Here is a 56,687-nt window from a genome sequence, read left to right on the forward strand (position 1 = left end):
CGTGGGCCTGCCTTTCGGAACCGGCCGGGCTCGCTGGTCCGGCCGGTTCCAAAAGACAGGCCCTGCGGCCGGCGGTGTGCGGTGCCGACGGCCGCGGTGAGGCGCCGGCGCGGTCAGGGCAGAGAGCGCCGGGTGCCTCGGTCCGCTCTCCTGTGCGGGGAGAGCGGAGGTTCATGATGCCTTCATTGTGGACTAGACCAATTGCCCGTGTCCATCGGTGTGCACGACATTCTCCGGCCGGGCGCCGGGCCCTGTCCATGGCCACGGGCCGACGGGCCCCGGCCCCGCCCCACCGGTCCCGCCCCGCCGCGGCCGCTTCGACCGCGAGCGGTTCGAACGCTGTCGGTGACCACGGGTACGCTCCACACGTGCCCTCCATGAACGACCTCGTCCACCAGCACACCGCTCTGAGCGATACCGACCTCGAGTGGCTCCATCTGCTGGTCTCGGAGTGGCAGCTGCTCTCCGACCTGTCCTTCGCCGACCTCGTGCTGTGGGTGCCGACCCGCGACGGCGCCCGCTACGTCTCCGTGGCCCAGATGCGCCCCAACACCGGTCCCACCTCCTACCAGGACGACATGGTCGGCCACCTGGTGCCGCGGGGCCGCCGCCCGCTGCTGGACGCGGCCCTGGACGAGGGCCGGATCGTGCGCGAGGGCGACCCGGAGTGGCGCGAGGAGGTGCCCGTACGGGTGGAGTCCATCCCCGTGCGCCGCGAGGGCCGGGTGCTCGGCGTCATCGCCCGCAACACCAACCTGCTCACCGTGCGCACCCCGTCCCGTCTGGAGCTCACCTACCTCCAGTCCGCCTCCGACCTCGCCCAGATGATCGCCGCCGGAGCCTTTCCCTTCCCCGGGCAGCAGGTCGACATGGACGCCTCCCCGCGGGTGGGCGACGGCCTGATCCGGCTCGACGCGGACGGAGTCGTCCAGTACGCCAGCCCCAACGGCCTCTCCGCCTACCACCGGCTCGGCCTCGCCTCCGACCTGGTCGGCCATCACCTCGGCACCACCACCGCCGAACTGGCCCCGTCCCGGGGGCCGGTGGACGAGGCGCTGGTCAAGGTGGCCAGCGGTTACGCGCCCCGCGAGTTCGAGGTCGAGTGCGCGGGCGGGGTGATCCAGCTGCGGGCCATCCCGCTCAAGCCCAAGGGCGTCCGTATCGGCTCCCTGGTCCTGCTGCGGGACGTCACCGAACTGCGCCGACGCGAGCGCGAGTTGATCACCAAGGACGCGACCATCCGGGAGATCCACCACCGGGTGAAGAACAACCTCCAGACGGTGGCGGCGCTGTTGCGCCTCCAGGCCCGCCGGATGGATTCGGAGCAGGGGCGCGAAGCGCTCAACGAGGCGGTCCGGCGCGTCGGTTCGATCGCCATCGTCCATGAGACGCTGTCCCAGAATCTGGACGAGCGCGTCGAGTTCGACGAGATCGCCGACCGGGTCATCGCCATGGTCTCGGAGATCTCCCCCGGCAAGGTGACCTGCCGGCGCACCGGACGCTTCGGCATCCTCGACGCCGAAGTGGCCACTCCGCTCTCCATGGTGCTCACCGAGGTGCTGCAGAACGCCCTGGAACACGCGTTCGCGGTGGCCGACCACGGCACGGTCGAGGTCGCCGCCGTGCGCGGCGGATCGCCGACCGAGGGGCGCCTGCTGATCACCGTCACCGACGACGGGCGCGGCCTGCCCGAGGGGTTCGACCCCAAGAAGGCCGGCAACCTGGGCCTCCAGATCGTGCGAACGCTGGTGGAGGGCGAGTTGGGCGGCACGTTCGACATGGTCCCGGCGCAGGGGGGCGGGGCCCAGGTGGTGCTCGACCTCCCGGTCCGCGGCGACAAGTAGCCCGAGGGGCGCACACAGCAGAGCGGGCCCGGACCGAGGTGACGGTCCGGGCCCGCTCCGTGGTGCTCACGTTGCGATGCGCTTCGGGGTACTGCGCGCTGCGACTCGAAGGCGGGGCTGTGCGTACGCTCCGTACGCGCCGCCGGGCTGAGGCTTGGTGCGGGGTCGCTCAGGCGCTGGCGTTACGCGCCCGGTTGCGAGCGGCGCGGCGCTTCATTGCGCGGCGCTCGTCCTCGCTGAGGCCACCCCAGACGCCGGAGTCCTGGCCGGACTCGAGCGCCCACTGCAGGCACTGCTCCATGACGGGGCAGCGGCGGCAGACAGCCTTGGCTTCCTCGATCTGCAGCAGCGCAGGACCGGTGTTGCCGATGGGGAAGAACAGCTCGGGGTCTTCCTCACGACAAACGGCGTTGTGACGCCAGTCCATGGCTGCTACCTCTCCTTGGTATTACACGCTTGTTGCTTGTGAATGTGAACGCTTTCACGAATCCCCCCGCAGATGACGGGCCGACCCCCAGGTGAACTGGGTGTGGTCTGTGAGGTGAGGAGGGGTTCTGGCTCTCAGTGGAGGCCGGTGTTGCGGGCCGTCCCGATCGCCATGTAGAGATTCGCAAACCTCGGCGGCGGATACAACCCCTTCTGGAAAGTTTTTTTTGATTCCTCGGTGTCGACTAGGTCACAGCCGTACTTCTTAGGGGTGGGGCCCAGCCCAAACGTTCGAGTTAAAGGACTTTAGGCCCTTCCACTCACACAATCACACGCAGTGCACGGCGTACGCCTGTGAACGTCACGCTCGTACGCAGTCCCAGGTGGTCGCCGTCCATCTGGAAGGGCAGTGGAACCTTTGAATGCAAGGTGAAGTCGGTGAGGTCATGCCGTGAAACGGCGTGCTTGCCGCGCGGCCCCTTCTCGGGGCTGGAAGTGAGCAGCTGGGTGCCGTACCGGGCCACCGCCGGAGTGGAGAGGCGCTTCAGCCCGAGGACGTCCAGCGCCGTGTCGAAGGAGGCCTTCGGGGCGGCGTACATCGGACGATTGCCCAGGTAGGTCCAGGGGGCGGTGTTGCAGATTATGGAGAGCGCGAGGTCGGTGACCGGGTCCTCGCCGGGCACGTCCAGCGTGATCGTCCCGTGCCGGCGGTGGGCCTCGTTCAGGAACTGGCGCACCACCTGGCGTACGTAAAGGGCGTGCGTCGAACGCTTACCGCCCTCGCGCTTCTGTTCGACCCGGCCGATGACCCCCGCGTCGAATCCGAGACCGGCGCAGAAAGTGAACCAGCGTTGGGGAACGGACTCGTCCGCCGTGCCCGCCGTGCCGGCCGCCAGCCCCAGGCCGACCGTGCGCTCGCTCCGGTTCGCCAGGGCGTCCAGAATCGCGCCGGTGGCCTCCACCGCGTCGTTGGGCAGCCCCAGGGCCCGCGCGAACACATTGGTGGAGCCGCCCGGGACCACCGCGAGCTTCGGCAGACCGTCCACGTCGGGGCCGTGGTGCAGCAGCCCGTTCACGACCTCGTTCACCGTGCCGTCGCCGCCGAGGGCGACCACCAGGTCGACATCGTCGCTCTCGGCGGCCCGGCGCCCCAGGTCCTGGGCGTGGCCCCGGTACTCGGTGGTCACCGCCTCAAGCTTCATCTCGCTCGCCAGAGCGTGGATGAGCACGTCACGGGTACGCGCGCTGGTGGTGGTAGCAGCTGGGTTGACCACGAGGAGTGCGCGCATGCCGCCAGACTACCTACCGGGCGGTTCGGCCCCGAAGTCCCGGTTCACTGCGCTCCCGAGGGGTGACGGAGCGTGGTCGCCGAGGGCCTGCCGCGGCCGCGCCCGCACACCCCGGCTTCGCTTCCCGGCGTCCGGGATGCCAATCTGAAGGGCGTGAGCACTCAGCAGACACCGTCCTCCCCGTCGCCCTCCGCGGTGCGGCGCCCGACCAGGATCACCGCCCTCTCCGGGATCAACGCCCTCGAAGGCGCGGCGCTGGCCCTCGGCGGGATCTATCTGCTGGTCATGGGGGTGCTCGGACGCCCCGAGAGCCCGCAGCAGGCGGAGACGGTCGGCATCACCCTCATCGCCCTCGGCGCGATCCCGCTGTTCGCCGCACGCGGCCTGCTGCTGCTGCGCAGCTGGAGCCGGGGCCCCGCGCTGATCACCCAGATCATGGCGCTGCCGGTGGCCTGGACGCTGCTGCGCTCGCAGGGCGGCCTGATCCCCACCGGAATCGTGGTGGCCGCGGTCGCCGTGACCGGTCTGGTGCTCGTCCTGAACCCGGCGACCGCCCGGGCCCTGGGCATCCACCGGGGGCCGGCGGGCTCCGACGCCTGAACGGCGGGCTACTCCTCGACGAGCAGCCGTTCGCGCAGTTGCGCCAGAGTGCGGGCCAGCAGTCGCGAGACGTGCATCTGCGAGATGCCGACCTCCTGCGCGATCTGCGACTGGGTCATGTTCCCGAAGAAGCGCAGCAACAGGATGCGCTTCTCGCGCGGCGGCAGGTCTTCCAGGAGCGGCTTGAGCGACTCCCGGTACTCCACGCCCTCCAGCGCCTCGTCCTCCGAGCCCAGGGTGTCGGCGACCGCGGGGGACTCGTCGTCGGTGTCCGGCACGTCCAGCGACAGCGTGCTGTACGCGTTGGCCGACTCCAGGCCCTCCAGCACCTCCTCCTCGGAGATGCCGAGCCGCTCGGCCAGCTCGTGCACGGTCGGCGAGCGGCCGTGCTGCTGGGAGAGCTCCGCGGTGGCCGTGGTCAGCGACAGCCGCAGCTCCTGGAGGCGGCGCGGCACCCGCACCGCCCAGCCCTTGTCCCGGAAGTGGCGCTTGATCTCGCCGACGACCGTGGGGGTGGCGTACGTCGAGAACTCCACGCCCCGGTCCGGGTCGAACCGGTCCACCGACTTGATCAGCCCGATGGTGGCGACCTGGGTCAGGTCGTCCAGGGGCTCGCCGCGATTGCGGAAACGGCGCGCCAGATGCTCCACCAGCGGCAGGTGCATCCGCACCAGCCGGTTGCGCAGCTCCGCCTTCGCGGTGGACCCGTCGGGCAACTCCCTCAGCTCGACGAACAGGGCGCGCGCCCCGCTGCGGTCGTGTGGATCGTGGTGCCCGTGCTCGCTCATCTGGCCCGCCCGCTCTGCCTGCGACTGCTGCTCCACCGCGACGTCGAGGCTCTCGGGCCCGTCCGCTCCGTCCACTGGATGCGGCCGGGCCTGCTGCTCCGGGACGCCCGCTGGGCGCGCCACCCCGGGTCGGATCGTCTCATCCCGCACAGGACCGTCCCCGTTCCCCTCGCTCACGCCGGCCCGGGGCCCGCGCCGCGCTGTTTGTAGAGGCTGATGCTGACCGTACGGTCGTCGGCGACCGTGGAGTCGACCTTGCCGGCCAGCGCGGAGAGCACCGTCCAGGCGAAGGTGTCGCGCTCGGGCGCGCGACCGTCCGTGGTGGGGGCCGACACCGTCACTTCGAGGGAGTCGTCGACGAGGCGGAACACGCAGCTGAGGACGGAGCCCGGCACGGCCTGCTGGAGCAGGATCGCGCAGGCCTCGTCGACCGCGATGCGAAGGTCCTCGATCTCGTCGAGCGTGAAGTCCAAACGCGCTGCGAGACCGGCCGTGGCCGTTCTCAGCACCGACAGGTAGGCACCCGCAGCGGGCAGCCGGACTTCCACGAAGTCCTGATTCCCGGGCTCGCCTGCGATCTGGGACACCCTCACCTCCAAGGTGGCACAAACTCTTTCGAGGCTTCGGGAAGGGTGGCCCGGAGCCATGTGGTCGGTCGACGGTTCTCAGCTCGGCGACGCTATCGGATACATGATGCCGTGTCGTACGGGCCCCGCTTTCCGGCCGTTACACATGGTAAGCCCATGAGTACGCACAGTGGCTAGGGGTCTGCGGCGTCCAATTGCGAAGAACCAGCGCCGGATTGACGTACCCAGACGTCAGGCGATCGAACCGTCCTCGCGGCGCCGGTCCGCCCCGCCGCCCGGTCGGAGGCGGCGGGCGCCGGGGCGGACCGGCCGCGGCCGGCGGCGTCCGGTTGGTGTGCCGAGGCGGTGCGGCGGCGCGACGGCCGACGTGCCCGACCGGGCAGCCGGGGCTCTGCCTCGGGGTTCCTTCGTGGCGTCACACGGCGGCCGAACGGGTGCACGGCCCCGGCGGTCTCGCCGTCCTTCTGGTGCGGGCCGCCGGCGCACCCCCTAGAAGTGGGCCCCGGCCGTCCGCGCGGGCGGCGCGTCGCGGGCGCCGGTGATGACGGCAGCCACCCGGGCGCCGCGCGGGAAGGCCCCCTCCTCGGTCAGCGCGGTCAGCGCGAAGAGCAGTTTGGCGACGTAGACACGCTCCACGGGCAGCCCGTGCCGGTCCTCGAAGTCCGCGGCGAACGCCTCCAGCTCCGGGGTGGTGCGGGCGTAGCCGCCGAAGGAGAAGCGCTCGTCCAGCGACCAGGTCCCGGCCGGTCCGCCGAACGCCTCGCGCTGGAGCCGCTCCACCTCGCGGCCGAGGAAGCCGCCGCGCAGTACGGGGACTCCCAGCGCCTGCTGCCCGGGGCCCAGGCCGGCGGCGAGCCCGGCGAGGGTGCCCCCGGTCCCGCAGGCCACGGCCGCCACCTCGACCTCGCGGGCCAGCTCGCCCCCCAGCGCCGTGCAGCCCTGTGCGGCCAGGGCGTTGCTGCCGCCCTCCGGGATGACCTGGACGTCCCCGAACAGGCTCAGCAGCCCCTCCAGGACTTCGGAGGACGCCTTCGCCCGGTACGTCGTACGGTCCACGAAGTGCAGGCGCATCCCGTCGGCCGCGCACCGGGCCAGCGACGGGTTGAGCGGCCGGTGCGCCAGTTCGTCGCCCCGGACCACGCCGATGGTGGGGAAGCCCAGCAGCCGTCCGGCCGCCGCGGTGGCCCGCAGGTGGTTGGAGTACGCGCCGCCGAACGTCAGGACGGGACGCCCGCCGGCCGCCTCCAGGTTGAGCGCGAGTTTGCGCCACTTGTTGCCCGGCAGGTCCGGGTGGATCAGATCGTCCCGCTTGAGGAGCAGGGTGACGCCGTGGCGGGCGAAGCGCTCGTCGTCGGCCTCGCGCAGCGGGGACGGCACCCGGGGTCGCAGGAGGGCGTCGAGGCGGGGCGGGCGGTTCACCCGCCCATTGTCGCCTCCCTCAGGAGGCGGCCAGCCAGAGGTCGGGGCCGAACACCTCGTAGTGGATGTCGGCGGGGCGCACCCCGGCGTCCAGCAGCCGGGCGCGGACGGCGCGCATGAAGGGGAGCGGCCCGCACAGGTAGGCGTGGGCGCCCGGCAGCACGGTGACGCCGTCCAGGTCGACGAGCCCGGTGCGGTTCGCCGGGTGCCCGGCCGGCGGGGTCTCGTACCAGAAGTGCGCCTCCGCGTCCGGGAGCTCGCCGGTGAGCCGGACGTGGTCGGCGCGCAGTGCGTGGTCGGCCGGGGAGCGGTCGCCGTGCACGACGGTGACCGGGCCGCGGTGGCCCTGTTCGGCGAGGTGGCCGAGCATCGACAGCATCGGTGTGCAGCCGATCCCCGCAGAGGCCAGCAGCAGCGGCGCGTCCAGGCGGTCGAGCACCAGGTCCCCGTAGGGGGCGGAGACACGCAGCAGGTCGCCCGGCCGGGTGTGCTCGTGCAGGTGCCGGGACACCTCGCCGTCGGGGGCGCCCTGGCCGCGCACGCGCTTGACGGTGATCGACCGCAGCGGCGAGCCGGGGGCGCTGGACAGGCTGTACTGGCGTATCTGGCGGGCCCCGTCGGGAAGCTCCACCTGAACGGAGACGTACTGGCCGGGCCGGAAGGCGGGCGGGGGCGTGCCGTCGGCCGGGCGCAGGCGGAAGGTGGCGACGTCCTCGGTCTCCTCCGTGCGGGCGGCGACCTCCCAGCTGTGCCACACATCGCCCGCCAGGACGCCCTGCTGCGCGCGGAGCCGCTCCTCCACGGCTGTGAGGGCGCCCGCCATCAGCCAGTAGACCTCGTCCCAGGCGGCGGCGACCTCAGGGGTGACGGCGTCGCCCAGGACGTCGGCGATGGCGGCGAAGAGATGGGTGTGCACCACTTCGTACTGGGCCGGGGTCACGCCGAGGGAGGCGTGCTTGTGGGCGATCCGGTTGAGCATCACGTCGGGCCGGGTGCCGGGTCGCTCGACCAGCTGGGTCGCGAACGCCGCGATGGAGCCGGCGAGCGCCCGCCGCTGGTCCCCGGAGGCCTGGTTGCCGCGGTTGAACAGATCGCGCAGCAGTTCGGGATGGGCGGCGAAGAGCTTCTCGTAGAAGAGGTCGGCGATGTCCCCGATGGCCGCGCCGACCGTGGGGAGGGTGGCGCGGACTGTCGCGGTGGACCGGTCGGAGAGCATGGCAGGAGACTCCTTCGAAGGGTCGTGTGCCGTCCGGCCGGCTGTTCGGTTCACCCGGTCGGTCGCCCGGTCGGTCAATGAGCACGGCACATGCATATTTACGGGCGTGGAGCGATCCCGGTCGGCGGTCGAGGCCCGCTCGGGCGGGGCGGCTGATCAGTCGGGCGGCGGTCCGCTGCCGATCCCGAGCAGCAGCGGTCCGGTGGGCGATGCCACGAGATCGGTGACGGTGATCGGATCGAGATAGGCGTAGAACGCCTCCTGGGCCTGGCGCAGCGCGCCGCGCAGCCGGCAGCCGGAGCGGAGCGGGCAGGGCGTGTCGCCCTCGCACTCCACGACCTCCTCCGCCCCCTCCAGCTCCCGGACCAGCGAGCCGATGGAGGCGGCGCGTCCGGTGGCGGTCAGCGTGAGCCCGCCGCCCCGGCCGCGGCGGGCGTCGAGGAGGTCGAGGTGCTGGAGCCGGGCGACGACCTTCGCGGTGTGCGTGTACGGCACGCGCATGGCGGCCGCCACCTCGCGGGTGGTCGGCGGGTCTCCGGCCTCGGCGACCGCCAGTCGCATGAGGACGCGGAGCGCCACGTCGGTGAATCTCGTCAGCCGCATGCGGTCACTCTAGATAAATGGCATCCCTGATGCAACTTTACTGGGCTGCCGGGCGGCGCGGGCCAACGTGCCCCATTCGAAGGCTGATTAGTCACACTCTTTTGTGTAATGGCGCGCCGAGCCTCTGTGCTGAAAGGCTTTTCCTCGCAGGTCAGACCATGATTGAGAGGACGTCAGATGTCCGTTGGTGAAGAGGTCCGCGACACGCAGGCGCCGCCGCAGCAGAGTCTGGGGACGGCGGCTGCGCGGAACCTCGCGACGACCACCAAATCCGCGCCGCAGATGCAGGAGATCTCGTCGCGGTGGCTGCTGAAGATGCTGCCTTGGGTGCAGGTGCAGGGCGGTACGTACCGGGTGAACCGCCGGCTCAGCTATGCGGTCGGTGACGGCCGGGTGACCTTCGTCCAGACCGGGGACCGGGTGGCCGTGGTCCCCGCCGAGCTGGGAGAGCTGCCCGCTCTGCGGGGCTTCGGGGACGAGGAGGTCCTCGCCGAGCTGGCCCGCAGGTGCGAGCAGCGGGACGTGGCCGCGGGAGAGGTGCTCGCCGCTTCGGGGGAGGCGGCGGACCGGGTCTTCCTGCTGGCGCACGGCAAGGTCGAGAAGATCGGCGCCGGACCCTACGGGGACGAGGCCGAGCTGGGCGTCCTCGCCGACGGCGCGTACTTCGGCGACCAGAGCCTGATCGACGGAGGAGCGGTCTGGGAGTACACCGCCCGCGCCGTCACCCCGTGCACGCTCCTGACGCTGAGCCGTGCCGATGTGTACAACCTCGCCGAGCGCGCCGCGTCGCTCCAGGGCCACCTCACCGGTCTGCTCTCCATCCCGCACCAGCGGACCAACCGCTACGGCGAGGCGGCGATCGACCTCTCCGCCGGCCATGTGGGAGAGGCGGTCGTCCCGCACACCTTCGTCGACTACGAGGCGGCCCCCCGCGAGTACGAACTGAGCGTCGCCCAGACGGTGCTCAAGGTGCACAGCCGGGTCGCCGACCTCTACAACCAGCCGATGAACCAGACCGAGCAGCAGTTGCGGCTCACGGTCGAGGCGCTGCGCGAGCGCCAGGAGCACGAGCTGATCAACAACCGGGAGTTCGGGCTGCTCAACAACTGCGACTACGGGCAGCGGCTCCAGCCGCACGACGGGGCACCCAGCCCGGACGACATGGACGAGCTGCTCTCACGGCGCCGTGGCTCGAAGCTCTTCCTGGCCCATCCGCGTGCCATCGCCGCCTTCGGCCGCGAGTGCAACCGGCGCGGACTCGTCCCCGAGAGTGTGGACATCGGCGGCCACCACGTGCCTGCCTGGCGCGGGGTGCCGATCTTCCCGTCCAACAAGATCCCGGTCACCGACGCCCGCACCACCTCGATCATCTGCATGAGGACCGGGGAGGCGGAACAGGGTGTCGTCGGCCTCCAGCAGACCGGCATTCCCGACGAGATCGAGCCGAGTCTCTCGGTCCGCTTCATGGGCATCGACGAGCAGGCGATCATCTCCTACCTCGTGACGGCGTACTACTCCGCCGCCATCCTGGTGCCGGATGCCCTGGGGGTGCTGGAGAACGTCGAGGTCAGCCGCTGGCGTTGACACCGAGTCACCCGGGGGCCGGGCGGCTGCCACCACCGTCCGGCCCCCGGGCCCGCACCCACCGCACCGCCCCAGGGAGTCACCGTGACCATGACCAGTACGGACGCAGCGACGGAAGGGCACGAGGCCGCCGCGCTCCTGGAGCGCACCCGTGCCGTCGTCGACCCGCACCTGCGATCGGCCGTGGAGTCGCTGCCCGGGGGCATACGGCGGGTCGCGATGTACCACTTCGGTTGGGCGAACGCCGACGGGACGCCCGCAGCCGGCCACGCAGGCAAGGCCGTCCGGCCGGCGCTCGTGCTGGCGGCCGCCCGCGCGCTCGGCGGCGACCCCGACCAGGCGGTCCGGGCCGCCGTCGCCGTCGAACTGGCGCACAACTTCACCCTGCTCCACGACGACGTCATGGACGAGGACACCACCCGCAGGCACCGGCCCACCGCCTGGGCGATCTTCGGCATCCCGGACGCCATCCTCACCGGCGACGCCATGCTCGCCCTCGCCCAGCGGCTGCTCGTCGAGGACGCGCACCCGGCCGCGGCGCGGGCCGCCGCGCGTCTCTCCTCCTGTGTCATCGAGCTGTGCGCGGGACAACAGGCCGACTGCGCCTTCGAGGAGTGCGGCCCCGACGAGGTCACGCTGGACGCGTGCCTGGCCATGGCGACCGCCAAGACAGGCGCCCTGCTGGGCTGCGCGTGCGCGCTCGGAGCCCTCTACGCGGGGGCCGACGACCGGGCGGTCGGGGCCATGGACGGGTTCGGGCGGGAGGCGGGGCTCTCCTTCCAGCTCATCGACGACCTGATCGGCATCTGGGGGGACCAGGCCCGCACCGGCAAACCCGTCGGCGCGGATCTGGTCGCCCACAAGAAGTCCTTGCCCGTGGTGGCCGCCCTCACCTCGGGCGTCCCGGCCGCCGCCGAGCTCGCCGCCCTCTACCGGGGGGCCATGACCACCCCGTCGGAGGTGAACCGGGCGGCGGACGCCGTGGAGCGGGCCGGCGGCCGGGACTGGGCCCAGGCCTGCGCCGCCGACCGGATGTCCCGCGCGGTCCACCACCTCTCCCGCGCGGTCCCCGACCCCAGCGGCGCGGGCGACCTGCTCGCCCTGGCCGAATTCGTCACGCGGCGCACGGGCTGACCGGCCTTTCGGGCCCCGGTGCGCCCTACTCAACTCTAGGATGCCGAAGGTCGGTTGAGGCGATGATTCACAGGAGCGGCGGTCGGTCATGGGCTTACGGACACAGCGTGCGGGCCGGGGGGACAGGGACCTGGTCGTCTCGGTCATGGAGGCGGCGTTCCACCATGACCCGGTGAGCGTCTGGGTGTTTCCCGAAGAGGCGCACCGGAGGGCGGTGCACGGCGCGTTCCTCGGTGTGTTCGTGGACGCCGCCCTCGCCGGGGGCCACATCGACATCGCAGAGGACGACGCGGCGGTGGCCCTGTGGCTGCCCGTCCCCGCTGGAGCACCCGAGGAGGAGGACCCCACGCCCGCCCTGATGCGCCGGACCGCCGACCCCGACAACGAGCGCTGTGAACTGGTGGGCAGGCTCACCGGAGCGGTCCATCCGCACGACCGCGCACACGCCTACCTGCTGATGATCGGCGTCTCGCCCGAGCGCCAGGGGGAGGGCATCGGGGCGGAGCTGATCGGGGCGGAGCTGGAGCGCTGCGACCGGGAGGGCCTGCCGTCGTATCTGGAGGCGAGCAGCGCCCGCAGCCGGAAGCTGTACGAGCGGCTGGGGTTCCGCTTCCTGGGCCGCACCGTCGATCTGCCGGACGGCCCGTCCATGTGGCCCATGTGGCGTGAACCCCACGCGGGGTGAGCCGCCCCCGGAGGGGGCCGACGGAAGCCGGACATGGCAGGGGCTACAGTCCCTGCTCATGACAGATGAGTCGTGGTCCGGCTGGTACCGGGACCGCAGGGGTTGTGACGCCGTCGTCCTCACCACGGACGGGCAGCAGCTCCGGATGCGTATCAGAGGGGTCGACTTCGAGGGCGAGAGCTTCGACGACCTCGCCCCGGTCGCGGGCATGCCGCCGGAGAGCGGGATGTTCGCCCTCGCGGACGGCGCGCTCACCGACTGTGTGCTGGAATGGGACCTGCCGCTGCCCGTCCTCGTCGCGGGTGCGCTCCGCCATGCCACGCTCAGCTGCCTGCTCTCTCTGCGCCGGGCCGACCCGGACCTGCACCTCGCCCTCCACCTGGACGGCGCGGTGTACGAATCGGCCCGCGCGGAAAGCGACCTCGCCGCGGCCCTGGCCGCCGTGCAAAGGGCCCTGCCGGACGGCGTCCGCCTCCAGGCCTGCATAGCCTGCGCCTTCTCCGACTACTTCCCGGCCCCCGGTCGCGGCTTCTCCGGCGGTCTCGCCTGCTTCCGCGGAGCCAAGGACGCCTACCGGGACACGGCGGGTGAGGACGACGTCCTGGACGTGTGGGACCGGCGGACCGGATTCGTGCAGGAGATCTGGAGCTGCCGGGAGTTCGAGGCACGCCCGGTCGAGGGTGCGGGCACCGGCCACCGGGGGGCCTTCCCGCTGGAACTGGCCTGAGGCGCACCGCCCTTCCGCCGCGCCGGCCCGCCCCGCCGTTCTTCTCCGCGCCTTGCCGTTGGGGCACCTGACCTTCGCTGGGGCAAGCCCGCCCGGCCGGAGGCGTGGCCAGTCCGGCCGAAGGCCGTGTACGGCCGGGCCTACGGGGCCCCGCGTCGGCGAAGGGGAGCCCGACCGTCGGAAAGGGGCAAGGGGCCCCGCCGCGTCCGCGCACGCCGTGCGGAGCCGGCCCGGGCCCCTTCTGCTTCTGCGCGAGGGCGCCGGCCGGCCCCGGGGCAGGGGACCGGCCGGCGCCCTCGACGGATGGTGCTGCACGGGGCCCGGCGGGCCCGGTGTCAGGAGGCGGAGCGGGCGAGGGCGGCCAGGCCGTTGCGCCACAGGGTGTTCACCCGGGCCCGCTCGTTGGCGTCCGGAATGGCGTTGGTGCAGGACGGGCCGGGGCCGCCGCCGGACATCAGCTCGCTGCACGGTCCGGAGTAGTGGTCCGGCAGTCCGAGGACGTGCCCGGTCTCGTGCGTGGTGACGCGGGTCGAGTTGTACTGCTGGTTCTGCCGGTAGTCCAGGAAGATGTAGCCGCGGCCGTGCCCGTCGGTGCTCGCGTAGGAGCCCCGCGAGTCATTGCCCTCGTAGTACCGGAAGTCGGCGTTGGAGCCCTCCTGGAGGCGGACGTTGGAGACCGAGCTGTTCCAGATCCGTGTGCTGCTGGCTATCTGGCTGCGGAAGGACGGCGCGCTCGACGCGTTGTAGGTGACCGTGACCGCCTGCGCGCCCGGGTTGGCGGCGCGTTTCTCTGCGACGGACTTCATGACGGCGTCGAGGAAGGCGCGGTTCGCCTCCGCGTTCTCGCCCGAACCGTTGTACGCGGCGATGGTGGCCGCCGAGGACAGGGGAGCGGCGGGGCCCGGAGCGGCGGAGACCACGGGGGCGGTGCCCAGTGCGGCGACGAGGACGAGCCCGGCGGCGGCGGAGGCGATGGCGGTGCTGAGGAGTCTCATGGGGGGTTCTCCTGCGTGTCGGGTGAACCCGCGCCGTGGGGGTGTCCGCTGAGCGGACGGAGCGCGGGGCGGTACGGGGAGAGTGTGGGGGTGCGGGCCGCCGCCGGGGATGATGCCGGACGGCGATAGCACCGCCCTATCCCCGCCCGACACGAGCGTCGGCCGCCCCGGGCCGCGTCGCACCGGCGGCGTCGAACCGTCGCTCCCGCCCGCGCCGGGGTCCCACCCGGGCACGAGCCGGCCGCCCTCGACGCCGTGCGTGTCCCCGATGCGGCAGCACCCCGCACCCGCCGTCCCGACACCCCCTGAATTGCCGTCGTTTGGTGGGGTTGCGACGTCTGGTGCGCGGGGCGTGGCGGTCATAGTGTCCGCTGCATGGAGCTTGAGGTGAGACACCTCAGGGCGTTGTGCGCCATCGCCGACGCGGGCAGTCTGCACCAGGCGGCCCGCCGTCTCGGCGTGAGCCAGCCCTCCCTGACCACCCAGTTGCGGCGGATCGAGAACGCGCTGGGAGCCGAGCTGTTCCGCCGCGAGCGCACCGGCTGCCGCCCGACTCCTCTGGGGCGCACCGTCCTGAGCCGGGCCCGGCCGCTCGTCGACGGCATGAGCGCCCTGGTCTCCGAAGCGCTGGCGGAGGCCGACACCGCCCGGCCCTCCGGCTCCCGGCTGCGCATCGGCTCGACCGCGAGCCGGGTCATCGGCGGCTGGCTGCGCCGACTGCGGGCGAGCCTGCCCGGCACCGACATCGCCCTGCGGGTCGACGTGTCGGCGCGTGAACTGCTGCGCTCGGTCCAGGCGGGCCGCCTGGACGTCGCCTTCGTCCACGAGGTGGAGGGCAGCCCGCTCGCCGTCCCGGAGGGCCTGGAGCGGCGCGTCCTGCTCGACCGCGAACCGCAGTTCATCTCGCTCTCCCGCGACCACCCGGCCGCCGGCAGCCGTGTGGTGGAGCTGCGGGACCTGGCCGGCGACCCCTGGATGGTCGATCCGACAGTGGACGGCGAGTGGGCGGGGGTGCGCCGGGTGCTCGGCGCGGCCGGGCTCGACCCGCCGGTCCTGCACGGCGATTACCTCACCGCGGCCTCCCTCGTCGTGCTCGGCGAGGCCGTCGCGCCCTGTCAGCCCACGTCCGGTCCGCGCGACGACATGGCGATCCGCCCGCTGCGGGGCGACCCGCTCGCCGTGCGACTCCTCCTGGTCTCCCGGCCGGGAGCGGACGTCGCGGTGGTGTACGAGGAGTTGGAGGCCGCCTACCGGGAGGCGGCGCGGCGGGTGAGCGGCTACCACGAGTGGCTGTTGCGTCACCACAGCCCGCTGGCCCGAGCGCTCTGACGCCCAGGGGCCCGAGGCCGGTGAGTTCCCCGTTCTGCTGACAGCGTCGGGGTGTTCCCCGGGGCCCTGAGCGCGGGCAAGCTCGTCCCATGAGGCTTCTGGTGCTGGGCGGTACGGAGTTCGTGGGGCGGGCCGTCACCGACGCCGCGCTGGCCAGGGACTGGCAGGTCACGGTGTTCCACCGGGGCCGCCACGCGCCCCCGCCCGGCGTGAGCGTGCTGACGGGGGACCGCACCGGCCGGGCGGGCGGACTGACCGCGCTGGCCGGGAGCGACGAGGTCTGGGACCTGGTGGTCGACACCTGGAGCGGGGCGCCCGCGGCCGTCCGGGACGCCGCCCGGCTGCTGTCCGGCCGCGCCGGGCACTACGCCTACGTCTCCAGTCGCTCGGTCTACGCCTTCCCGGCCGCCGCCGGGCTGGACGAGGACGGCCCCGTGGTGGCCGGCGCCTCGCCCGACGAGGACGGGGACGTGCCGTACGACCGGGCCAAGCGCGGCGGCGAGCTGGCCGCACTCGACGCCTTCGGGGACCGGGCCCTGCTGGCGCGGGCCGGGCTGATCATCGGCCCGGGGGAGAACATCGGCCGACTGCCCTGGTGGCTCTCCCGGACAGCCCGCGGCGGACCCGTGATCGCCCCCGGGCCGCGCACCGCGGAGCTCCAGTACGTCGATGCCCGGGACCTGGCGGAGTGGCTCCTGGACGCCTCGGCGCGCGGGCTGCACGGCGCGTACAACACCGTCAGCCGCCCCGGTCACACCACCATGGGGGAGTTGCTCGACGCCTGCGTCGACGTCACCGGGGCCGATGCCGAACTGCGCTGGACCGATCCGGAGGTCCTGACCTCCGCCGGGGTCGAGCCCTGGAGCGACCTGCCGATCTGGCTGCCGGAGGGTGAGCTGCACGACAGCCTGCACCGGGGCGGCCACGTCAAGGCGTACGCCGCAGGGCTGCGCTGCCGTCCGGTCGCGGAGACCGTCGCGGACACCTGGTCCTGGATGTGCGATCGGGGAGGCGTCGCGCCTCGCCGTGCCGACCGCCCTTCCGTGGGCCTCGATCCTCTTCTGGAGGCGAAACTGCTGACTTCTGACGCCGTGTCGCCCGATGCGGGGTGAGGGCCGAAAGCCCCTCATAGGGCTACACAAGTGGACGAGAGCGGCGTGTCATACAAAATGACTAAGTGTTAAAGATGCATATTTCCCGGCATGGAACAGAAGGCGCGCAGGCGCGGCAACGCAATCCGGGCAGCAGTGACAGTGGCCACGGCCGCGGCGATGGTGGGCGTGCTGGCCCCGGCCGCGGGTGCCGATCCGCTGCCGGGCGGACTGGGACCCTGCCTCGGCAGCTCCTGCCCGTCCAGCTGGAACGACCCCAACAACGGCCCGGTCACCAACTTCGACAGCAATATCAACGTCTACGTCGGCGGGGACTTCCTGGTCCGGGAGGCGGCGGCAGAGGCGGAGGGGAAGGTCGTCACCCTCGGCCGGTTCGACATGGACAAGCGGGACGGGGTCTCGCAGGTCTACAACGTCGGCATCGCGGGCGTCGGCTCGCGGGTGCCGCCGCCGGACGGCTCCGACTACCTGACGGCGGGCGGGGATGTCACCATCGCCCCTGGGGAGCGCCTCCTGGCAGAGGAGGGGACCCACTCCGGCCGCGTGGCGTACGCGGGGGACCTCACGGGCACGGTGAACCCCGCTACCGCGCCACGCTTCGATCCCGAGGCGGCCGCCCCCTACACCGAGCTGCGACCCCAGCTCACCGAGGCCAGCCGTTGCTACGCGTACGACGGCGACGAGCACCGGGCGGCGACGGGCACGTGGCAGAAGGTCGGCGACGTCATGACGTTCACCGGGGACGGCACGTCAGCGATCCAGATCTTCGACGTGGACGCGGACCTGGAGTCGGAGGCGGGTGGCAATACGGGATTCGTGTTCAACGGCATTCCCGAGGGGGCGACCGTGCTGGTCAACGTCTACGGCGGCACCCGCAGCGTCGCCACGTTCATGGGCTCCTTCCCCAACGAGGGCCTCCGCGAGAACCTGTTGTGGAACTTCCCCGACGCCACCGACCTGTCGTTGACCGGCCCGGCCCAGTTCGAGGGGAGCGTCCTGGTCGGCCAGCCGGCGAGCACCACCGTGCTCAGCATGAGCGGCACCAACGGGCGCTTCTACACGGCGGGTTCGCTTACCCACACCTCGGCGGGCGCTTCGGGCGGCCAGGAGATCCACGCGTACCCCTTCGACGGCGACCTGCCGTCCTGCACACCGGACCCGACGCCGACGCCGACGGACCCGACGCCGACGCCGACGCCTACGCCGACGCCGACGGACCCGACGCCGACGCCGACGCCTACGCCGACGCCGACGGACCCGACGCCGACGCCGACGCCTACGCCGACGCCGACGGACCCGACGCCGACGCCGACGCCNACGCCGACGCCGACGGACCCGACGCCGACGCCGACGCCGACGGACCCGACGCCGACGCCGACGCCGACGGACCCGACGCCGACGCCCACGCCCACGGACCCGACGCCGACGCCCACGCCCACGGACCCGACCCCCAGCCCCACGGACCCCACGCCCAGCCCCACGGACCCCACGCCCAGCCCCACGGACCCCACTCCCAGCCCCACGGACCCCACGCCCAGCCCCACGGACCCGACCCCCAGCCCCACCGGGCACACGCCGCGTCCCACTCCCTCACCGAGCGACCCGGGAGAGCTTCCCGACACCGGGTCCCAGGGCGGTGAATGGATCATCGGGTCCATCGCGGCAGCGCTGGTGGCCGCCGGCGGAACGGTCCTCGTGGCCACGCGCAGGGCACGCCGCCGCACCTTCTAGCGCCGCGACCGGCCCTGTGCGCCGGGAAGGGCGCCGATCGACGCCCGCCGGACCCCGGCGCGGCCCCGAGGCCGTGCGGAAGCCGTGCGGAGCCGACGACCGGGAGACCACGGTGTCCCGGTCGTCGGCCCCGCCGGCCTCACGCACCGGCCCGCAAGAACGACGAGAGGAAGACGAATCCCTGTGAACGGCCCCCTCATCGCGGTGACCGGAGCGAGCGGAGAGGTCGGCGGCCGGGTGGCCCGGCGGCTCGCCCGGACCGGCGTTCCCGTACGGCTCCTCGGCCGCGACCCGGCCCGCCTCCCCGACCTGCCCGGCGCGGACCAGGCGCCCGCCGCCCCCTACGGCGACGGCGAGGCCATGCGCCGGGCCCTCGACGGAGCGCACACCCTCTTCCTGGTATCCGCCCACGAGACCCCCGACCGGGTGCGCCAGCACACCACGGCGGTCGACGCGGCTGTGGCGGTGGGCGTGGAGCGGATCGTGTACGTGTCCTTCCAGGGCGCCGCGCCCGACGCCACGTTCACCTTCGCCCGGGACCACTGGGACACCGAGGCCCACATCCGTACCGCCGAGGTGCGCCACACCTTCCTCCGTGACAACTGGTACCAGGCGGGGCTGCCCGCGATGACGGGGGCGGACGGCGTGCTGCGCGGACCGGCCGGTGACGGCCGGGTCGCGGCCGTCACCCACGAGGACATCGCGGACGCCGCGGCGGCCGTACTGCTGGAGGAGGGGACGGCCCACGACGACCGGACCTACGACCTCACCGGGCCGGAGGCGTTCACACTCGCCGAGGCCGCCGAGGAGCTGAGCCGCGTCACCGGCCGCACCGTCTCCTACGTTCCCGAGAGCCGCGAGGAGGCCTACTCCTCCCGTGCCGGCTACGGGGCCGAGGACTGGGAGGTGGCCGGCTGGGTCACCTCCTACGAGGCCATCGCCAACGGCGAACTGGCCGCCGTGTCGGACGCGGTGCGCACGCTCACCGGACACCCGGCGACGCGCTTCGCCGACTTCCTGGCGGAGCACCCGGACAGCTACCGTCACCTGCTGCGGGACCGCTGACCCGACAGAGCCGACCCGGGCCCGCCGGCCGCGTGCACCGACACGGGATATGACGCAAGGGACTGCCCTCGCTCTCCGTCAGCAGACGGTGGGCGAGGACGCACTGCTCGTAGAACGGCCCGTACTCCTCCTCGTCGAACCGCAGCACCCGGCCCAGGGCGTAACCCGAGGAGAACTCCTCCCACGAGCGGTGGGCCGACTTGCTCAGCGCCCCGGCGTGGACGATCGCCCGCTCCGCCTCGGCCGGCGTGCAGTAGCGCGCCGACAGCCCCCAGCGCGCCAGGTTCACCGCCCGTCCGTAGTCGTACGCGACCGTGGTGCGCACCCGGCCGTCCGGCGGCAACAGCCCGTCCGCCCGGAACCGCTCCTCGTACCGGGTGAAGCGGTGCAGCGCCCGGTCCGCCTCCGCCCGGTCCGCCTCCGCCCGGTCCTCGGCGTCGCGCCCCGCGAGAGCCCGGCCAACCGCCTCGGACCACTCCGCACGCGCCGGGGTGCGGCCCAGCCGGGTCGCGAGCGTCTGCCTGCTCCGCCGGACGGCTTCCTGTACCCGCCCCACCAGCTGGTTCTTCATCAGCGCGCCGAGCCGGTCGCGGAACTCGGCCCGATGCTGGATGCCCCAGGGACGGCGCAGCCGGGCCCGGTCCAGCGCATAGTCCTGGTACACCGCGCCCAGCCGGTTCCACACCAGGCCGTTGTGGACCGCGAGGTGAGCGCCGAGCGCCAGACCGTGGGCGAGCGGGCCGCGCAGCGCGCCACCGCTGTCGGTGAGCAGCCTCCCGGTCCGTGCTCCGCCGTGCCGCTCCTCGGCCTTCTGCCAGGCCCGCAGCCACCGGGGCCCGGCGGCGACCAGCGCGGCGTGCGGGGTGGAGTGGTTGACGGCGAGGCGGCGCGCGTCGTACGGCCAGATCCGGGCGAGTTCCCCGAGGCCGACCTCGCGGCAGACCCACTCCGGGTGCCAGGGCGGGAGCAGGCCCGCGGTCAGCACCGGCACGGCGGTGCGCCGGACGGCGTCGTCGCGGAACGTGGGGAGCGGGGGAGTCCAGCCGGGCATGCCGGCGTGCAGCCGGGGGACGAGCACGTACAGCCGACTGCGCGCGAGCACGCCGAGAACGGCCTCCGCGTCGCCGCCTGACCGCCCGGCCGGGGAGCGTGCCCGTTTCGTAGGATCGCCCCGTGACAACGGGGAGCGGGGCGGCCGGGCAAAAAACCGCACCCGGTCCGTGGTGGCCGCCGTTCTCGGCGGCCTGCGGACCGGGTGCGGACCGGTAGGAAGTCCGACCAGCGAAAGAGCAGGTCAGACAGCCCAGCCAGAGATCAAGCCTTCTTGGTCTCCCAGAAGATCTTGTCGATCTGGGCGATCAGGTCAAGAGCCTTCTGACCCGTCGCCGGGTCGTTCGAGCCCTTGGCCGCGGAGAGCGCCTTCAGGGTGTCGTTGACCAGCTGGTGCAGCTCCGGGTACTTCTCGAAGTGCGGGGGCTTGAAGTAGTCGCTCCAGAGCACCGAGACGTGGTGCTTCGCGAGCTCGGCGCGCTGCTCCTTGATCAGGACCGCGCGGGTGCGGAAGTCCGCGTCCTCGTTGGCCTGGTACTTCTCCTGGACGGCCTTGACCGACTCGGCCTCGATGCGGGCCTGGGCCGGGTCGTACACGCCGCAGGGCAGGTCGCAGTGGGCGCTGACCTTCACCTTGGGGGCAAACAGGCGGGAAAGCATGGAGCTGTCCTCCTCGTGATCGTCTTCTCAGGTGGGACATTACTCCGTGGAGCGCCGCTTTCCGCGGGTGCCCCAGGGGCTTAGGACAAAAGTCCGGGGTGAGAATCGTGCCGTCGGCCGAACGCACGGCGTGACACGCGGGCGACGGGGTGAGGAGGAACGGGAGGTGCCGGAAATGCCGGATCGACGACGAGTGTCCGGAGGTGGGCGGGTGGTGCGGCGTCCGCTGCGGGTGGTCGAGGTGACGGGCCCTTCGATGGTGCCCACGCTGTACCACGGCGACCTGCTGCTGGTGCAGTACGGAGCCCCGGTGCGCCCCGGCCACGTGGTGATCCTGCGCCACCCCTTCCAGCAGGATCTGCTGGTGGTCAAACGGGCTGCCGAGCGGCGGCCCGGCGGCTGGTGGGTGCGGGGCGACAACACCTTCGCGGGCGGGGACAGCACCGACTACGGGGTCGTGCCGGAGGAGCTGGTGCTGGCCCGGGTGCGGGCCCGCTACCGGCCCCCCGCCCAGGGTCAGCGGTCGTTCACGGCGGTGCTGGGCTGGGCGCTCTCCGCGCTGCGGCCGGTGCGCTCCGCCTCCTCGCGCTTGCGGGCCCGGTAGGCGGCCACGTTCGCCCGGGTCGCGCAGCGGTCGGAGCAGTAGCGCCGGGACCGGTTGGTGGAGGTGTCCAGGTAGGCGTTGCGGCAGGGCAGTGCCTCGCACAGGCCGAGCCGGTCGACGCCGTGCTCTGTGAGGTGGAAGGCGAGGCCCATCGCCGCGATGGCCGCGTATCCGGCCGTCGCGTTCGAGGGGTGGTCGGCCAGGTGCATGTGCCAGTCGGGCCGGCCGTCCCCGTCCCGTGTGTCGTGGCCGGAGATCTGCGGACTCACCGGGAACTCCAGCAGCAGTGAGTTGAGCAGGTCGACCGCGAGCGTCTCGTCGCCGCCGTCGGCCGCCTCGAAGACCGCGCGCAACCGCCCCCGTACGGAACGGAAGCGGGTCACGTCCGCCTCCGTCGTCCGCCGCGCCGCCTGCTGGTTGGCGCCGAACAGCTCCCGGACCGCCTCGACCGAGGTGAGCCCGTCCTTGTTGCGGACCGGCTCCTCGGTGTTGACCAGGCGGACGGCGTAGTCCGAGTAATAGGCCAGTTCCACTTGTAGTCCTTACTGTGTCGGTCTAGAGTCGGGGCATCGGCCAGTGTAATGGTCGATTGATGGAAACGGGCATTACGTGGAGGGTGACGTGACAGAGACGGCTACGGGCGCCGACTGGCAGGCCTGGCAGAGGAGCTGGGACCGGCAGCAGGAGTGGTACATGCCCGACCGCGAGGAGCGGTTCCGGGTGATGCTGGACATGGTCGAGGCGGTCGTCGGCCCGAAGCCGCGGGTGCTCGACCTCGCCTGCGGCACGGGCAGCATCACGGACCGGCTCCTCAAGCGGCTCCCGGAGGCCACCAGCACCGGGGTCGACCTCGACCCCGCGCTCCTGGCCATCGCCCGCGGCACCTTCGAGGGCGACGACCGGGCCGCCTTCGTCACCGCCGACCTCAAGGACCCCGACTGGACCGCCCGGCTGCCGCACACCGCGTACGACGCGGTCCTCACCGCGACCGCTCTGCACTGGCTGCACAGCGAGCCGCTCACCACGCTCTACGGGCAGCTCGGCGGGCTCGTCCGGGACGGCGGGGTCTTCATGAACGCCGACCGCACCATCGACCCGGCCACGCCCCGGATCAACGCCGCGGAACGCGCCCACCGGCACGCCGCGATGGACCGCGCCAAGGCCGACGGGGCGCTGGACTGGGCCCAGTGGTGGGCCGTCGCCGCGAAGGACCCCGTCCTGGCCGGCCCCACCGCCGAACGCTTCGCGATCTTCGGCGAGCACGCCGACGGCGACATGCCCTCCGCCGACTGGCACGCCCGCACCCTGCTCGCCTCCGGATTCGCCGAGGCCCGTGCGGTCTGGGCGTCGCCCTCGGACACGCTGGTGCTGGCCGTGAAGTAGCCCGGGGCCCGGGAAGAAGACGGGCAGTGCGGCCGACCCGGACGAGAACCTCTGCGTCCGGGTCGGCCGGGACCCGGCCCGCACCGACTGCGTACGCGAGGCGCTCCCCGACGGCCGGGTGCTGACCCTGTGGGACGACGCGATGCCGTTCCGGGGCGGCGACGACGTCCGGTGGGGCCCCGGACTCGCCGGCCGGCTCACCCGGCAGGACGGCTCCCAGTCCCCGGTGCGCGTCAGCACCGGCTTCGAGGGCGCCGGCAGGGCCCCCGCTCCCCGAGCCGCCGCTGTCCCGGCAGCAGGTGAAGGGGCTGCTCACCGGCGCCGAGGCGCTGCCGAAGGGCTGAGGCGGACGCACGGGAGGGCGGTACGGACCNTACCGCCCTCCCGTGCGCGGCGGCGCCCCGCCCTACAGCACCTTGGACAGGAACGACTTCGTCCGGTCCTGCTGGGGGTCGGTCAGCACGTCGCGCGGGTGGCCGGACTCGACCACCACGCCGTCGTCCATGAAGACCAGCGCGTCGCCGACCTCGCGGGCGAAGCCCATCTCGTGGGTGACGACGATCATCGTCATGCCGTCCTCTGCCAGGCCGCGCATCACGTCCAGGACGTCGCCGACCAGCTCCGGGTCCAGGGCGGAGGTCGGCTCGTCGAAGAGCATCAGCTTCGGCTCCATCGCCAGCGCGCGGGCGATGGCCACGCGCTGCTGCTGCCCGCCGGAGAGCTGCGAGGGGAAGTTCGTCGCCTTGTCGGCGAGGCCCACCCGGTCCAGCAGTCTCTCGGCGCGGGCCCGCGCCACGGCCTTGGCCTCGCCCCTGACCTGCACCGGGGCCTCCATGACGTTCTCCAGCGCCGTCATGTGCGGGAACAGGTTGAAGCGCTGGAAGACCATGCCGATGTCGCGGCGCTTGAGGGCGACTTCGCTGTCCTTGAGCTCGTAGAGCCGGTCGCCCTTCTGACGGTAGCCGACCAGCTCGCCGTCGACCGAGAGCCGGCCGGCGTTGATCTTCTCCAGGTGGTTGATGCACCGCAGGAACGTCGACTTGCCGGAACCGGACGGGCCGATCAGGCAGAACACCTCACGCGGGGCGACCTCCAGGTCGATGCCCTTGAGGATGTGCGCGGCGCCGAAGGACTTGTGGACGCCCTCGGCCTTCACCATGGGAGTGGTCATGCTCAGACACCTCCGGAGGGCCGGTTGCTGAAGGAGGCGAGGTTGGTCCTGACGCGCTGCCACGGGGTCGGCGGCAGCGAGCGCTGGGAGCCGCGCGCGAAGCGGCGCTCCAGGTAGTACTGGCCGACGCTGAACACGCTGGTCATCACGATGTACCAGATGGACGCGACGAACAGCATCTCCATCACCGCGTACGAGGTGGAGCCGATCTGCGAGGTGGAGCGGAGCAGTTCGTTGTACGTGACCGCGTAGACCAGTGCGGAGGTCTTCAGCATGTTGATGAACTCGTTGCCGGTCGGCGGGATGATCACACGCAGCGCCTGCGGCAGGACCACGCGGCGCATGGTCTTCGCCTGCGTCATGCCGAGCGCGTGGGACGCCTCGGTCTGGCCCTCGTCCACCGACTGGATGCCCGCGCGGCAGATCTCCGCCATGTAGGCGGCCTCGTTCAGGGCCAGGCCCAGCAGGGCGCACATGAACGGGGTCATGACGTCCGTCATCTCGTCCTTGTAGACGAACGGGATGTGCAGGACCGGGAAGATCAGCGCGAGGTTGAACCAGAGCAGCAGCTGCACGTAGACGGGGGTGCCCCGGAAGAACCAGATGTACAGCCAGGCCACCCAGCTGGTGACCGGGTTCTTCGAGAGGCGCATCACGGCCAGCAGGACGCCGAGCAGGACGCCGAGCACCATCGCCAGGACGCTGATCAGCACGGTACGGCCCGCCCCGGCGAGGACGCTGCTGTCGAACAGCTTGTCCTGGACGGCGTGCCACTGGATGTCGCCCTGCGAGAAGGCGTATCCGAGGGCCGCGAGGAGGCCGATGACCACGGTGCCGCTGATCCAGCGGCCGGGGTGGCGGACCGGGATGGCCTTGATGTTCTCCGGGGGCGCGGTCGCGTCCTCGGAGACGGGCGCCGGGCCGGCGGGTGAGCCGACGGGCGCCTTGTCGAGCTTGTCAGTCATGGTGACTGCCCTTCAGTGGAGCGTCCGGTCACTTGCCGCCGTTGATGGCGGCCTTGTCGATCGCTCCCGTGCCGGCGCCCCACTTGTCGAGCACCTTCTGGTACGAACCGTCGGCGATGATCGCGTCGACGGCCTCCTTCAGGGCGTCCCGCAGCCCGGTGTTGTCCTTCTTGACGGCGATGCCGAAGGGGCCCGCGTCGATCTGCTCGCCGACGACCTCGAAGGCGTTGCCGCCGTCGGCCTTGCGGGCCAGGTCGACCGCGACCGGGTAGTCGTTGACGCCGGCGACCGCGCCACCGGCCTTGACCCGGGTCTGGGCCTCGGTGTCGTTCTCGAAGGCCTGGATCTTGATGGCCTTCCCGCCGCCGTCGGTGCAGGCCTTCGACTGCGTCTCCAGGGCCTTCTCATACGTGGTGCCGCGCTGGACGGCGGCGGCCTTCCCGCAGAGGTCCTCGATGGACTTGATGCCCTCGGGGTTGCCCTTCTTCGTGTACACGGCGGTGCCGGCCAGGAAGTAGTCGACGAAGTCGACGCCCTCGCCCAGCTTCTTGCCGGACTCGTCCAGGCCCTCCTGGCGCTGCTTGTTGTCCGTGATGGACGACATGGCGATGTCGTGGCGGCCGGTGTTCAGGGCGGTGATCAGCCCGTCGAAGGAGCCGGAGGTGAACTCGAACCTCACGCCGAGCTTCTTGCCGAGGGCGGCGGCCAGGTCGGGGTCGACGCCCACGATCTCACCGTTCTCGACGGACTCCATCGGGGCGTACTCGGCGTTCGTGCCGACCTTGATGACGCCCGACTTCTGGTACTTCTCCGGCAGCTTGGAGAACAGCGGGGCACCGCTCTTCGTGGCCGTGCCGCTGCCGGCCTCGGAGGAGGCGCTGTCGGTCTGGTCACCGCAGCCGGTGAGCAGCATGGCGCCGGCGACCGCGACGGCGCCGATCGCCGCAATCCGGGACTTCGCGGTCGTACGACGCGTGGTGCTTGCGGTCATGTCGGAATCCTTCGGCAGGTGAGGGTGGGTGCTCCGCGGTGGTCTGGCACGCACCTTCGAGCGCCGCCACCTTGTGTGATGACGGCATCCTGCCATTCGGGGCGGCCCCTACAGAGGTCTGACCATGTCAAAATCAGATAACGGGCGACCCCCGAACCTCAACCGGCCGCACGCCAGGGCCGGATCATCTGTGGGCAGGTATTCCTTCCGCCGGAGAATCTTCGGTGCGTCTCGGGTGGTGGATGGCATTTATGCCGGTTTGGCGACTTGTCCAGATATTCGACTATGAGTCACGTCACCGACTCGATATGGACTCGTCCGTAACATCGTTCGTCCGGTAAGAAAGACGTTTACACCCCTCATCCGGGGCTCAGGGCGCGTGTGCGGCGCGCCCGCGCGTGTGCACCTCACCCTGCCGGGGCGGGCCAACCGCCCGGCGCAGGGCGCACACGCGGTGCCCGCCCACCCCTCCTCAACCAGGAGTGGCCACCCTCAAACGATGAAGACTTAAGGGGTCAACACCATGGCAGCGGAGATCGTCAATCCTCGCAGCGACAGCACCACCGACAGCGGTACCCGGCATGCGAACACCTCGGACGGCGGGACCGACGAACCCTTCGACCCGGCCTTCGCCCTCCACCGGGGCGGGAAGATGGCCGTGCGGTCCACCGTCCCGATCCGGGACAGGGACGACCTTTCCCTCGCCTACACGCCCGGCGTGGCGAAGGTGTGCAGCGCCATCGCCGACAACCCCGAGCTCGTCCACGACTACACCTGGAAGTCCCAGGTCGTGGCCGTCGTGACGGACGGGACCGCCGTGCTCGGTCTCGGCGACATCGGACCGGAGGCGTCCCTCCCCGTGATGGAGGGCAAGGCCATCCTCTTCAAGCAGTTCGGCGGCGTCGACGCGGTGCCGATCGCGCTCGCGACCACCGACGCCGACGAGATCGTCGACACCGTGGTGCGGCTCGCCCCCTCCTTCGGCGGGGTGAACCTGGAGGACATCTCGGCGCCCCGCTGCTTCGAGATCGAGCGCAAGCTCCAGGAGCGCCTGGACATCCCGGTCTTCCACGACGACCAGCACGGCACCGCCGTCGTCACCCTGGCCGCCCTGCGCAACGCCGCCAAGCTCTCCGGGCGGACCCTGGGCGACCTGCGCGGCGTCATCTCCGGCGCGGGCGCGGCGGGCGTGGCGATCGCCAAGTTCCTGCTGGAGGCGGGCATCGGCGACATCGCGGTGGCCGACCGCAAGGGCATCGTCAGCCGGGACCGGGAGGACCTCACCGACGTCAAGCGCGAGCTGGCCCGGATCACCAACCGGGCCGGCGTCTCCGGCTCGCTGGAGAAGGCGCTCGCCGGCGCGGACGTCTTCATCGGCGTCTCCGGCGGCACGGTCCCGGAGGCGGCGGTGGCCTCGATGGCCCCCGGCGCGTACGTCTTCGCGATGGCCAACCCGAACCCGGAGGTCCACCCGGAGGTCGCGCACAAGTACGCGGCCGTCGTGGCGACCGGGCGTTCGGACTTCCCGAACCAGATCAACAACGTGCTGGCCTTCCCCGGCATCTTCGCCGGCGCGCTCCAGGTCCGGGCCTCCCGGATCACCGAGGGCATGAAGATCGCCGCGGCGACCGCGCTGGCCGACGTCGTCGGTGACGAGCTGGCGGCCGACTACGTGATCCCCTCGCCGTTCGACGAGCGGGTCGCCCCGGCGGTGACCGCCGCGGTGGCGGCGGCCGCGCGTGCCGAGGGCGTGGCACGGCGCTGACACGCCCGAACGCAGGGCGCGGTGGGGCGGAGTCCGGGACCCGGGCCCCGCCCCACCCCGTCCCCGCGGGGCCCAGCAGGGGGCCGGGCCGAAGGGGCGGCGCGCGGGACCGGGTTGGCGCGCGTCACACCGGCAGCCGGTTACGCGCTCACGCCGCCCGGCCTATCGTCGAGCCATGTTCGCCGCCTACGCAGCCCGCATCGACCCCGACCAGCCCATCGACGGCCTTGAGCTGGGCGAACGCCCGGCCCCCGCGGTCCGTCCCGGATGGACCACTGTCACCGTCCGTGCCGCCTCCCTCAACCACCACGACCTCTGGTCCCTGCGGGGCGTGGGCCTCTCCCCGGACCGCCTGCCGATGATCCTCGGCTGCGACGCCGCGGGCGTCGACCAGGACGGCAACGAGGTCGTCCTCCACTCCGTGATCGGCCAGTCCGGCCACGGCGTCGGACCGCAGGAGCCGCGCTCCATCCTCACCGAGCGCTACCAGGGCACGTTCGCCGAGCAGGTCTCCGTGCCCAGCTGGAACGTGCTGCCCAAGCCGAAGGAGCTCACCTTCGAGGAGGCCGCCTGCCTGCCCACCGCCTGGCTCACCGCCTACCGGATGCTCTTCACCAACGCCGGTGTGCGGCCCGGCGACGCGGTGCTCGTCCAGGGAGCGGGCGGCGGCGTCGCCACCGCGGCGATCGTGCTGGGCAAGGCCGCCGGGCTCCGGGTCTTCGCCACCAGCCGGGACCGGGCCAAGCGCGAGCGGGCGGTCGAACTCGGCGCGCTGGAGGCGTACGAGCCCGGGGCCCGGCTTCCCCAGCGGGTGGACGCCGTCATCGAGACGGTCGGAGCCGCCACCTGGTCCCACTCCGTGAAGTCGCTGCGCCCCGGTGGCACGCTCGTCATCTCGGGGGCCACCAGCGGGGACCGGCCCGCCCACGCCGAGCTGACCCGCATCTTCTTCCTGGAGCTGAAGGTCGTGGGCTCCACCATGGGGACCAAGGACGAGCTGGAGGATCTGCTCGCGTTCTGCGCGCACACCGGTGTACGCCCCGTCGTGGACGAGGTGCTGCCCCTGGACAGGGTCCGCGAAGGGCTGCGGCGGCTGGAATCCGGTGACCTCTTCGGGAAGATCGTGGTCCGGCCCACCGGCTGAGACCCGCACCGGAACCTGCCCGTGCACGGGTCTTGATGGCTCGTCAGCTCTGATGCTGAGATCGGCCCATGCGTATGGGCAGAGCACTCCTGACAGCCGTCGTGTCCCTGGTGCTGGCGGCGGGGACCCTCGCCCCCGCCGCCGCCCGCCCCGCACCGGACCCGGCGCCGCCCCCCGTCCCCGTGTCCGGCGACCGCGGCATCCCGCCGCTGACCGACGAGCGGGGCCGCACCCTCACCCTGCGCGGCTGGAACGTCGAGGACAAGGCGAACAGCGGCGAGGCGGCGCTGAGCGCGATCACCGAACGGCACTTCAGCGATCTGCGCGCGAGCGGCTTCGACTTCGCCCGGCTGCTGGTCTTCTGGGACGACCTGGAGCCCCGGCGCGGCCGGTACAGCGAACGCTATCTGCGGCGGATCGAACGCGTCCTGGACTGGGCCCGCAACCACCGCGTCCGCGTGCTGATCGACGCCCACCAGGACGTCTTCGGGCCCGCGTTCGGGCACCGAGGCATCCCGGCCTGGGCCACCAGGACCGACGGGCTGCCGTTCACCCCGCACCCCGACGACTGGTTCGCCGAGTACTTCGAACCGGCCGTCCAGCGCGCCTTCACCCACCTCTACGAGGACCCCGACCTGCAACGGGCCCAGGCGGCCATGTGGCAGGTCCTCGCCGCACGCTTCGGCCGCCACCCGGCGGTCATCGGCTACGACCTGATCAACGAACCGATGGGGGAGCTGCGGCCGGGCGAGGACCTGCCGACCGCCGCCCGCCGCATCGAGGCCGAGCAGCTCACCCCGATGTACAACCGGCTGGCCCGCGCCATCCGCGCTGAGGACCCCGACACCTGGCTCTTCGTCGAGCCGACCCCCATCGTCGGCGAGGGCGTGCCCACCGGCCTCGGCCGGGTCCACGACCGCAGGACCGTGTACGCCCCGCACTTCTACGACACCGCCATGGAGGCGGGCGCGGACTACGACCCCGCGGCGGGCTGGATCGAGGCGTACGAGGCCGCCGTCACCGCCTACCCGGCCGAACACCGGATGCCCGTCGTCGTCGGCGAATGGGGGCCGCTCAACAACGCCCTGCCGAACATGGGCCGCTTCTACGACGAAGCCGTCGCCTCCCTGAACCGCTACAGCTCCGGCTGGGCGGGCTACGTCTGGTGCTACGGGGGCGGCTACTGCGCTCTCGACGAGCGGGGCCGCTTCCGTACGAACAAGGAACGGACGGCCACCCCCTACGCCCCGGCCGTCGCGGGCCGGGTCCGCTCGGCCGCGTACGACGCGGCCACGCGCGTCTACCGCCTCGACTACCGGGCGGCCGCCCGCCCGGACTCCACGGAGCTGTCCCTTCCGCCGTCCGCGCGGGGCTGGCAGGTCTCCGTCACCGGGGCCGCCCGGGTGCTCGGCGAGGCGCGGCACGGCGGGCGGCTGCGGGTCGTGGCGCGTCCGGGGGCGGTGGTTACCGTGACGGTGCGGGAGGCTGGTGCGCATGGACGAACTGACCACCCCTGAGGGGCTCCTGCTGCGCCCCTGGCTGCCCGCCGACGCCCCCGCCGTGCTCCGCGCCTTCGCCCCGGCCGAGATGGACCGCCAGACCGACCGGCCCGTGTCCGACCTCGCCGGGGCCCTGGTCTGGATCGCGGCCCGCACGCGTGAACGGGGGGCCGGGACGGGATTCTCCTGGGCCGTCGCGGGCGACGGGGGCGAGGCCCTGGGGTGCGTGGCCCTGACGGTGCTCAACCGGGTCCACGGCACGGGCTGGGTCTCCTACTGGACCACAGAGGCGGCGCGCGGCCGGGGCGTCGCGCCCGCCGGGGTGCGGGCGCTGGCGCGCTGGGCGTTCGAGGAGCTCGGGCTGTACCGGCTGGAGCTGGGCCACCGCACCGACAACCCGGCCTCCTGCCGGGTCGCGGAGCGGTCGGGGTTCACCGCCGAGGGCGTCGAGCGCGGCAAGCTGCGCTACGGCGATGTCCGCTACGACGTCGAGCGGCACGCCCGCCTGGCGGACGATGCCGTCGACTTCGGCTGAGAGCAGCGCGGGACCCCGAGCGGCGCGCGGGACCCGGGCGACCGTGCAGGACACCCTGACGCACGCGACCCGCCGGGGCCGGCGGGCAACGGCTCGCCGGACAGCGGGCCCCTCAGGCGCGGAGGCCGGGCAGCGGGGCAGGACGGGCGGACCAAATCCGGCGACCGCCTGGTCCGCCCCCTGTCCTGCCCCTCCCCGCCCGCCGTCGTCCTGCCCGCCGCCGCCCTCCGGGCGGCCCGCTCCGCTCCCTCAGGCCTTCTTGTCGGCCTCCGCCGTCAGCAGCGCCTCGATCCGGGCCGCCGCCGCGCCCAGATGGCGTCGGGCCTCGGCCAGCTGGCCCTGTGTCACCCCGTGATCGCGGGCCGCGTCGCGGACGCCGTCGCGGAAACGGTCCAGCAGGCGATCGAGGTCGCGCGCCGGGTCGCCCGTGACCGGCGCGTCCGCGCCCCACTCCGCGCCGGCGGCCGGTTCCGAGGAGGCGGCGGTGTCGGCGGCGGTGTCGGACTTGCCGAACGGGGGCCAGGCCCCGGTCCGGGCGAAGCCGCCGAGCTGGCCGGTGATCTCCGCGAGGCCCTCCCGTACGCCGGAGGGCCAATCGCCCCGGGCGAAGTGCTCCTGGACCTGGCGGGCGGCGTTCTGCATCTGCTCGCGCGCCTTCTCCTGCGCCTCCTTCGCCTGGTGTCGGGCCTGCTGGGCCTCCTCACGGGCGCGCCGGGACTCGTCCTTGGCCCGGCGCGCCTGTTCCTTCCACTCCTGCTTCGCCCGGCGCAGCTCCTCCTTCGCCGAGCGCCACGCCTCGCTGTCGCCGAGGTCGCCCAGCGTGGTGAAGTCGCCGAACGGCGAGGCGGTCTCACTGCCGCCGTCCCCGCGTGCCTTCTTACCCGAGCCCCCGGTGTGCCGGGACTCGGAGGCCGCCGCCCTCATGTCGCTGCGGAGCCGCCCCGCCGCGCCGCGTACGTCGTCGCGGATCTCGGCGGCCAGCTCGGAGACCGACTCGCGGATCTCCAGCTCCAGGTCGGCCAGTTCACCGCCGCGGCCCGCCAGCTCCGCGCGGCCCGCCTCGGTGATCGAGTAGACCTTGCGGCCGCCCTCGGTGGCGTGGGTGACCAGTCCCTCTGCCTCCAGCTTGGCCAGCCGGGGGTAGACGGTGCCCGCCGACGGGGCGTAGAGGCCCTGGAAGCGCTCCTCCAACAGCCGGATCACTTCGTAGCCGTGGCGCGGCGCCTCGTCCAGAAGCTTGAGGAGATACAGGCGCAGACGGCCGTGGGCGAATACGGGGGGCATGTCAGAGAACCTTTCCGGTCGGCTCGGCGGTGTACGCGTCGTCCTCTGCGGGCGGCCTGCGCAGCAGGGCGATCGCCCCGGAGACGGTCGTCGCCCGCAGGCTCCCCGTCCCGGCGCCCAGCGTGCCGGTGATCTTCTTCGCCCCCCACTGCCCGCCGACCCGCAGGCCCTCGAAGGCGTTGGAGACGGCTCCGCTCGCGGTGTTCGCCTCGACCCGGGCGTCCGCCGGGTGCGGCAGCCGGATCGCGATCTCGCCGGAGACCGTGGTCAGCCGGATGTCCGTGGGCTTCCCCGACGGATCGAGGTCGAGCACCATGTCACCGCTGACCGACTCGGCCCGGACCGTCGCCCCCGCCCCGTCGACCACCGTCAGGTCGCCGGAGACGGAGTGGAAACGCAGGTCCCCGGTGACGCTCTGGGCCTCCAGGCCGCCCGACACGGAGTCCCCGCGCACCGGGCCGGCCAGCCCGACGAGCGTGAAGTCCCCGGTGATGCCGCGCACCTCCGTACGCCCGCGGACGCCGGAGACGACGGCCCCGGCGCCGATCACGCCGACCTCCACGGAGGAGGCGGCGGGCACCACGAGGGAGACCACGGCGCTGCGGCGGCGGCCCTGGGGGTCGAACCAGCGCAGCAGGTCCTGCCAGGGCAGATCCTCGTACGTCACGGTGAGGCGGCCGTCCTCCTGGGTCACGATCAGCGGCGGGCCGTCGATCGCGGACACCTCCAGCCGGGCCTCCGGCTCGTCGGTCCCGACCACGTTGACCGCCCCGTGGACCATGCGCACGCTGAGCGCCGTCACCGGATCGTCGAACGTCAGTTTCCGCGGCTCCGCGACGGTCCACGTCGACACAGGCATGTAGGTGACCTCCCGGAGAGCGTGGTGACGCAACATATCGCGTCTTCTGAAGAACACGATATATCGCGGTCTGGGGAAGTCAAGGGAGGCCCGGGGGAGGTGAAAGGCAGGAAACGCCATCAAAAGCGGGCATAGCGCCCTAGGGTGTGAGGCATGAACGCCACTGCCACCGGAGCGCTCCTGCTGTGCCGGGCCGACCCGGAGACCGTTCGGCCGCTCGCCCACCTGCTGCGCGAGCCGATGCTGCTGAGCCGGGCGGGCGAGGAGTGGAGCGTGCTCGTACCGGAGGGGAAGCCGTGGCGTACCGGCCGGGCGGGGCAGGACGCCGAGCCGGTGGACCGGGTCCTCGGCGGGTGGGCGGCCGCTCTCGCCGTCGGATCGGCCTGGCCGGTGCTCGCCCTGTGGTGGGACGCCGACCGGTCCGGATACACCCTCGCCGCCGGGTTCCGCCGTCCCGTGGGCTACGTCTGGCTCACCGACGGCACCCCGGCGGGCGAGGACGAGGCCATGCGCACCTTCGCGGCCCGGCTCGGCCTCGACCCCGTGCTGGACGTGCAGGCGCTGGAGGAGCTCACTCGCCGCGACCCCGACGCGAACGCCGACGCCCGGCTGCGCGGGCTGCTCGCCGCGCTCTCCGGCACCGGGCTGAGCCTGCCGGCCGGGCTGTCACCCGGAGAGGGGGCGGACCGGCTGCGCAGTGTGGCGGAGGTGCTGCCCGGCGCGGAACGCGTCGAATGGGCCGGATGGCGCGACGCCGTACGGGTCGAACTGGACGCGGTGGAGAACAGCAGGTTCGGCCCGTGGGTGCGGGGCCCCCGCGCCCGTGGCGTGGCCGCCGCCCAGCTCGCCGCCGGTCTTCCGCTGCTGCTGTGGGGGGCCCGCCGCCGCAGCGGGGGCTGGGCCGCGGCCGGGGCGCTGCTCGTGGCCCAGGGCGCGCTGGGGCTCGCCTACCACCGGGCCAGGGAGGCCGCGGACGCCGGACAGGGCTGAGGGCCTGCCCGGCGGGGACTCAGGGGGAGCGGCGCACGAGGGTGTACGAGAAGGGCGGGCGCACCTGCTCCCACGGGCGGGCGCCCCGGCGCTCACGCGTCGTCGTCCTCGTCGTCCAGCCGCGCCAGCCAGGTCGCCAGGCGCTCGACCGGCACCTCGAAGTCGGGGTTGAGGTCGACGAACGTCCGCAACTGCTCGGCGAGCCACTCGAAGGAGACCTCCTCCTCGCCGCGTCGCTTCTCCAGTTCCTCGATGCCACGGTCCGTGAAGTACATGCGACCAGAATAACGAGGTCGGACACGCCGGGGACCCGGCCCCGCGACAGACGCGGAACCGGGTCCCAGAGGCGTACGCACCGGCGTACGGAGGCGGTCCTCAGGCCTCGAAGACCTCGCTGACCAGCTGGGTCTGCTCCGCCTGGTGTCGCTTGGCGGAGCCGACCGCCGGAGACGAGCCGTGCGGCCGCGAGATGCGGCGCAGGCGCTCGCCGTGCGGCACGTCCGAACCGACGGCGAGGTCCAGGTGGTCGATCAGGTTGAGCGCGATGAACGGCCACGCACCCTGGTTCGCCGGCTCCTCCTGGGCCCAGAGGTACTTCTCGGCGTTCGGGTACTTCGCGATCTCGGCCTGGATCTCCGCACCCGGCAGCGGGTACAGGCGCTCCAGCCGGATGATCGCCGTCTCCGTGTCGCCGCGCTTCTCCCGTTCGGCGTCCAGGTCGTAGTACAGCTTGCCCGCGCAGAAGACCACCTTGCGGACGTCCTCCGCCTTGACCGTGGCGTCGCCGATCACCGGGCGGAAGCCGCCGGTGGTGAACTCCTCGATCTTCGACGCCGCGGCCTTCAGACGCAGCATCGACTTCGGGGTGAAGACGATCAGCGGCTTGTGGTGCGGGTTGTGCACCTGCCAGCGCAGCAGGTGGAAGTAGTTCGACGGCAGGGTCGGCATCGCGACCGTCATGTTGTCCTGCGCGCACATCTGGAGGAAGCGCTCGGGGCGGGCGGAGCTGTGGTCCGGGCCCTGGCCCTCGTAGCCGTGCGGCAGCAGCAGCGTGACGCCGGAGGTCTGGCCCCACTTCTGCTCGGCCGAGGAGATGAACTCGTCCACCACGGTCTGCGCGCCGTTGACGAAGTCGCCGAACTGGGCCTCCCAGACGACCAGCGACTCCGGCCGGGCCAGCGAGTAGCCGTACTCGAAGCCCATCGCCGCGTACTCCGAGAGCAGCGAGTCGTAGACGTTGTACCGGGCCTGGTCCTCGGAGAGGTACAGGAGCGGGGTGTAGTCCTCGCCGGTCATCTGGTCGACGAGCACCGCGTGGCGCTGGCCGAACGTGCCGCGGCGGGTGTCCTGGCCGGCGAGCCGGACCGGGGTGCCCTCCATCAGCAGCGACCCGATGGCGAGGGTCTCGCCCATGCCCCAGTCGATCGTGCCGTTCTCCACCGAGGCGGCGCGGCGCTGCATCTGCGGCATCAGGCGCGGGTGGACGGTGATCCGCTCGGGGATGTTGACCTGGGACTCGGCGATCCGCTTGACGACCTCGGAGGAGACACCGGTCTCCACGGCCACCGGGAAGGCGGCCTGCGGCTCCGGGACGTGGGGGGCGGCCGGCTGCGCGGTGGCCTCCCTGACCTCCGCGAAGACCTTCTCCAGCTGTCCCTGGAAGTCCTGGAGCGCCTGCTCGGCCTCTTCCAGCGTGATGTCGCCGCGACCGATCAGGGACTCGGTGTAGAGCTTGCGCACCGAGCGCTTCTTGTCGATCAGGGTGTACATCTGCGGGTTGGTGAACTCCGGGTTGTCGCCCTCGTTGTGCCCGCGGCGGCGGTAGCAGATGAGGTCGATCACGACGTCCTTGTTGAACGCCTGCCGGAACTCGAAGGCGAGCCGCGCCACGCGGACCACGGCCTCCGGGTCGTCGCCGTTGACGTGGATGATCGGCGCCTCGATCATGCGCGCCACGTCGGTGGCGTACATCGAGGAGCGCGAGGACTCCGGGGCGGCGGTGAAGCCGACCTGGTTGTTGATCACCACGTGCACGGTGCCGCCGGTGCGGTAGCCGCGCAGCTGCGACATGTTGAGCGTCTCGGCGACGACGCCCTGGCCGGCGAAGGCCGCGTCGCCGTGGAGGGCGACCGGCAGGACCGTGAAGTCCGTGCCGCCCTTGTTGATGATGTCCTGCTTGGCGCGGGCGATGCCCTCCAGGACCGGGTCGACCGCCTCCAGGTGCGAGGGGTTCGCGGCCAGCGAGACCTTGATCTGCTCGCCGTCCAGACCGGTGAAGGTGCCCTCGGCGCCCAGGTGGTACTTGACGTCGCCGGAGCCGTGCATGGAGCGCGGGTCGAGGTTGCCCTCGAACTCCCGGAAGATCTGCGCGTACGACTTGCCGACGATGTTCGCCAGCACGTTCAGCCGGCCGCGGTGGGCCATGCCGATGACGACCTCGTCGAGGCGGGCCTCGGCGGCGGAGTCGAGGACGGCGTCGAGCAGCGGGATGACGGACTCGCCGCCCTCCAGCGAGAACCGCTTCTGACCGACGTACTTGGTCTGGAGGAACGTCTCGAACGCCTCGGCCGCGTTCAGCCGGCGCAGGATGCGCAGCTGCTCCTCGCGCTCGGGCTTGGGACGCGGGCGCTCGACCCGGTCCTGGAGCCACTTGCGCTGCTTCGGGTCCTGGATGTGCATGAACTCGATGCCGGTGGTGCGGCAGTACGACTCACGGAGCACGCCGAGGATGTCGCGGAGCTTCATCATCGTCTTGCCGGCGAAGCCGCCGACCGCGAACTCGCGCTCCAGGTCCCACAGGGTGAGGCCGTGCTCGGTGATGTCGAGGTCGGGGTGCTTGCGCTGGTGGTACTCCAGCGGGTCGGTGTCGGCCATGACGTGGCCGCGGACCCGGTAGGAGTGGATCAGCTCGAAGACCCGCGCGGCCTTGGTGACGTCGTCGTCGTGCGAGGCGTCGATGTCCTTGAGCCAGCGGACCGGCTCGTAGGGGATGCGCAGCGCCTTGAAGATCTCGTCGTAGAACTCGTTCTCGCCGAGCAGCAGCTGGGCCAGGACCCGCAGGAACTCGCCGGAGGCGGCGCCCTGGATGACCCGGTGGTCGTAGGTCGACGTCAGCGTCATGACCTTCGAGATGCCGAGCTTGTTCAGCGTGTCCTGCGAGGTGCCCTGGAACTCCGCCGGGTAGTCCATCGCGCCGACACCCATGATGAGGCCCTGGCCGGGCATCAGGCGGGGCACCGAGTGGACGGTGCCGATGCCGCCGGGGTTGGTCAGCGAGGCGGTGACGCCGCTGAAGTCGTCCATGCCCAGCTTGCCGATGCGGGCGCGCCGGACGATGTCCTCGTACGCCTGCCAGAACTCGAAGAAGTTGAGCGTCTCGGCCTTCTTGATGGCCGCGACGACCAGCTGGCGGTCGCCGTTCGGCTTCACCAGGTCGATGGCGAGGCCGAGGTTGACGTGCTCCGGCTTGACGAGGGTCGGCTTGCCGTCCTTCTCCGCGAAGGAGTAGTTCATCGACGGCATGGCCTTGAGGGCCTGCACCATCGCGTACCCGATGAGGTGGGTGAAGGAGATCTTCCCGCCGCGGGCGCGCTTGAGGTGGTTGTTGATGACGATGCGGTTGTCGAAGAGCAGCTTCACCGGGACCGCGCGGACGGACGTGGCCGTCGGCAGCTCCAGCGAGGCGTTCATGTTCTTCGCGACGGCGGCCGAGGGGCCGCGCAGCGTCACGTACTCCGGGCCGGCCGGGGCCTCGGCCGAGGCGTCCGCCTTGGCGGGCGCGGCGGCGGGCTTCGCCGCGGCGGGCTTGGCAGCGGGGGCCGCCTTCGCCTCCGCGGGCTTGGCCTCGGCCGCCTTCGCGGGGGCGGGCTTCGCCGGGGCCGCCTTGTCCGGGGCCGCCTTCGCCTCGGCGGGCGCGGACGCCTCCGGAGCGGGCGCGGCGGGCGCCGGGGCCCCGGTCACCGCGGCCCCCGAGGCCGCGGCGTCGGGGACGGGCTTGTCCGCCGTGCCGGAGGCACCCGGCTTGTAGTCGGCGAAGAAGTCCCACCAGGCGCGATCGACCGAACTGGGATCTTGGAGGTACTGCTGGTAGATCTCGTCGACGAGCCATTCGTTGGCGCCGAAAGCCGCGGCCGGGTTGGTTCCCGGACTGGCTTGATCGGTCGAGATGCTCGAGTTACTGGGGGACTGAGACGACACGGCGGCAACCGCCCTCTTCCGCTTCACAAGGTGATGGACAGCGGAAATCAAGGCTACGCCCCCCGAACCGTTCCTTGCAGACCGGGCCGGTGCTTCGTCGTGCACATCACATCGGCAGGCGGGTTTCGGTGCAGGAAATGGCGGGAAACAAGCGAGGTTCCGCTGCACTTCGGGTACGTCAGGACCGTGGATACGGTCTCTTGACCGTATCCCCTTGAGATCCCCTACTGGGAGGACACGGAGAACGTGCCCTTCCGGTTCGACCCTATGTCAACCACGCCGTCAACCGCGCGGCTCGGGAACTCCCGGGAGGGTGACCTGGATGCGGCAGCCCCGTTCCGATTCGGCCACACCGATCCGGCCGCCGTGCAGATCCACCGCCCAACGGGCGATGGCCAGCCCCAGCCCGGTGCCCCCGTCGCTGCCCGGACCGTGCGGGGACGGGGCCTGCCCCCGGTTGAACCGCTCGAACACCCGATGGCGCTCCGCCTCCGGAATGCCGGGCCCCTCGTCGACGATCTCCAGCTCCAGAGACTCCGGACGCGCCCCGCGCCGCGCCAGCACCGTGACCCGGCCGTGCGGCGGGCTGTGCTTGACCGCGTTGTCGATGAGGTTGGCGACCACCTGGTGCAGACGCTCGGTGTCCGCGTGGGCGGTCAGCTCCGGCGGCGAGACGTCCAGGTGCAGGTGGACGTCCGTACGGGAGTGGTTGCCCGACCCCGAGGGCAGCCGCCGCAGCGAGCTCGCGAGGTTGGCCTCCTTCAGCACCCCCGAGAGATACGGCCACACCTCGAAGCGGCGCGCCTTGAGCGTCACCACCCCGTTGTCCAACCGCGACAGGTCGAGCAGCGTCTCCACCAGCCGGCCCAGCCGCTCCGTCTGCTTCAGCGCCGTGCCCATCGTCTCGGGATCGGCGGCGGACACCCCGTCCACCACGTTCTCCAGCACGGCTCTCAGCGCCGCGATGGGCGTCCGCAGCTCATGGCTGACGTTGGCGACCATCTCCTTGCGGTGCCGGTCCTCCGCCTCCAGATCGTCGGCCATGCGGTTGATCGTCTGCGCCAGGTCGCCCAGCTCGTCCCGCCGCCCGGCGCCGCTCACCCGGCGTGTGTAGTCGCCGTGCGAGATGGACCGGGCCACCGCTCTCATCTCGTCCAACGGCGCGGTCAGACCGTGCGCGACGAACTGGGTGATCAGCAGCGTGGCGATCACAGAGAACACCGTGATGAAGCGGAACTCCGTCCGGGTCCGCAGCGCGACGATCAGCAGTCCCGTGGTGATGAACACCGACACCACCACGAGCGTGCCGAGCTTGGCCTTGATCGAGAAGGGCCGCAGCCCGGACCCCGGCCGGGTCATGGCGCGGGGGTCTCCAGGGCGTAACCCACCCCGTGCACGGTACGAATCCGCTCGGCGCCGATCTTCCGGCGCAGCGCCTTGATGTGGCTGTCGACGGTGCGGGTGCCCGAGGCGTCGGCCCAGTCCCACACCTCCGCCAGCAACTGCTCCCGCGAGAGCACGGCGCGCGGGGTGCTGGCGAGGCAGACCAGCAGGTCGAACTCGGTCGGCGTCAGATGGACGTCGTCGGTGCGCACCCGGACCCGGCGCTGCGCGTGGTCGATCTCCAGCTCGCCCAGGCGCAGTATGCCGCTGCGCGGTGTGACGGCCGCCAGCGCGGCCCGCTCCACCCGGCGCAGCAGCACGTGGACCCGGGCGGCCAGCTCACGCATGGAGAACGGCTTGGTCATGTAGTCGTCGGCGCCGACGCCGAGCCCGACCAGCATGTCCGTCTCGTCGTCGCGTGCCGTCAGCATCAGCACCGGCACCGGGCGCTGGGCCTGTACCCGGCGGCAGACCTCCAGGCCGTCGAAGCCCGGGAGCATGATGTCGAGCACCATCAGGTCCGGCTGCCAGGCCTCGGCCGCGTCCACGGCCGCGGGGCCGTCCAGCGCGGTCTGCACCAGGAAGCCCTCCGCCCGCAGCCGGGCGGAGATGGCGTCGACGATCGTGGCGTCGTCCTCCACGACCAGCACCCGGCGCTGAGCCCCCGGAGTGGCCGCGACGCCGCTGTGGGTGGTGTGTGTCTGTTCCATCGCCCCGCCCCTGCCCGTGCCCCGCGGAGGCCGCTGCCCCGGAGACACGGTTCTCGCTCGTGGATTTCGTGGGTGAACCCGTGTGCCGAGTCAGCAGCGTAAGGGCAGCGGAGTGCTCCCGGCTACGCAGGGTGTTGCCCCGGCGGCGGCCGGAGGACCGGGGCGCCGACCGGATCGTCGTCCTTGTGCCGGTTGGCCCGCGCCCGCGACCGGCCGAGCGCGCCGCCAGGGGGTCAGGCCCCGCGAAGCGCGAGGTGGACCACGTCGGGCACACCTCGGGCAACGGCCACTTCTTCGGTCGTTACCCCGCTGAACCCGGCATTCCGCAAAGCTTGTTCGAAGGCCGGCGACGGCTGCGCCGACCAGACGGCGAGCACGCCGCCGGGGGTCAGCCGCTGGTGACAGTGGGCCAGACCAGCGGGGGAGTAGAGGCTTCCGTTGTCCTCCGTGACGGTCCAGTCCGGTCCGTTGTCGATGTCCAGACACAGAGCGTCGTAACGCTCCGTGCTCGTACGGAGGTGGGCGACGAGGTCCGCGCGCAGCACGGTGGTACGCGGGTCGGCGAGGGCGGGCCCGGAGACCCGCCCCAGCGGGCCGCCCAGGTGCCAGTCCACGATCGCCTGCTCCCGCTCCACGACCACGATGCGCTCCCAGCGCTCCTCCTCTGCGGCCCGCGCCAGGGAGAACCCGACGCCCAGACCGCCGATCAGCACCGACGGCCCGGTCCGGCCGGCGGGCAGGGCGGCCAGCGCCGCGTCGACGAGCAGCCGCTCGGAGCGCCCGTCGGAGGTGTCCATCAGGAAGCAGCCGTTGGCGATGATCTCGAAGTGCTCCCCGCGCTCCCGCAGCACGACCTCGCCGAACGGACCGTCGCGGCGGTCCAGGGTGACGGGGCTGTCGGCGGCCGGCGCGGAGGGCGTCGGCCTCGGGCGGGGGGCGGACATCGTGGACATGGCGTGGCTCTCCGGTCTCCGGTCGCAGCGGTCGGTGCGCGCCCATCCTGTCGCGCCGCCCCCGCCGGGGGCCAACGCGTTCCGGGGCCGGGGCGGTGCGCGGCCCGGCCGTCAGGGGCGCGGCGTCTTCTCGCCGTGCACGGCCGTGTACTCGGCCGCCAGCCACGGGCCCAGGTCGTCGAGGAGCGCGGTGAGGACGGCCGGGTCCGCCGGGGAGGTCCGGCCCGCGGCCGCCGCTGCCCGCATTCGGGCGGCCCGCTCGGGGTAGTAGCGGCCGAAGATCTCGGCGGACGCGCCGAGGTCGCTGGTCCAGCCGCCCCACCGGGGCATGACCAGGGTGAATCCGGTGCGGACGAGGCGGCGGCCGACGCCCCGGCTGAGGGCTCCGCGCTCGGCGTCCGTGCCGGCCCGGGCGGCCGCGGCGCGCCAGCGGGGGAGAAGGCGGGCCAGGTCGCCGTTGGTCTCGCGGGCGAGGAGGGCGGTCGGGCGGTAGGGGGGGGCAGGAGCGCGGCGAGGTCGTCGCCCAGGAGCGGGGTGCACAGGCAGGCGATGAAGAAGCCGCCGTCGTGGCGCTCGCGGTCGCTGAGCAGCGTGCGCGTGCTGGACAGCAGAATCCCGACGCCGTCGACCTCGGGGAAGGCGCGGTCCAGAGCCGTCTCGACCGCCGCCGCGTCGGCGCGGTCGGCCGGGGTGGGCTCGTCGTTCAGGGCGAGCTGGAGGTCGAGGTCGGATGTCCCGGGAATGGCGGTGCCGCGAGGGACGCTGCCGTAGAGGTACGCGCTGTGCAGACGCGTACCGCCGAACGTCTCGGCGATACGGGCGCGGGAGGCGTCGACGACGGGGCGGAAGGCGGCCGGCACCAGCTCGGGGCGGCCCTCGCGGGCGATGGCGCCGTCGGGGGCGAGACCTCGTCCGTTCATGAGACCACTCTGCCGGACGCGGCCGGCTCGGGGACACGGTTTCCGGGCGGTCCGCGGCGGCCGCCCCGACCGGCCGCCCGGGTGGCGAGATTCTGATCGCTGAGAGCGAACACGGGGTGGGGAACATACGGCGGCTCAGGAGCATTGAGTCCACATAGCTCAACTTGCCTGCCGAAGGGGAGATCATGACTAACGAGTCCAAGGCGTTCACACCGATCGACCTGCCCGTGCTGCCGCTCGACGACGAGGTCGTCCTGCCCGGCATGGTGGTGCCGCTGGACCTGTCGGACGCCGAGGTGCGCGCAGCCGTCGAGGCGGCGCAGGCCGCCGCCCGCGCCGACGGCGGCAAGCCCGAGGTGCTGCTCGTGCCGCGGATCGACGGGACCTACACGGGGACCGGCGTCCTCGGCACCGTCGAGCAGGTCGGACGCCTTGTCGACGGCGACCCTGGCGCGCTCATCCGGGCCCGCGACCGGGTCAGGATCGGCGCCGGGACCAGCGGGCCCGGCCGGGCGCTCTGGGTCGAGGGCACGGTCATCGACGTCGAGGTCCCCGACCCGCTGCCCGGCTCCGCCGTCGAGCTCGTCAAGGAGTACAAGGCGCTCGCCACCAGCTGGCTGAAGAAGCGCGGCGCCTGGCAGGTCGTGGACCGCGTCCAGCAGATCGAGGACGTGTCCGCGCTCGCCGACAACTCCGGGTACTCGCCGTTCCTGACCACCGCGCAGAAGGTCCAGCTCCTGGAGACGGTGGACCCCGTCGCCCGGCTGAAGCTCGCCGCCCAGTGGCTCGGCGAACACCTCGCCGAGCAGGACGTCGCCGAGTCCATCGCCAAGGACGTCCAGGAGGGCGTCGACAAGCAGCAGCGCGAATTCCTGCTGCGCCGCCAGCTGGAGGCCGTGCGCAAGGAGCTCTCCGAGCTCAACGGCGACCCGGAGGACGAGTCCGACGACTACCGGGCCCGCGTCGAGGCCGCCGACCTCCCCCAGCACGTCCGCGAGGCCGCGCTCAAGGAGGTCGACAAGCTGGAGCGGGCCAGCGACCAGTCGCCCGAGGGCTCCTGGATTCGCACCTGGCTGGACACCGTCCTCGAACTGCCCTGGAACGAGCGGACGGAGGACGCCTACGACATCCGCGGCGCCCGGAACATCCTGGACGCAGAGCACGCGGGCCTCGCCGACGTGAAGGAACGCATCACCGAGTACCTCGCGGTGCGCAAGCGGCGCGCCGACCGGGGCCTCGGGGTGGTCGGCGGACGGCGCGGGGGCGCGGTCCTGGCCCTCGTCGGCCCGCCCGGGGTCGGCAAGACCTCGCTCGGCGAGTCCGTCGCGCACGCCATGGGCCGCTCGTTCGTCCGCGTCGCGCTCGGCGGGGTCCGGGACGAGGCGGAGATCCGCGGCCACCGGCGTACGTACGTGGGCGCGCTCCCCGGACGCATCGTGCGGGCCGTCAAGGAAGCCGGCTCGATGAACCCGGTCATCCTGCTGGACGAGATCGACAAGGTCGGCTCCGACTTCCGGGGCGACCCGGCCGCCGCGCTCCTCGAAGTCCTCGACCCGGCGCAGAACCACACCTTCCGCGACCACTACCTGGAGGTCGAGCTCGACCTCAGCGACGTCGTCTTCCTGGCCACCGCCAACGTCCTCGAAGCCGTTCCCGAGGCCCTGCTCGACCGCATGGAGGTGGTCCGCCTCGACGGCTACACCGAGGACGAGAAGATCGTCATCGCCCGGGACCACCTCCTTCCGCGCCAGCTGGAGCGGGCCGGCCTGGAGGAGGGCGAGGTCGGCCTGGAGGAGTCGGCGCTGCGCAAGCTCGCGGGCGAGTACACCCGCGAGGCGGGCGTACGGAACCTGGAGCGCGCCGTGGCCCGACTGCTCCGCAAGGTCGCGGCCCAGCACGAGCTCGGCGACCGCGAGCTGCCGTTCACCGTGTCGGACACGGACCTGCGCGGCCTGATCGGGCGCCCGCACCACGTGCCGGAGTCCGCCCAGGAGCCGGCCGGGCGCCGCACCGCGGTGCCGGGCGTGGCCACCGGGCTCGCGGTGACCGGGGCGGGCGGCGACGTCCTCTTCGTCGAGGCGTCGCTGGCCGACCCGGAGACCGGGGCGTCCGGGCTGACCCTGACCGGCCAGCTCGGGGACGTCATGAAGGAGTCGGCGCAGATCGCGCTGAGCTTCCTGCGGTCGCACGGGGCGGAGCTGGAGCTTCCGGTCGCCGACCTCAAGGACCGGGGGGTGCACATCCACTTCCCGGCCGGCGCGGTCCCCAAGGACGGCCCGAGCGCGGGCATCACCCTGACGACCGCGCTGGCCTCGCTGCTCTCGGGGCGGCTGGTCCGTACGGACGTGGCGATGACCGGCGAGGTCTCGCTCACCGGACGGGTGCTGCCGATCGGCGGCCTGAAGCAGAAGCTGCTCGCCGCCCACCGGGCGGGCATCACCACCGTGGTGATCCCCCAGCGCAACGAGGCCGACCTGGACGACGTCCCGGCCGAGGTGCTGGAGAAGCTGGACGTCCGCCCGGTCACCGACGTCCGCCAGGTGCTGGAGATCGCCCTCGCCCCGGCCTCGGCCCGGATGGGGGAGCGGGTCCCCCTCGCCGTCTGAGCGCCACACCCCGTCGGACGCCGCACCGGCCCGCGCGACCGGTGCGGCCGGCCCGCCCCGGAGCGACGGGGGCGGGCCGTTCCGCGTTCCGCGGTGGAGACGCGTGCCGGTGCGGCCGGACCTGCGGCTCAGGGGCGGTAGACGGTGCCGGGCTGCGGCTCGGCGGGCGCCATCAGCTCGGGGACGGTGACGAAGGTGTACCCGTCCTCGTGGAGCGCGTCGACGATGCCCGGCACGGCGGGGACGGTGCCCTGGTAGATGTCGTGCAGCAGGATGACGCCGTCCTTGCTCGCCCGGTCCAGGATGCGCTTCTCGATCAGCGCAGAATCGTTGGTCGCGTAGTCCTTGGCGGTGGCGCTCCACAGGACCTGGGAGAGCCCCAGTTCCCAGCTGATCCGGGTCACCTCGTCGTCGGTGCGGCCCTGCGGCGGGCGCATCACTCGGGGCTTCTTGCCGGTGATCCTCTCGATCGCCCGCTGGGTCTTCTCCAGCTCGGTGCGTATCCCGTCCGCGTCCTGGTCGGTCAGGATCTTGTGGGTCCAGGTGTGGTTGGCCACCTCGTGGCCCTCGTCCTCGATGCGCCGGACCGTCTCGGGGTACTTGAGGACGTGGTGCTTGCCCAGCAGGAAGAAGGTGGCGTGCACCTTCTTCTCCTTGAGGACGTCCAGCAGCTCCGGGGTGTCCTTACCGGGGCCCGCGTCGAAGGTCAGGGCGATGCACTTGGCCTTGCGGCAGTCCACCGGCCCGAACGAGCCCTTGGCGTCGGCGGCCGCGTTCCCGCGGGCCGAGCCCGGAGCGGTCGTGTCCATCCCACAGCCGCTGAGCGTCAGTGTGAGTGCCGTCACCAGCACGGCGGCCAACCTTCTGGCGGACGACGGCATCTTTCCGGGCACGGCGAAACAACTCCTCATGGCGGGACCTTCCGCACGGATGTGCGGTACATCGATGACTATACGTTCTGTGTATACACAGGGTTTATAGAGGGTGCCACGAGGTCAGGGCGGCCTGGGAGGCCTTCTGGGGCGGGACGGCCGGGGCAGCCGACCGCCCCGCCCCGTGCGCGGCGAGGTCGCGGGGGCCCCGGGAGGGGCCGGTCGCCGCCGGAGGCTCGCTCCTGCGAAATACTGGCCGGGCCGCCGCGCCCGGTGGCCGCCGCCGGGACGTTCACGGGCGGGAAACCGTACGAGGGGTGCTGACGTGCACGGGAGCGAGAGCGAGCCGGAGCCGCGCGCGGCTGCCGGGAGCGGCGTGGACCACGAGTTCCTCGCACTGGAGAGGGAACTGGCCGTGTTCCTGCGCCGGGCGCGGGCCAGTTCCGGAGAGATGGCCCGGGAGGTCCACCCCGAGCTGGAGCCCGCCGCCTACGGCCTGCTCGTCCGCCTGGAGTCGGCCGGCCGGCAGCGGGCCACCGAGCTGGCCGCCTACTTCGGCGTCGGCAAAGCCACCATGAGCCGTCAGCTGCACTCCCTGGAGAATCTCGGCCTGGTGGTGCGTGAGCCCGATCCGGCCGACGGGCGCGCCTGGCTCGTGCATCTCACCGACGAGGGGCTGGCCCGGTTCCGCAGGGTCCGCGACGCCCGGCGCGGGCGTTATGTGCGCAAGCTGGCGGACTGGGACCGGGCGGAAGTGGCGGAGCTGGCCCGGCTGCTGCACCAGCTGAACGCCCGCGCCGAGAGCTGACGTCCGGCCGGTCGGAGGCGGTGGAGCCCGGGCCGGCGCCGCGAAAGGGTCGCGCCTGGGCGGAGCGCCGGATTCCTAGAGCTCCACCAGGACCGCCGTCGCGTCGTCGTGCGTCTTGCCCCGCCCCAGCCGCGCGCGCCCGGCGCGCGCGTCGGCGGCCTCCAGCTTCCGCACCCGGTCGATCAGCCCCTGCGGCCCCTCCTCGCGCAGCAGCCCCAGCGCGGCCCCCCAGTCCCCCCGGCCGAACGTCTCCGTCCAGCGGCTCGCCCCGTCGGTGAGCGCGGCGAGGGCCCGCACCTCCGACAGGGGGACGCGGCCGGTCACCGCGCGAGCCGCCACCGCGGGATCGGCGGCGGCGGTGAAGAATCCGCCCTCCTTGTTGCGCACCGTGGAGTCGGCGATCGCGGCGGATGCCAGCGACCCCGGCGGCAGCCGGTCCAGCCGGTCGTCCAGGACCGCCCGGACCGTCCCGTCGGGGGCCTCCAGGAGCAGGGCGGAATCGGAGAGCACCAGATACTCGACCTCGCGTTCGTCCCACCGGGCCAGAACCGCGGTGGCCTGAGGCGTGCGGGCGTGAGAAAGGTCACAGGTGGCCCGATGGGCGTCGGCGGTACGGGAGATGGCCGCGCCCAGCGCCTCGGGCAGAGGCAGGTCGGGTCGGGAACCGGACAGTTCCACCAGCGCGCCGCCCAGGCGGGCGGTGAACCAGGGGACCGGGTGCGCACAACCGTGGTCCTCCGCCGGCGGGGTGACGCCGTCGAGCAGGACCAGCACGCCTCCCCGGCCGGACGCGGGAAGGGCTGCGGAGACCCAGTCCTCGTTGGGGCGTTCGGAGCTGCCGGGGGCGGTGGCCAGTTCGATGCGCATGACGCCAGTCTGCACGACGCCTTCACGGGACCCCCACGACGAGGACGTTGGCTTGTATCAGCAGGTCAACGCGGCCCCGCAGGGCGGAGGAAGAGACTGGGAGCGGAGTGCGGGCGGGCATCCTGCCAAAGCCGAAGCGGAAGTTCCACCTCGGGGTCGATGCATGCTCAGGGGAGAACCGGGGGAGACTTGTTCGCCAACTCCAGAGTGATGTTCACTCGTTCGAGTGGCGGAGCGGTTGATGCGCGCCCCCCTGTGCCAAAAGCGCTGGAATGGTCAGAAGCCGTACCAGGAACGGGGCGCCCTTCTACGTGACCGAGCGTCACCTCTGCTTCAAGGGTGGACGAGTCAAGATTGCGAGCACCGGTGCAGAAGAAGCGGCCGCGGAGCAAAGGCACGACGCACGACGGTTCCGGGGCGACGCCTCCGGAGCCGGGCGCCCAGAAGCGGACCGTCCGCGTCCGCAGCCGGCTGGTCGCCGGGGTAGCGGTCGTCGGCGTCATCACCCTGGCGGCAGGAGCCCCCGCGGTGCTCGGCGCCTCCGCCGACCTGAGCGAGTCCCAGCGGCTGGTCACCCTCGCCGGGCTGAACCAACAGGCCGTCACCCTCGCGCACTCCCTCGCCGACGAGCGTGACGCGGTCACCGCGTACATCGCCGAAGGCCGCGACGAGGACGACAAGGACGGTGCGAAGAACCGCGCCACCCGCAGCACCCGCGTCGACCAGCAGATCGACGAGATCCACGAGGCGGCCCCCGCAGCCCTGCGCCGAGACCTCTCCACGGTCCCCTCCCTGCGCCGCTCCGCGCTGACCGGCAAGGGAACGGCCCTGGAGGCGCACCAGGCGTACTCCGACGTCATCGCCAAGCTGCACGGCATCGCCGCCGAGCTGGCCGGGAAGACCCCGCCGCGCGCCGACGCCACCCGGGCCCCGCTCGCCCTCGGCGGCGCGACCGAACAGGCCTCCGCCACCCGCGGCCTCCTCCTCGCCGCGCTCGCCGTGCCGAGCCCCGAGCCCACGGCCCCGCTGACGGACCCCTTCACCGGCCTGCCCGTGCAGACCCAGGACGAGGAGGACGCGCGGGCCGAGCGCGCGCGCGACGAGCTGAGCGCCGCCGCCCAGCAGGCCCGCGTCCGCGAGCTGGCCTCGCTCGCCGACTTCGACCAGGCCGCCGGTCCGGGGGCCCGCGATCGGTTCGCGGCAGCCGTCACCGGTCCCGAGGTCAACAGCGCGGAGAAGTACCTCGCCCGCCTCACCGACCGCCCCGAGCTGTCCGACCAGGAGCGCGAGGTCAGTCCGGAGAAGCTGGAAGCGGCGCTCTCCGCCCGCGTCGACCGGATGCGCGGCGTCGAGTCCGCCCTGACCGCCGGCCAGGTCCGCAGCCTGGAGGGGCTGCGCGACGACGACGTCACCGCACTCGAACTGGGCATCGCCCTCCTCGGCGGCTGCTTCCTCCTCGCCGTCGGCGTCTCCACCGCCGTCGCCCGCACCCTCACCCAGCCGCTCGCCGTCCTGCGCATCGGCGCGGCCCGCCTCGCCGGGGAACCCGAGAGCGCGGAACCGGTCCGCTACACCGGCCGCAACGACGAGTTCGCCCAGGTCGTGCGGTCTCTGAACACGCTGCACGGCAAGTTCACCGCCCTCCACCAGGACTTCTCCGGCCGCTTCGACAGCCTCACCGCCGAACGCGGCGAGCTGGTCGCGGGCCGCGAGGCCCTCGCCCACCAGCGGGCCGAACTCCAGGCCCGGACCGGTGAGCTGACCTCGCAGCTGGAGCGGCTGAACAACACGGTCCACCACACCTTCGTCAACCTCTCGCTGCGCTCCCTCGGCCTCGTCGAGCGGCAACTGGGCGTCATCGAGAACCTGGAGGAGCGCGAGCAGGACCCCGAGCGTCTGGCCACGCTGTTCAAGCTCGACCACATGGCGACGGTCATGCGCCGCCACAGCGAGAACATGCTCGTCCTCGCCGGCGCCGAGCACGGCCACGGCCACGCCGGACCGATCCCGCTGGTCGACGTCGCGCGCGCCGCCGTCAGCGAGATCGAGCGGTACGAACGCGTCACCATCCAGTCCCTGCCGCCGCACGCCCAGATCGCCGGGTTCGCCGCTGACGACCTCAGCCACCTGCTCGCCGAACTCCTGGAGAACGCCACGTCCTTCTCCCCGCCGGACTCCGAGGTGGAACTGTCCGGCTGGCTGCTGGAGACCGGTGAGGTGATGCTCTCCGTGTCGGACGAGGGCATCGGCATGTCGTCCGTACGGATGGGCGAGCTCAATGCCAGGCTGGCCGACCCGGCCTCCTTCGAGGAGGGGGAACAGAACGCCGACGGCGCCGGACTCGGTCTCCAGGTGACGTCGTTGCTGGCCGCGCGGCACGGGGTGCGGGTCCAGTTGCGCGAGCAGAAGGGGAGCGGAGTGGCGGTCGTCGTCGTCCTGCCGCAGACCCTGCTGCCCCACTCCCTCCCCGCGTCCTCGCCGCCCGCCGTGCACCTGCCCGGCGACGGTCCGACGCTCAACCTTCCGGGCTCGGTGGCCGAGGCGAACTCCAACGCCCTGCCGAGCCGTTCGCCGCACCTGGCCGAGCCGCCCGGGACGCCGGTGACGCCGTCCGGGTCTGAGCCGGAGCCGCCGTCCGGGACGGAGTCCGAGGCCGAGCCGCGACCCGTCGCCGAAGCCCAGCCGGTCGCGGAAGAACAGCCGGTCGCGGAAGAACAGCCGGTCTCTCCAGCGGACCAGACCGCCCTGAGCGCGTCGGTCGCCCCTCCCGAGCCCGCCGTCGAACCGGCGCCGGGCGCCGAGCAGGACCGCGAGCAGGACCACGACCAGACCTCTGAGCCTCGTCCGGACGCCGCCGTCGACCCCATGATCGCGGCCGCCGAGCGAGCGATCCGCGAGAGCGCCGCCGCCGAGCCGGCGCCGGAGACGTCCGAGCCCGCGCCGGCGCCGGCCGAAGCCCGAGACGAGTTTCCCGGAGCCGTCGCCGTACCGCGGCAAGCACCGGACGCCGGGGCCGGGCCGGGAGAGGCTGCCGAGCCGGACGCGGAGGCCGGCCCGGAGGAGGCGGCCGCATCGGACTCCGAGATCACGATGCAGGTCCGACTCCCCGACCCGCCGCCCGCGCCGGAGGCCCCGGACGCCGTGGCGGCGCCCCCGCGGTCCGACCCGTACGCCATCGGCCCCGACCGCCACGAACGCCCGGTGGAGGGCGGCCCGGCGGAGCACGGACCGACCGGGACCGCGTTCGGCCCCGCGCCGCACGCTGAGGCCTCCGCCGCCGAGACCGTCCCCGGCCCGCGCCGACCCGAGGGCGAGCGGCTCACCGACAAGGGGCTGCCCAAGCGCACTCCCAGGGTCGTCCGGCCCGACACCGACTCCAGCGGCAGCCGCACCGGCAGCCTGGACAAGGACGACCTGCGCCGCCGGCTCGGGAGCTTCCACCAGGCGGCGAAGGCCGGCCGGCGCGACGTCGAGGCCGAGATCGCAAAGAGCCCCGGCCCCGCCGCTTTCACCGACCCCGCGGGCACGCCCGCCGACCGCACCGGGCAGGGGGCGGCCGGCACCGCACACGACGCACGGACCGACCGGATCGACGGCCGGGTGAACGGCCGGAACGAAGAGACGGGGGACACAGTCGAGGAGGCACGCAGTTGACTGCGCCCAGCACGTTCGGGCTGAGCAACGAGGCTCGCAACCTGCACTGGTTGCTGAGCAATCTCGTGGAGGAGGTGCCAGGAGTCCACTCGGTCACCGTCGTCTCGTCCGACGGCCTGATGCTCCTGTCCTCCGACCCCGGCCGCCAGGCCGCGAAGCCGGCCGGGCCCACGAACGGCCCCAGAGGCTCCAGCGCCGACCTGGCCACGATCGTCTCCGGCATCGGCTCGCTGACCGTCGGAGCCGCCCAACTGATGGACGGCGGAGCCGTCAAGCAGACGATGGTCGCCATGGACGAGGGCAGTGTCTTCATCATGTCCATCAGCGACGGTTCCCTGCTCGGTGTGCACGCCTCCCCGGACTGCGACATGAGCGTCGTCGCCTATCACATGGCCCTCTTCGTCGGGCGGGCCGGACACGTCCTCACCCCCGAACTCCGCAGCGAGCTGCGTACGTCGATGGAGAGCGCCCTGTGACCGCAGCCGCCGCCGAACCCGCACCCAGGCTCCCCGTCCGCGGCGCCGACAAGCGCCCCGCCCGGGTCCGGCCGTACTCCCTCACGGGCGGCCGCACCCGCTTCGGGCATGTCCTGCTCGTCGAGACGTTCGTCGCGGCTCTCGACGCACCCGAGGAGCGCCGCGAGCTGACCGGCGGCAACCTGGTCGCCCGCGTCATGCCGGAGCTCCAGGCCATCGTCGAACTCTGCCGCCGCATGCGCACGGTCGCGGAGATCTCGGCCCTGTTGAAGATGCCGCTCGGAGTCGTCCGGGTGCTGCTCAGCGACCTGGCCGACCAAGGAAAGATCCGTGTGTACGGGACCGGTCACGGCACCGGCCAGCCCGACCGCGCACTGCTCGAAAGGGTGCTCAATGGACTCCGCCGTCTCTGAGGCGCCGCTCTTCGCCCCGCGCCAACCGGGGCCCCGGGACCGGACGGAGGAATCCGTCCAGGCCTGGCAGCTCGACCACACGCGCGCGCCCACCGCCACCAAGATCGTGGTGGCGGGCGGCTTCGGCGTCGGCAAGACGACGTTCGTCGGCGCGGTCTCCGAGATCACACCGCTGCAGACCGAAGCGCTGATGACCCAGGCCAGCGAGGAGACCGACGACCTCTCCGCGACGCCCGAGAAGACCACCACGACGGTGGCGATGGACTTCGGCCGGCTGACGCTGGACGACGACCTCGTGCTGTACGTCTTCGGCACACCCGGCCAGCAGCGCTTCTGGTTCATGTGGGACGACCTGGTCCGCGGGGCGATCGGCGCGGTGGTCCTGGCCGACACCCGCCGGCTCGCCGACTGCTTCCCCGCCCTCGACTACTTCGAGAGCTGCGGTCTGCCGTACATCGTCGCGGTCAACCACTTCGAGGGCACGACCGGTTATGCCGCCGAGGACGTCAGGGAGGCCCTGACCGTGCCCCCGCACGTCCCTGTGATGATCATGGACGCACGCAACAGGATCACGGTCGTCGAGTCGCTGCTGGCCCTGGTCGGCCACGCCCTCGACAACACGCCCGCCTGAGGGCTGTCCCGGAGCCTGACCTGAAGGGGGGGGCAGGCCGCACAGATCCCCTCGATACACACAACGGAGAGCCGCGATGCGGAGAATACTCATAGTCGGAGCCGGCCAGTCCGGGCTCCAGCTGGCCCTGGGACTGCAGTCCAGAGGCTACGAAGTCACCCTCATGTCCAACCGCACCGCCGACGAGATCCGCACCGGCCGGGTCATGTCGACGCAGTGCATGTTCCACACGGCGCTCCAGCACGAGCGTGACTACCAGCTGAACTTCTGGGAGTCGCAGGCCCCGAAGATCGAGGGTCTGGGCGTCTCCGTCGCCGCCCCCGACTCCTCCCGCGCCGTCGACTGGGTCGGCATGCTGGACGGCCACGCCCAGTCCGTCGACCAGCGGGTGAAGATGGCCGGCTGGATGGAGACCTTCGCCCAGCGCGGCGGCCAGCTCGTCATCCACGGGGCGGCCGTCTCCGACCTGGACTACTTCTCCCGCACCTACGACCTCGTGCTGGTCTCGGCCGGCAAGGGCGAGCTGGTCTCCATGTTCGGCCGGGACGCCGCCCGCTCGCCGTTCGACGCCCCGCAGCGCGCGCTGGCCGTCTCCTACGTCCACGGCATGGGCCCGCGCCCCGAGCACCCCGGGTTCGACGCGGTCCGCTGCAACCTGGTGCCGGGCGTCGGCGAACTCTTCGTGATGCCGACCCTGACCACCTCCGGCCGTGCCGACATCCTGTTCTGGGAAGGCATCCCGGGCGGCCCGCTGGACGCCTTCCAGGGCATCAAGGACCCCTCCGAGCACCTGGCGAAGACGCTGGAGCTGATGGAGCGGTTCACCCCGTGGGAGTACGCCCGCGCCACGAAGGTCGAGCTGACCGACGCCAACGGCACCCTGGCGGGCCGCTACGCCCCCACCGTGCGCAAGCCGATCGGCCGGCTCCCCGGCGGCGGTCTGGTCCTCGGCGTCGCGGACGTCGTCGTCGCCAACGACCCGGTCACCGGACAGGGCTCCAACTCGGCGTCCAAGTGCGCCGCCTCCTACCTCGACTCGATCATCGAGCACGGTGACAAGGAGTTCGACGCGGCGTGGATGCAGTCGGCCTTCGACCGTTACTGGGACACCGCGCAGCACGTCGTGAAGTGGACCAACGCGATGCTCGGCGTCCCGCCGGAGCACGTGCTGAACCTCATCGGCGCGGCGGGCGAGCTCCAGCCGGTCGCGGACCGCTTCGCCAACGGGTTCAACGACCCGGCGGACTTCGAGAACTTCTTCTTCGACCCGGAGAAGGCGAACGCCTACCTGGCGTCGGTCTCCCAGGTCTGACCGGCCGCTGAACGTCCTCACGCCCTCGACGCCACGCCCTGGGGCCTGGTGTCGAGGGCGGTTGCCGGCCCAGCGGACCGCGCACGGTGCGGCGACATGAGCTCTCGGACGAGGAGAGGGATGTCTCGGCGGCGATGGGCCGGGCCGGAGAGTGGGCCGCTGCGGTGAGCCGGTGAGGCACCGCAGAGGCCGGGCGTTCGGGGTCAGGCCAGTTCCACGCGGTCGATCAATCCGGCGGTGGTGAAGGCGTCCACGAGCTGCTTGCGGCCTTCGGTGAAGTGAGCCCAGCCGTCGAAGTGGACCGGCACGATCCGGCGGGCGCCCAGGATGCGGGCGGCCTCGGCGGCCTGAGCGCTGTCGAGGGTGAGGAGCGCACGGTCCAGGACGGGGGTGCGGACCGCGCCGGCGAAGAGCACAGCGGTGTCCACCGGGCCGAACCGGTCGGCGGTCTCGCGGACCACGGAGAGCTGGGCGTTGTCGCCGCTGACGTAGACGGTGGGCAGGCCGTCACCGCTCAGGACGAAGCCGACGACCTCGCCGACGGCCGGTTCGAGAACCGCGCGCGCCCCGGGCCCGTGCAGGGCCGGGACGCCGGTGACGGTGATCGTGCCGCCACCGGGTCGGTCGAGCTCGACGGACTGCCAGTCCTTCGAAGGGCGTGTGGCGCCGTCAATGGTGCTCGGTCCGCTGCGGCGACCGCGCCCGCGCCGCTCGCGCCTACGCCCGCCGCACCCGGACCACCGCCGACCGAGCTCGGACAGCCCGCCCCGCCGCTCACCGGGTCCGCGCGGCAACGCCGATCAGCGCTGGCAGGGGAGGTCGTTCGGGGGTGCGACGGTCCACGTCGCTCCTCGTTCTGGACTCGAACTTCTCGGTCGCGCACTCGTTCTCACCGCTCGGACCCGGGACCGACCCGAGTCCCCAGCGTGCCGGCTCGTCCACTGCCCGTTCCATGAGGTCGACTACCGGCCGTCTGTCTGCCGGCGGGGCTGGTGTGTTCCGGGGGTGTGTCCGAAGGTGCGGCGGAAGACATCGATGAAGGCGCTGGCGGACGACCAGCCGCACCGGTGGGCCACGGTGGTGACCGGGGTGTTCTCGGCCAGCAGGACCAGGGCGTGGTACAGCCGCAGCTGGGTGCGCCACTGGGGGAAGGTCATGCCGAGGCCGGCCTTGAACAGGCGGGAGAGGGTGCGGTCGCTGGTGCCGACTTCCCTGCCGAGGGCTGCCAGGGGGCGGTCGTCGGCGGGGTTCGTGCGCAGAATGTCGCAGACCGCCCTGAGCTGAGGGGCGGTCGGGGTGGGCAGGTGCAGGGGCTGCTGAGGCGAGGCCCGCAGCTGGTCGAGCAGCACGGCCCGCAGCCGCCCGCGTTCGGGACTCTCGTCGTGCGGGGCGCGCGTGTAGGCGAGGATCAGTTCCCGTAGGAGCGGCCCGACCGCGAGCACGGTCGGTTCGTCCAGGCCGAGCGGGTTGTCACCCGCGGGCAGACCGACCAGGTGGAGTTCCAGCTCACCGTGGGCCTGGTGGGCGTGCACGGTTCCGGCCGGCACCCAGATGGCGCGAGTGCCCGGCGCGATCCACGTCCCGGTGCTGGTCGTCACGGCCAGCACGCCCCGGCCCGCGTAGACGATCTGGTGGTCGTCGTGGCGGTGGGCGTCGACAGCGGCCCCGGGAGCCAGCCACTGGGTGCGAGTCGGCGCTGTGGGCTCGTGGCGGATTTCTGTCACTGATTGGCAGTTTATCGGAAGCGCGACATGTCGCTCGGCGTCGACCATGGTGATGCGCCGGTCCCGCCGCCCCGCGCCCCCGTCCCGGCCGCAGAGACGCGCGCTCCCCCCGACTCCCCGTCGTCACGATCTCCAGGAGCCCCCTCGATGAGCAGCGACTTCCAGGTCCCCCCGCTCACTGAACTCCGTCAGCGCCTCAGCGCGAAATGGCAGACCTTTCCGCACGATGTGCTGCCGCTGCCCGTCGCCGAGATGGATTTCCCGCTCGCCGAGCCGGTCGCCGCCGCCCTGCACCAGGCGATCCGCCGCTCCGACACCGGCTACGCGGCGCCCACCGCCGATCTCGCCGAGGCGGTCGCCGGCTATGCCCGGCGCACCTGGGACTGGAGCGTCGACCCCGACGGCGTGCACACCGTCGCGGACGTCGGAATCGGGATCGTCGAGACGTTGCGCCGCATCGTCGCCCCCGGGGACAAGGTGGTCATCAGTCCGCCGGTCTACGAGCCGTTCTCCTGGTGGGTGCATGAGGTGGGCGCCCACGTCGTCGAGGCGCCGCTGACCGAAGCCCCCTCGGGTGACAGCACCGCGCGGGGGCCGCGCCTGGACCTGACCGCCCTGGAGCGGGCCTTCGCCGACGGGGCCAGGGCCTACCTGCTGTGCAGCCCGCACAATCCGCTCGGCCTCGTGCACCCACGAGAGGACCTGGTCGCGCTGGCCGAACTGGCCGATGAACACGGCGTCTTCGTTCTCGCCGACGAGATCCACGCCCCGCTCGTGCTGACCGGGGCACAGTTCGTCCCGTTCCTGTCGGTGTCGCAGGAGGCGCGGCGCCGGGGCTTCTCCTTCCTGTCCGCCAGCAAGGGCTGGAACCTGGCCGGGCTCAAGGCCGCCGCCATCATCACCGCCGACCCGGCGCCCAAGCGGTACGTCGAGCGTATGTCGCCCCACCGCCTCTACCGCACCGGGCACCTGGGGGTGATCGCCACCGTGGCCGCCTTCAACGACGCGGACGCCTGGCTCGCCGAGGTCCTGGACGTCCTGGACCACAACAGGACCCTGCTCGCCGAGCTCCTGGACAAGAATCTCCCCGCTGCGCGCTACACGCCGCCGCAGGCCAGTTTCCTGGC

General features: G+C 72.5%; 49 protein-coding genes and 2 pseudogenes (1 of these 51 cut by a window edge). 25 read left to right on the forward strand and 26 right to left on the reverse strand.

Translation table 11 applies throughout. The annotated features are described in order from the left end of the window. Positions 1-377 precede the first annotated feature (377 nt). Entirely contained in the window at positions 378-1,844 is a 1,467-nt protein-coding gene (locus V9U70_RS27740; RefSeq protein WP_336680118.1) for a sensor histidine kinase, read from the forward strand. Between the two features lie 169 nt (positions 1,845-2,013). Here V9U70_RS27740 and V9U70_RS27745 read toward each other — a convergent pair whose 3' ends face one another. Both V9U70_RS27745 and V9U70_RS27750 read right to left on the reverse strand, forming a co-directional pair. Then, on the reverse strand, positions 2,014-2,271 hold the full coding sequence (locus V9U70_RS27745) for a WhiB family transcriptional regulator (RefSeq protein WP_003953983.1): 258 nt from the start codon (positions 2,269-2,271) through the stop codon (positions 2,014-2,016). Positions 2,272-2,590: 319 nt separating this feature from the next. Then, positions 2,591-3,559 carry a diacylglycerol/lipid kinase family protein gene (locus V9U70_RS27750; protein WP_336679668.1) on the reverse strand — a complete coding sequence of 323 codons (969 nt, stop codon included), beginning with the start codon at positions 3,557-3,559 and terminating at the stop codon, positions 2,591-2,593. Positions 3,560-3,712: 153 nt separating this feature from the next. On the opposite strand from V9U70_RS27750, the gene V9U70_RS27755 reads away from it, so the two are divergent. Beyond that, the gene (locus tag V9U70_RS27755; protein WP_336679669.1) at positions 3,713-4,159 is read left to right on the forward strand and encodes a hypothetical protein; all 447 of its coding nucleotides are present in this window, start codon (positions 3,713-3,715) and stop codon (positions 4,157-4,159) included. 8 nt (positions 4,160-4,167) lie between these two features. On the opposite strand, the gene V9U70_RS27760 is transcribed toward V9U70_RS27755, so the two are convergent. The 5 genes from V9U70_RS27760 to V9U70_RS27780 form a co-directional block, all read right to left on the reverse strand. After that, positions 4,168-5,124, reverse strand: a complete 957-nt coding sequence (locus V9U70_RS27760) for an RNA polymerase sigma factor SigF (RefSeq protein WP_419724042.1) — start codon at positions 5,122-5,124, stop codon at positions 4,168-4,170. Then, positions 5,121-5,534 (reverse strand): ATP-binding protein, encoded by a 414-nt coding sequence (locus tag V9U70_RS27765; RefSeq protein ID WP_003966375.1) that lies wholly within the window; start codon positions 5,532-5,534, stop codon positions 5,121-5,123. Before V9U70_RS27765 ends, V9U70_RS27760 begins: the two co-directional genes overlap by 4 nt. A gap of 489 nt (positions 5,535-6,023) precedes the next feature. Beyond that, positions 6,024-6,953 carry a 1-aminocyclopropane-1-carboxylate deaminase/D-cysteine desulfhydrase gene (locus V9U70_RS27770; protein ID WP_336679673.1) on the reverse strand — a complete coding sequence of 310 codons (930 nt, stop codon included), beginning with the start codon at positions 6,951-6,953 and terminating at the stop codon, positions 6,024-6,026. 19 nt (positions 6,954-6,972) lie between these two features. Then, a complete protein-coding gene (locus V9U70_RS27775) occupies positions 6,973-8,169 on the reverse strand; it encodes a globin domain-containing protein (RefSeq protein ID WP_336679674.1) in 1,197 nt (398 codons plus the stop codon). 156 nt (positions 8,170-8,325) lie between these two features. Then, on the reverse strand, positions 8,326-8,772 hold the full coding sequence (locus V9U70_RS27780) for an RrF2 family transcriptional regulator (protein WP_336679676.1): 447 nt from the start codon (positions 8,770-8,772) through the stop codon (positions 8,326-8,328). A 177-nt stretch (positions 8,773-8,949) separates the two neighbouring features. Here V9U70_RS27780 and V9U70_RS27785 point away from each other — a divergent pair, with 177 nt between their 5' ends. The 4 genes from V9U70_RS27785 to V9U70_RS27800 all read left to right on the forward strand — a co-directional run bounded on the left by V9U70_RS27785 (position 8,950) and on the right by V9U70_RS27800 (position 12,902). Continuing rightward, positions 8,950-10,356, forward strand: a complete 1,407-nt coding sequence (locus tag V9U70_RS27785; RefSeq protein ID WP_336679678.1) for a family 2B encapsulin nanocompartment shell protein — start codon at positions 8,950-8,952, stop codon at positions 10,354-10,356. A 90-nt stretch (positions 10,357-10,446) separates the two neighbouring features. After that, positions 10,447-11,490 (forward strand): family 2 encapsulin nanocompartment cargo protein polyprenyl transferase, encoded by a 1,044-nt coding sequence (locus tag V9U70_RS27790; protein WP_336679680.1) that lies wholly within the window; start codon positions 10,447-10,449, stop codon positions 11,488-11,490. 88 nt (positions 11,491-11,578) lie between these two features. Further along, positions 11,579-12,175: a GNAT family N-acetyltransferase gene (locus V9U70_RS27795; protein ID WP_336679681.1), complete on the forward strand. Its 597-nt coding sequence runs from the start codon at positions 11,579-11,581 to the stop codon at positions 12,173-12,175. A gap of 58 nt (positions 12,176-12,233) precedes the next feature. Continuing rightward, positions 12,234-12,902 carry a DUF6304 family protein gene (locus tag V9U70_RS27800; RefSeq protein WP_336679683.1) on the forward strand — a complete coding sequence of 223 codons (669 nt, stop codon included), beginning with the start codon at positions 12,234-12,236 and terminating at the stop codon, positions 12,900-12,902. 335 nt (positions 12,903-13,237) lie between these two features. On the opposite strand, the gene snpA is transcribed toward V9U70_RS27800, so the two are convergent. Continuing rightward, the gene (snpA, locus tag V9U70_RS27805; protein WP_336679685.1) at positions 13,238-13,897 is read right to left on the reverse strand and encodes a snapalysin; all 660 of its coding nucleotides are present in this window, start codon (positions 13,895-13,897) and stop codon (positions 13,238-13,240) included. 375 nt (positions 13,898-14,272) lie between these two features. Between snpA and V9U70_RS27810 the strand changes: the two genes are divergently transcribed. The 4 genes from V9U70_RS27810 (at position 14,273) to V9U70_RS27825 (ending at position 19,134) form a co-directional block, all read left to right on the forward strand. Then, positions 14,273-15,226, forward strand: a complete 954-nt coding sequence (locus V9U70_RS27810; protein ID WP_336679687.1) for a LysR family transcriptional regulator — start codon at positions 14,273-14,275, stop codon at positions 15,224-15,226. 89 nt (positions 15,227-15,315) lie between these two features. Continuing rightward, positions 15,316-16,338: an NAD-dependent epimerase/dehydratase family protein gene (locus V9U70_RS27815; RefSeq protein WP_336679688.1), complete on the forward strand. Its 1,023-nt coding sequence runs from the start codon at positions 15,316-15,318 to the stop codon at positions 16,336-16,338. 159 nt (positions 16,339-16,497) lie between these two features. Then, positions 16,498-18,069 carry a choice-of-anchor A family protein gene (locus V9U70_RS27820; protein ID WP_473828710.1) on the forward strand — a complete coding sequence of 524 codons (1,572 nt, stop codon included), beginning with the start codon at positions 16,498-16,500 and terminating at the stop codon, positions 18,067-18,069. Between the two features lie 183 nt (positions 18,070-18,252). After that, on the forward strand, positions 18,253-19,134 hold the full coding sequence (locus tag V9U70_RS27825) for an SDR family oxidoreductase (RefSeq protein WP_336679692.1): 882 nt from the start codon (positions 18,253-18,255) through the stop codon (positions 19,132-19,134). On the opposite strand, the gene V9U70_RS27830 is transcribed toward V9U70_RS27825, so the two are convergent. After that, on the reverse strand, positions 19,052-20,236 hold the full coding sequence (locus V9U70_RS27830; protein ID WP_336679693.1) for a DUF1266 domain-containing protein: 1,185 nt from the start codon (positions 20,234-20,236) through the stop codon (positions 19,052-19,054). The two genes, V9U70_RS27825 and V9U70_RS27830, sit on opposite strands and share 83 nt — an antisense overlap. Before the next feature lie 212 nt (positions 20,237-20,448). Beyond that, the gene (gene sodN, locus V9U70_RS27835) at positions 20,449-20,844 is read right to left on the reverse strand and encodes a superoxide dismutase, Ni (RefSeq protein WP_033298259.1); all 396 of its coding nucleotides are present in this window, start codon (positions 20,842-20,844) and stop codon (positions 20,449-20,451) included. 175 nt (positions 20,845-21,019) lie between these two features. On the opposite strand from sodN, the gene sodX reads away from it, so the two are divergent. Then, positions 21,020-21,448: a nickel-type superoxide dismutase maturation protease gene (gene sodX, locus V9U70_RS27840; RefSeq protein ID WP_336679694.1), complete on the forward strand. Its 429-nt coding sequence runs from the start codon at positions 21,020-21,022 to the stop codon at positions 21,446-21,448. Here the strand turns inward: sodX and V9U70_RS27845 are convergent. Continuing rightward, on the reverse strand, positions 21,361-21,981 hold the full coding sequence (locus tag V9U70_RS27845) for a CGNR zinc finger domain-containing protein (protein ID WP_336679695.1): 621 nt from the start codon (positions 21,979-21,981) through the stop codon (positions 21,361-21,363). The two genes, sodX and V9U70_RS27845, sit on opposite strands and share 88 nt — an antisense overlap. Positions 21,982-22,069: 88 nt before the next feature. Between V9U70_RS27845 and V9U70_RS27850 the strand changes: the two genes are divergently transcribed. Beyond that, positions 22,070-22,831, forward strand: a complete 762-nt coding sequence (locus tag V9U70_RS27850) for a class I SAM-dependent methyltransferase (protein WP_336679697.1) — start codon at positions 22,070-22,072, stop codon at positions 22,829-22,831. Between the two features lie 406 nt (positions 22,832-23,237). Here V9U70_RS27850 and V9U70_RS27855 read toward each other — a convergent pair whose 3' ends face one another. The 3 genes from V9U70_RS27855 to V9U70_RS27865 are packed head-to-tail and all read right to left on the reverse strand — an operon-like array spanning position 23,238 to position 25,958. Beyond that, the gene (locus V9U70_RS27855; RefSeq protein WP_336679699.1) at positions 23,238-24,002 is read right to left on the reverse strand and encodes an amino acid ABC transporter ATP-binding protein; all 765 of its coding nucleotides are present in this window, start codon (positions 24,000-24,002) and stop codon (positions 23,238-23,240) included. Between the two features lie 2 nt (positions 24,003-24,004). Continuing rightward, on the reverse strand, positions 24,005-24,967 hold the full coding sequence (locus tag V9U70_RS27860; RefSeq protein WP_336679700.1) for an amino acid ABC transporter permease: 963 nt from the start codon (positions 24,965-24,967) through the stop codon (positions 24,005-24,007). Between the two features lie 28 nt (positions 24,968-24,995). Continuing rightward, a complete protein-coding gene (locus V9U70_RS27865; protein WP_336679702.1) occupies positions 24,996-25,958 on the reverse strand; it encodes an ABC transporter substrate-binding protein in 963 nt (320 codons plus the stop codon). Between the two features lie 523 nt (positions 25,959-26,481). Here V9U70_RS27865 and V9U70_RS27870 point away from each other — a divergent pair. The 4 genes from V9U70_RS27870 (at position 26,482) to V9U70_RS27885 (ending at position 30,901) form a co-directional block, all read left to right on the forward strand. Beyond that, positions 26,482-27,723, forward strand: a complete 1,242-nt coding sequence (locus V9U70_RS27870) for an NAD(P)-dependent malic enzyme (protein WP_336679703.1) — start codon at positions 26,482-26,484, stop codon at positions 27,721-27,723. 175 nt (positions 27,724-27,898) lie between these two features. Further along, entirely contained in the window at positions 27,899-28,867 is a 969-nt protein-coding gene (locus V9U70_RS27875) for a zinc-binding dehydrogenase (protein ID WP_336679705.1), read from the forward strand. A 68-nt stretch (positions 28,868-28,935) separates the two neighbouring features. After that, positions 28,936-30,384: a cellulase family glycosylhydrolase gene (locus tag V9U70_RS27880; RefSeq protein ID WP_336679707.1), complete on the forward strand. Its 1,449-nt coding sequence runs from the start codon at positions 28,936-28,938 to the stop codon at positions 30,382-30,384. After that, on the forward strand, positions 30,362-30,901 hold the full coding sequence (locus V9U70_RS27885; protein WP_336679708.1) for a GNAT family N-acetyltransferase: 540 nt from the start codon (positions 30,362-30,364) through the stop codon (positions 30,899-30,901). Before V9U70_RS27880 ends, V9U70_RS27885 begins: the two co-directional genes overlap by 23 nt. A gap of 249 nt (positions 30,902-31,150) precedes the next feature. Here V9U70_RS27885 and V9U70_RS27890 read toward each other — a convergent pair whose 3' ends face one another. Both V9U70_RS27890 and V9U70_RS27895 read right to left on the reverse strand, forming a co-directional pair. Beyond that, a complete protein-coding gene (locus V9U70_RS27890) occupies positions 31,151-32,185 on the reverse strand; it encodes a PadR family transcriptional regulator (protein WP_336679710.1) in 1,035 nt (344 codons plus the stop codon). Between the two features lies 1 nt (position 32,186). Continuing rightward, the gene (locus tag V9U70_RS27895) at positions 32,187-33,044 is read right to left on the reverse strand and encodes a DUF4097 family beta strand repeat-containing protein (protein WP_336679711.1); all 858 of its coding nucleotides are present in this window, start codon (positions 33,042-33,044) and stop codon (positions 32,187-32,189) included. 153 nt (positions 33,045-33,197) lie between these two features. Here V9U70_RS27895 and V9U70_RS27900 point away from each other — a divergent pair, with 153 nt between their 5' ends. Further along, entirely contained in the window at positions 33,198-34,034 is an 837-nt protein-coding gene (locus V9U70_RS27900) for a hypothetical protein (protein ID WP_336679713.1), read from the forward strand. Positions 34,035-34,126: 92 nt separating this feature from the next. Here V9U70_RS27900 and V9U70_RS27905 read toward each other — a convergent pair whose 3' ends face one another. The 6 genes and pseudogenes from V9U70_RS27905 to V9U70_RS27930 all read right to left on the reverse strand — a co-directional run bounded on the left by V9U70_RS27905 (position 34,127) and on the right by V9U70_RS27930 (position 42,197). After that, a complete protein-coding gene (locus tag V9U70_RS27905) occupies positions 34,127-34,309 on the reverse strand; it encodes a DUF6104 family protein (protein WP_336679714.1) in 183 nt (60 codons plus the stop codon). A gap of 100 nt (positions 34,310-34,409) precedes the next feature. Continuing rightward, entirely contained in the window at positions 34,410-38,231 is a 3,822-nt protein-coding gene (locus V9U70_RS27910) for a multifunctional oxoglutarate decarboxylase/oxoglutarate dehydrogenase thiamine pyrophosphate-binding subunit/dihydrolipoyllysine-residue succinyltransferase subunit (RefSeq protein ID WP_336679715.1), read from the reverse strand. Between the two features lie 282 nt (positions 38,232-38,513). Next, on the reverse strand, positions 38,514-39,590 hold the full coding sequence (locus V9U70_RS27915; protein ID WP_336679717.1) for a HAMP domain-containing sensor histidine kinase: 1,077 nt from the start codon (positions 39,588-39,590) through the stop codon (positions 38,514-38,516). After that, positions 39,587-40,324, reverse strand: coding sequence for a response regulator transcription factor (locus V9U70_RS27920; RefSeq protein ID WP_336679719.1), 738 nt, complete (start codon positions 40,322-40,324; stop codon positions 39,587-39,589). The genes V9U70_RS27915 and V9U70_RS27920 overlap by 4 nt, the downstream gene beginning before the upstream one ends. Before the next feature lie 233 nt (positions 40,325-40,557). Continuing rightward, on the reverse strand, positions 40,558-41,277 hold the full coding sequence (locus tag V9U70_RS27925) for a spermidine synthase family protein (protein WP_336679721.1): 720 nt from the start codon (positions 41,275-41,277) through the stop codon (positions 40,558-40,560). Positions 41,278-41,388: 111 nt separating this feature from the next. After that, positions 41,389-42,197 (reverse strand): annotated as a pseudogene (locus V9U70_RS27930) (nucleotidyltransferase). A gap of 185 nt (positions 42,198-42,382) precedes the next feature. Here V9U70_RS27930 and lon point away from each other — a divergent pair. Next, positions 42,383-44,803, forward strand: a complete 2,421-nt coding sequence (gene lon, locus V9U70_RS27935) for an endopeptidase La (RefSeq protein ID WP_336679723.1) — start codon at positions 42,383-42,385, stop codon at positions 44,801-44,803. A gap of 128 nt (positions 44,804-44,931) precedes the next feature. On the opposite strand, the gene V9U70_RS27940 is transcribed toward lon, so the two are convergent. Beyond that, positions 44,932-45,684 (reverse strand): polysaccharide deacetylase family protein, encoded by a 753-nt coding sequence (locus V9U70_RS27940; protein WP_336680120.1) that lies wholly within the window; start codon positions 45,682-45,684, stop codon positions 44,932-44,934. Between the two features lie 316 nt (positions 45,685-46,000). Here V9U70_RS27940 and V9U70_RS27945 point away from each other — a divergent pair, with 316 nt between their 5' ends. Continuing rightward, positions 46,001-46,483, forward strand: a complete 483-nt coding sequence (locus V9U70_RS27945; protein ID WP_336679725.1) for a MarR family winged helix-turn-helix transcriptional regulator — start codon at positions 46,001-46,003, stop codon at positions 46,481-46,483. A 75-nt stretch (positions 46,484-46,558) separates the two neighbouring features. On the opposite strand, the gene V9U70_RS27950 is transcribed toward V9U70_RS27945, so the two are convergent. Next, positions 46,559-47,350, reverse strand: coding sequence for a hypothetical protein (locus V9U70_RS27950; RefSeq protein WP_336679726.1), 792 nt, complete (start codon positions 47,348-47,350; stop codon positions 46,559-46,561). A gap of 366 nt (positions 47,351-47,716) precedes the next feature. Between V9U70_RS27950 and V9U70_RS27955 the strand changes: the two genes are divergently transcribed. The 5 genes from V9U70_RS27955 (at position 47,717) to V9U70_RS27975 (ending at position 53,836) form a co-directional block, all read left to right on the forward strand. Beyond that, positions 47,717-51,004, forward strand: a complete 3,288-nt coding sequence (locus V9U70_RS27955; protein WP_336680121.1) for a nitrate- and nitrite sensing domain-containing protein — start codon at positions 47,717-47,719, stop codon at positions 51,002-51,004. Beyond that, positions 51,001-51,480, forward strand: coding sequence for a roadblock/LC7 domain-containing protein (locus V9U70_RS27960; RefSeq protein ID WP_336679728.1), 480 nt, complete (start codon positions 51,001-51,003; stop codon positions 51,478-51,480). Before V9U70_RS27955 ends, V9U70_RS27960 begins: the two co-directional genes overlap by 4 nt. Then, on the forward strand, positions 51,477-51,893 hold the full coding sequence (locus tag V9U70_RS27965) for a DUF742 domain-containing protein (protein WP_336679729.1): 417 nt from the start codon (positions 51,477-51,479) through the stop codon (positions 51,891-51,893). The genes V9U70_RS27960 and V9U70_RS27965 overlap by 4 nt, the downstream gene beginning before the upstream one ends. Next, on the forward strand, positions 51,874-52,524 hold the full coding sequence (locus V9U70_RS27970) for a GTP-binding protein (protein ID WP_336679730.1): 651 nt from the start codon (positions 51,874-51,876) through the stop codon (positions 52,522-52,524). Before V9U70_RS27965 ends, V9U70_RS27970 begins: the two co-directional genes overlap by 20 nt. A gap of 76 nt (positions 52,525-52,600) precedes the next feature. Continuing rightward, positions 52,601-53,836, forward strand: coding sequence for a styrene monooxygenase/indole monooxygenase family protein (locus tag V9U70_RS27975; RefSeq protein ID WP_336679731.1), 1,236 nt, complete (start codon positions 52,601-52,603; stop codon positions 53,834-53,836). A gap of 203 nt (positions 53,837-54,039) precedes the next feature. Here the strand turns inward: V9U70_RS27975 and V9U70_RS27980 are convergent. Next, positions 54,040-54,489, reverse strand: a pseudogene (locus V9U70_RS27980) (MBL fold metallo-hydrolase); the annotation flags it as partial. 309 nt (positions 54,490-54,798) lie between these two features. Then, positions 54,799-55,560: an AraC family transcriptional regulator gene (locus V9U70_RS27985; protein WP_336679733.1), complete on the reverse strand. Its 762-nt coding sequence runs from the start codon at positions 55,558-55,560 to the stop codon at positions 54,799-54,801. Positions 55,561-55,707: 147 nt separating this feature from the next. On the opposite strand from V9U70_RS27985, the gene V9U70_RS27990 reads away from it, so the two are divergent. Next, on the forward strand, positions 55,708-56,687 hold the 5' portion of the coding sequence (locus tag V9U70_RS27990) for a MalY/PatB family protein (protein WP_336679734.1). 181 nt of this gene lie beyond the right edge of the window; only the first 980 of its 1,161 coding nucleotides appear in the window; its start codon is at positions 55,708-55,710; the stop codon falls past the right edge of the window.

The sequence above is a fragment of the Streptomyces pratensis genome (genome assembly GCF_037137275.1).
GTDB lineage: Bacteria > Actinomycetota > Actinomycetes > Streptomycetales > Streptomycetaceae > Streptomyces > Streptomyces pratensis_B.

Excerpts from the sequence above, each read along its gene's own strand:
- V9U70_RS27740 (WP_336680118.1), top strand. The coding sequence starts at position 378 with ATGAACGACCTCGTCCACCAGCACACCGCTCTGAGCGATACCGACCTC.
- V9U70_RS27745 (WP_003953983.1), bottom strand. The coding sequence starts at position 2,271 with ATGGACTGGCGTCACAACGCCGTTTGTCGTGAGGAAGACCCCGAGCTG.
- V9U70_RS27750 (WP_336679668.1), bottom strand. The coding sequence starts at position 3,559 with ATGCGCGCACTCCTCGTGGTCAACCCAGCTGCTACCACCACCAGCGCG.
- V9U70_RS27775 (WP_336679674.1), bottom strand. The coding sequence starts at position 8,169 with ATGCTCTCCGACCGGTCCACCGCGACAGTCCGCGCCACCCTCCCCACG.
- V9U70_RS27780 (WP_336679676.1), bottom strand. The coding sequence starts at position 8,772 with ATGCGGCTGACGAGATTCACCGACGTGGCGCTCCGCGTCCTCATGCGA.
- V9U70_RS27785 (WP_336679678.1), top strand. The coding sequence starts at position 8,950 with ATGTCCGTTGGTGAAGAGGTCCGCGACACGCAGGCGCCGCCGCAGCAG.
- V9U70_RS27790 (WP_336679680.1), top strand. The coding sequence starts at position 10,447 with ATGACCAGTACGGACGCAGCGACGGAAGGGCACGAGGCCGCCGCGCTC.
- V9U70_RS27795 (WP_336679681.1), top strand. The coding sequence starts at position 11,579 with ATGGGCTTACGGACACAGCGTGCGGGCCGGGGGGACAGGGACCTGGTC.
- V9U70_RS27800 (WP_336679683.1), top strand. The coding sequence starts at position 12,234 with ATGACAGATGAGTCGTGGTCCGGCTGGTACCGGGACCGCAGGGGTTGT.
- snpA (WP_336679685.1), bottom strand. The coding sequence starts at position 13,897 with ATGAGACTCCTCAGCACCGCCATCGCCTCCGCCGCCGCCGGGCTCGTC.
- V9U70_RS27810 (WP_336679687.1), top strand. The coding sequence starts at position 14,273 with ATGGAGCTTGAGGTGAGACACCTCAGGGCGTTGTGCGCCATCGCCGAC.
- V9U70_RS27815 (WP_336679688.1), top strand. The coding sequence starts at position 15,316 with ATGAGGCTTCTGGTGCTGGGCGGTACGGAGTTCGTGGGGCGGGCCGTC.
- sodN (WP_033298259.1), bottom strand. The coding sequence starts at position 20,844 with ATGCTTTCCCGCCTGTTTGCCCCCAAGGTGAAGGTCAGCGCCCACTGC.
- sodX (WP_336679694.1), top strand. The coding sequence starts at position 21,020 with ATGCCGGATCGACGACGAGTGTCCGGAGGTGGGCGGGTGGTGCGGCGT.
- V9U70_RS27855 (WP_336679699.1), bottom strand. The coding sequence starts at position 24,002 with ATGACCACTCCCATGGTGAAGGCCGAGGGCGTCCACAAGTCCTTCGGC.
- V9U70_RS27860 (WP_336679700.1), bottom strand. The coding sequence starts at position 24,967 with ATGACTGACAAGCTCGACAAGGCGCCCGTCGGCTCACCCGCCGGCCCG.
- V9U70_RS27865 (WP_336679702.1), bottom strand. The coding sequence starts at position 25,958 with ATGACCGCAAGCACCACGCGTCGTACGACCGCGAAGTCCCGGATTGCG.
- V9U70_RS27870 (WP_336679703.1), top strand. The coding sequence starts at position 26,482 with ATGGCAGCGGAGATCGTCAATCCTCGCAGCGACAGCACCACCGACAGC.
- V9U70_RS27875 (WP_336679705.1), top strand. The coding sequence starts at position 27,899 with ATGTTCGCCGCCTACGCAGCCCGCATCGACCCCGACCAGCCCATCGAC.
- V9U70_RS27880 (WP_336679707.1), top strand. The coding sequence starts at position 28,936 with ATGCGTATGGGCAGAGCACTCCTGACAGCCGTCGTGTCCCTGGTGCTG.
- V9U70_RS27885 (WP_336679708.1), top strand. The coding sequence starts at position 30,362 with ATGGACGAACTGACCACCCCTGAGGGGCTCCTGCTGCGCCCCTGGCTG.
- V9U70_RS27890 (WP_336679710.1), bottom strand. The coding sequence starts at position 32,185 with ATGCCCCCCGTATTCGCCCACGGCCGTCTGCGCCTGTATCTCCTCAAG.
- V9U70_RS27895 (WP_336679711.1), bottom strand. The coding sequence starts at position 33,044 with ATGCCTGTGTCGACGTGGACCGTCGCGGAGCCGCGGAAACTGACGTTC.
- V9U70_RS27900 (WP_336679713.1), top strand. The coding sequence starts at position 33,198 with ATGAACGCCACTGCCACCGGAGCGCTCCTGCTGTGCCGGGCCGACCCG.
- V9U70_RS27905 (WP_336679714.1), bottom strand. The coding sequence starts at position 34,309 with ATGTACTTCACGGACCGTGGCATCGAGGAACTGGAGAAGCGACGCGGC.
- V9U70_RS27915 (WP_336679717.1), bottom strand. The coding sequence starts at position 39,590 with ATGACCCGGCCGGGGTCCGGGCTGCGGCCCTTCTCGATCAAGGCCAAG.
- V9U70_RS27920 (WP_336679719.1), bottom strand. The coding sequence starts at position 40,324 with ATGGAACAGACACACACCACCCACAGCGGCGTCGCGGCCACTCCGGGG.
- V9U70_RS27925 (WP_336679721.1), bottom strand. The coding sequence starts at position 41,277 with ATGTCCACGATGTCCGCCCCCCGCCCGAGGCCGACGCCCTCCGCGCCG.
- lon (WP_336679723.1), top strand. The coding sequence starts at position 42,383 with ATGACTAACGAGTCCAAGGCGTTCACACCGATCGACCTGCCCGTGCTG.
- V9U70_RS27940 (WP_336680120.1), bottom strand. The coding sequence starts at position 45,684 with ATGCCGTCGTCCGCCAGAAGGTTGGCCGCCGTGCTGGTGACGGCACTC.
- V9U70_RS27950 (WP_336679726.1), bottom strand. The coding sequence starts at position 47,350 with ATGCGCATCGAACTGGCCACCGCCCCCGGCAGCTCCGAACGCCCCAAC.
- V9U70_RS27970 (WP_336679730.1), top strand. The coding sequence starts at position 51,874 with ATGGACTCCGCCGTCTCTGAGGCGCCGCTCTTCGCCCCGCGCCAACCG.
- V9U70_RS27975 (WP_336679731.1), top strand. The coding sequence starts at position 52,601 with ATGCGGAGAATACTCATAGTCGGAGCCGGCCAGTCCGGGCTCCAGCTG.